47 protein-coding genes (1 of these 47 cut by a window edge) are annotated in these 57,671 nt (G+C 61.6%); 24 read left to right on the plus strand and 23 right to left on the minus strand.

The window, feature by feature from the left end; all coding sequences use genetic code 11:
• Positions 1-201: 201 nt before the first annotated feature.
• Positions 202-609: a hypothetical protein gene (locus ACFQX9_RS18420; RefSeq protein ID WP_085357631.1), complete on the minus strand. Its 408-nt coding sequence runs from the start codon at positions 607-609 to the stop codon at positions 202-204.
• 603 nt (positions 610-1,212) lie between these two features.
• Between ACFQX9_RS18420 and ACFQX9_RS18425 the strand changes: the two genes are divergently transcribed.
• Entirely contained in the window at positions 1,213-1,482 is a 270-nt protein-coding gene (locus tag ACFQX9_RS18425; protein ID WP_026233982.1) for a cyclase, read from the plus strand.
• A 233-nt stretch (positions 1,483-1,715) separates the two neighbouring features.
• Entirely contained in the window at positions 1,716-2,147 is a 432-nt protein-coding gene (locus ACFQX9_RS18430) for a hypothetical protein (protein ID WP_018460247.1), read from the plus strand.
• A gap of 114 nt (positions 2,148-2,261) precedes the next feature.
• Here ACFQX9_RS18430 and ACFQX9_RS18435 read toward each other — a convergent pair whose 3' ends face one another.
• Entirely contained in the window at positions 2,262-3,095 is an 834-nt protein-coding gene (locus ACFQX9_RS18435; protein ID WP_204514099.1) for a Crp/Fnr family transcriptional regulator, read from the minus strand.
• Positions 3,096-4,493: 1,398 nt separating this feature from the next.
• On the opposite strand from ACFQX9_RS18435, the gene ACFQX9_RS18440 reads away from it, so the two are divergent.
• Positions 4,494-4,709 carry a hypothetical protein gene (locus ACFQX9_RS18440; protein WP_018458866.1) on the plus strand — a complete coding sequence of 72 codons (216 nt, stop codon included), beginning with the start codon at positions 4,494-4,496 and terminating at the stop codon, positions 4,707-4,709.
• Positions 4,710-4,888: 179 nt separating this feature from the next.
• Here ACFQX9_RS18440 and ACFQX9_RS18445 read toward each other — a convergent pair whose 3' ends face one another.
• Complete coding sequence (locus ACFQX9_RS18445; protein ID WP_143273163.1) at positions 4,889-5,272, minus strand: hypothetical protein; 384 nt, start codon at positions 5,270-5,272, stop codon at positions 4,889-4,891.
• A gap of 941 nt (positions 5,273-6,213) precedes the next feature.
• Here ACFQX9_RS18445 and ACFQX9_RS18450 point away from each other — a divergent pair.
• Positions 6,214-6,477, plus strand: a complete 264-nt coding sequence (locus tag ACFQX9_RS18450) for a hypothetical protein (protein ID WP_377789986.1) — start codon at positions 6,214-6,216, stop codon at positions 6,475-6,477.
• 102 nt (positions 6,478-6,579) lie between these two features.
• Here ACFQX9_RS18450 and ACFQX9_RS18455 read toward each other — a convergent pair whose 3' ends face one another.
• Entirely contained in the window at positions 6,580-7,317 is a 738-nt protein-coding gene (locus tag ACFQX9_RS18455) for a metallophosphoesterase family protein (protein ID WP_026233678.1), read from the minus strand.
• Between the two features lie 592 nt (positions 7,318-7,909).
• Here ACFQX9_RS18455 and ACFQX9_RS18460 point away from each other — a divergent pair.
• On the plus strand, positions 7,910-9,340 hold the full coding sequence (locus ACFQX9_RS18460; RefSeq protein ID WP_018458862.1) for an undecaprenyl-phosphate glucose phosphotransferase: 1,431 nt from the start codon (positions 7,910-7,912) through the stop codon (positions 9,338-9,340).
• Between the two features lie 37 nt (positions 9,341-9,377).
• Here the strand turns inward: ACFQX9_RS18460 and ACFQX9_RS18465 are convergent, their stop codons facing one another.
• The 4 genes from ACFQX9_RS18465 to ACFQX9_RS18480 all read right to left on the minus strand — a co-directional run bounded on the left by ACFQX9_RS18465 (position 9,378) and on the right by ACFQX9_RS18480 (position 13,321).
• A complete protein-coding gene (locus tag ACFQX9_RS18465) occupies positions 9,378-9,671 on the minus strand; it encodes a hypothetical protein (protein ID WP_018458861.1) in 294 nt (97 codons plus the stop codon).
• A gap of 532 nt (positions 9,672-10,203) precedes the next feature.
• The gene (locus tag ACFQX9_RS18470) at positions 10,204-12,435 is read right to left on the minus strand and encodes an AAA family ATPase (RefSeq protein ID WP_018458860.1); all 2,232 of its coding nucleotides are present in this window, start codon (positions 12,433-12,435) and stop codon (positions 10,204-10,206) included.
• A gap of 28 nt (positions 12,436-12,463) precedes the next feature.
• Positions 12,464-12,973: a hypothetical protein gene (locus ACFQX9_RS18475; RefSeq protein ID WP_018458859.1), complete on the minus strand. Its 510-nt coding sequence runs from the start codon at positions 12,971-12,973 to the stop codon at positions 12,464-12,466.
• Between the two features lie 138 nt (positions 12,974-13,111).
• On the minus strand, positions 13,112-13,321 hold the full coding sequence (locus tag ACFQX9_RS18480; RefSeq protein ID WP_157643072.1) for a hypothetical protein: 210 nt from the start codon (positions 13,319-13,321) through the stop codon (positions 13,112-13,114).
• A gap of 281 nt (positions 13,322-13,602) precedes the next feature.
• Here ACFQX9_RS18480 and ACFQX9_RS18485 point away from each other — a divergent pair, with 281 nt between their 5' ends.
• The 4 genes from ACFQX9_RS18485 to ACFQX9_RS18500 are packed head-to-tail and all read left to right on the plus strand — an operon-like array spanning position 13,603 to position 18,371.
• Complete coding sequence (locus ACFQX9_RS18485) at positions 13,603-14,814, plus strand: acyltransferase family protein (RefSeq protein WP_377789989.1); 1,212 nt, start codon at positions 13,603-13,605, stop codon at positions 14,812-14,814.
• Positions 14,815-14,821: 7 nt separating this feature from the next.
• Positions 14,822-16,165, plus strand: coding sequence for a hypothetical protein (locus ACFQX9_RS18490; RefSeq protein ID WP_377789991.1), 1,344 nt, complete (start codon positions 14,822-14,824; stop codon positions 16,163-16,165).
• Positions 16,166-16,173: 8 nt separating this feature from the next.
• Positions 16,174-17,280: an acyltransferase gene (locus ACFQX9_RS18495; protein ID WP_018458855.1), complete on the plus strand. Its 1,107-nt coding sequence runs from the start codon at positions 16,174-16,176 to the stop codon at positions 17,278-17,280.
• The gene (locus tag ACFQX9_RS18500) at positions 17,277-18,371 is read left to right on the plus strand and encodes an acyltransferase (protein ID WP_018458854.1); all 1,095 of its coding nucleotides are present in this window, start codon (positions 17,277-17,279) and stop codon (positions 18,369-18,371) included. Before ACFQX9_RS18495 ends, ACFQX9_RS18500 begins: the two co-directional genes overlap by 4 nt.
• Before the next feature lie 22 nt (positions 18,372-18,393).
• On the opposite strand, the gene ACFQX9_RS18505 is transcribed toward ACFQX9_RS18500, so the two are convergent.
• Positions 18,394-19,539 carry a glycosyltransferase family 4 protein gene (locus ACFQX9_RS18505; protein ID WP_377789993.1) on the minus strand — a complete coding sequence of 382 codons (1,146 nt, stop codon included), beginning with the start codon at positions 19,537-19,539 and terminating at the stop codon, positions 18,394-18,396.
• A gap of 247 nt (positions 19,540-19,786) precedes the next feature.
• Between ACFQX9_RS18505 and ACFQX9_RS18510 the strand changes: the two genes are divergently transcribed.
• Positions 19,787-21,244 (plus strand): lipopolysaccharide biosynthesis protein, encoded by a 1,458-nt coding sequence (locus tag ACFQX9_RS18510; RefSeq protein WP_018458851.1) that lies wholly within the window; start codon positions 19,787-19,789, stop codon positions 21,242-21,244.
• Between the two features lie 19 nt (positions 21,245-21,263).
• A complete protein-coding gene (locus ACFQX9_RS18515) occupies positions 21,264-22,625 on the plus strand; it encodes a polysaccharide pyruvyl transferase family protein (RefSeq protein ID WP_377789996.1) in 1,362 nt (453 codons plus the stop codon).
• Between the two features lie 16 nt (positions 22,626-22,641).
• Here ACFQX9_RS18515 and ACFQX9_RS18520 read toward each other — a convergent pair whose 3' ends face one another.
• The 7 genes from ACFQX9_RS18520 to ACFQX9_RS18550 all read right to left on the minus strand — a co-directional run bounded on the left by ACFQX9_RS18520 (position 22,642) and on the right by ACFQX9_RS18550 (position 34,906).
• Complete coding sequence (locus ACFQX9_RS18520; protein ID WP_018458849.1) at positions 22,642-23,799, minus strand: acyltransferase; 1,158 nt, start codon at positions 23,797-23,799, stop codon at positions 22,642-22,644.
• 215 nt (positions 23,800-24,014) lie between these two features.
• Positions 24,015-27,926 (minus strand): RHS repeat protein, encoded by a 3,912-nt coding sequence (locus tag ACFQX9_RS18525; RefSeq protein ID WP_377789998.1) that lies wholly within the window; start codon positions 27,924-27,926, stop codon positions 24,015-24,017.
• Positions 27,927-28,405: 479 nt separating this feature from the next.
• Positions 28,406-29,797, minus strand: coding sequence for a hypothetical protein (locus tag ACFQX9_RS18530; protein WP_018458847.1), 1,392 nt, complete (start codon positions 29,795-29,797; stop codon positions 28,406-28,408).
• A complete protein-coding gene (locus tag ACFQX9_RS18535) occupies positions 29,794-31,068 on the minus strand; it encodes a glycosyltransferase family 4 protein (protein ID WP_018458846.1) in 1,275 nt (424 codons plus the stop codon). The genes ACFQX9_RS18530 and ACFQX9_RS18535 overlap by 4 nt, the downstream gene beginning before the upstream one ends.
• Before the next feature lie 27 nt (positions 31,069-31,095).
• Positions 31,096-32,454, minus strand: coding sequence for a glycoside hydrolase family 5 protein (locus tag ACFQX9_RS18540; RefSeq protein ID WP_240543142.1), 1,359 nt, complete (start codon positions 32,452-32,454; stop codon positions 31,096-31,098).
• 22 nt (positions 32,455-32,476) lie between these two features.
• Positions 32,477-33,658, minus strand: coding sequence for a glycosyltransferase (locus tag ACFQX9_RS18545; RefSeq protein WP_210350951.1), 1,182 nt, complete (start codon positions 33,656-33,658; stop codon positions 32,477-32,479).
• A gap of 162 nt (positions 33,659-33,820) precedes the next feature.
• Entirely contained in the window at positions 33,821-34,906 is a 1,086-nt protein-coding gene (locus tag ACFQX9_RS18550; protein WP_377790001.1) for a glycosyltransferase family 4 protein, read from the minus strand.
• A gap of 381 nt (positions 34,907-35,287) precedes the next feature.
• Between ACFQX9_RS18550 and ACFQX9_RS18555 the strand changes: the two genes are divergently transcribed.
• From ACFQX9_RS18555 to ACFQX9_RS18565, 3 genes are all read left to right on the plus strand, one after another.
• Entirely contained in the window at positions 35,288-36,295 is a 1,008-nt protein-coding gene (locus tag ACFQX9_RS18555) for an NAD-dependent epimerase/dehydratase family protein (RefSeq protein WP_085383872.1), read from the plus strand.
• 23 nt (positions 36,296-36,318) lie between these two features.
• Positions 36,319-37,731 carry a mannose-1-phosphate guanylyltransferase/mannose-6-phosphate isomerase gene (locus ACFQX9_RS18560; protein WP_377790003.1) on the plus strand — a complete coding sequence of 471 codons (1,413 nt, stop codon included), beginning with the start codon at positions 36,319-36,321 and terminating at the stop codon, positions 37,729-37,731.
• Positions 37,732-37,805: 74 nt separating this feature from the next.
• Positions 37,806-38,696, plus strand: coding sequence for an aldose 1-epimerase family protein (locus tag ACFQX9_RS18565; protein ID WP_377790005.1), 891 nt, complete (start codon positions 37,806-37,808; stop codon positions 38,694-38,696).
• 30 nt (positions 38,697-38,726) lie between these two features.
• Here the strand turns inward: ACFQX9_RS18565 and ACFQX9_RS18570 are convergent, their stop codons facing one another.
• On the minus strand, positions 38,727-39,575 hold the full coding sequence (locus ACFQX9_RS18570; protein WP_085349963.1) for an MBL fold metallo-hydrolase: 849 nt from the start codon (positions 39,573-39,575) through the stop codon (positions 38,727-38,729).
• A 246-nt stretch (positions 39,576-39,821) separates the two neighbouring features.
• Between ACFQX9_RS18570 and ACFQX9_RS18575 the strand changes: the two genes are divergently transcribed.
• Positions 39,822-40,634: a response regulator transcription factor gene (locus tag ACFQX9_RS18575; RefSeq protein WP_085349962.1), complete on the plus strand. Its 813-nt coding sequence runs from the start codon at positions 39,822-39,824 to the stop codon at positions 40,632-40,634.
• Between the two features lie 232 nt (positions 40,635-40,866).
• Here ACFQX9_RS18575 and ACFQX9_RS18580 read toward each other — a convergent pair whose 3' ends face one another.
• Together ACFQX9_RS18580 and ACFQX9_RS18585 are read right to left on the minus strand one after the other, a co-directional pair.
• Entirely contained in the window at positions 40,867-41,685 is an 819-nt protein-coding gene (locus ACFQX9_RS18580) for a transglycosylase SLT domain-containing protein (RefSeq protein WP_377790178.1), read from the minus strand.
• Between the two features lie 85 nt (positions 41,686-41,770).
• Positions 41,771-42,913 (minus strand): alpha/beta hydrolase family protein, encoded by a 1,143-nt coding sequence (locus tag ACFQX9_RS18585; RefSeq protein WP_377790007.1) that lies wholly within the window; start codon positions 42,911-42,913, stop codon positions 41,771-41,773.
• A 96-nt stretch (positions 42,914-43,009) separates the two neighbouring features.
• On the opposite strand from ACFQX9_RS18585, the gene pgm reads away from it, so the two are divergent.
• The 4 genes from pgm to ACFQX9_RS18605 all read left to right on the plus strand — a co-directional run bounded on the left by pgm (position 43,010) and on the right by ACFQX9_RS18605 (position 47,792).
• Positions 43,010-44,701 carry a phosphoglucomutase (alpha-D-glucose-1,6-bisphosphate-dependent) gene (gene pgm / locus ACFQX9_RS18590; RefSeq protein ID WP_377790009.1) on the plus strand — a complete coding sequence of 564 codons (1,692 nt, stop codon included), beginning with the start codon at positions 43,010-43,012 and terminating at the stop codon, positions 44,699-44,701.
• 290 nt (positions 44,702-44,991) lie between these two features.
• The gene (locus tag ACFQX9_RS18595; RefSeq protein ID WP_247903984.1) at positions 44,992-46,041 is read left to right on the plus strand and encodes an aromatic ring-hydroxylating dioxygenase subunit alpha; all 1,050 of its coding nucleotides are present in this window, start codon (positions 44,992-44,994) and stop codon (positions 46,039-46,041) included.
• A gap of 6 nt (positions 46,042-46,047) precedes the next feature.
• Complete coding sequence (locus ACFQX9_RS18600) at positions 46,048-46,800, plus strand: GntR family transcriptional regulator (RefSeq protein ID WP_007595257.1); 753 nt, start codon at positions 46,048-46,050, stop codon at positions 46,798-46,800.
• Positions 46,801-46,811: 11 nt separating this feature from the next.
• Positions 46,812-47,792, plus strand: coding sequence for a PDR/VanB family oxidoreductase (locus ACFQX9_RS18605; protein ID WP_085349959.1), 981 nt, complete (start codon positions 46,812-46,814; stop codon positions 47,790-47,792).
• Positions 47,793-47,937: 145 nt separating this feature from the next.
• On the opposite strand, the gene ACFQX9_RS18610 is transcribed toward ACFQX9_RS18605, so the two are convergent.
• Both ACFQX9_RS18610 and ACFQX9_RS18615 read right to left on the minus strand, forming a co-directional pair.
• Entirely contained in the window at positions 47,938-49,899 is a 1,962-nt protein-coding gene (locus tag ACFQX9_RS18610) for a bifunctional diguanylate cyclase/phosphodiesterase (protein ID WP_085357451.1), read from the minus strand.
• A 344-nt stretch (positions 49,900-50,243) separates the two neighbouring features.
• On the minus strand, positions 50,244-50,609 hold the full coding sequence (locus tag ACFQX9_RS18615; RefSeq protein WP_018455021.1) for a nuclear transport factor 2 family protein: 366 nt from the start codon (positions 50,607-50,609) through the stop codon (positions 50,244-50,246).
• Between the two features lie 100 nt (positions 50,610-50,709).
• Here ACFQX9_RS18615 and ACFQX9_RS18620 point away from each other — a divergent pair, with 100 nt between their 5' ends.
• The 3 genes from ACFQX9_RS18620 to hemC are packed head-to-tail and all read left to right on the plus strand — an operon-like array spanning position 50,710 to position 53,983.
• Positions 50,710-51,300, plus strand: a complete 591-nt coding sequence (locus tag ACFQX9_RS18620; protein ID WP_018455020.1) for a TetR/AcrR family transcriptional regulator — start codon at positions 50,710-50,712, stop codon at positions 51,298-51,300.
• A 51-nt stretch (positions 51,301-51,351) separates the two neighbouring features.
• Positions 51,352-52,977 carry a GMC family oxidoreductase gene (locus ACFQX9_RS18625; protein WP_377790013.1) on the plus strand — a complete coding sequence of 542 codons (1,626 nt, stop codon included), beginning with the start codon at positions 51,352-51,354 and terminating at the stop codon, positions 52,975-52,977.
• 25 nt (positions 52,978-53,002) lie between these two features.
• Positions 53,003-53,983, plus strand: a complete 981-nt coding sequence (gene hemC, locus ACFQX9_RS18630) for a hydroxymethylbilane synthase (protein ID WP_247490307.1) — start codon at positions 53,003-53,005, stop codon at positions 53,981-53,983.
• Positions 53,984-54,185: 202 nt separating this feature from the next.
• Here the strand turns inward: hemC and hemE are convergent, their stop codons facing one another.
• Positions 54,186-55,220, minus strand: a complete 1,035-nt coding sequence (gene hemE, locus ACFQX9_RS18635; RefSeq protein ID WP_085357455.1) for a uroporphyrinogen decarboxylase — start codon at positions 55,218-55,220, stop codon at positions 54,186-54,188.
• Positions 55,221-55,330: 110 nt separating this feature from the next.
• Between hemE and ACFQX9_RS18640 the strand changes: the two genes are divergently transcribed.
• Together ACFQX9_RS18640 and ACFQX9_RS18645 are read left to right on the plus strand one after the other, a co-directional pair.
• On the plus strand, positions 55,331-55,546 hold the full coding sequence (locus tag ACFQX9_RS18640) for a hypothetical protein (protein ID WP_007595236.1): 216 nt from the start codon (positions 55,331-55,333) through the stop codon (positions 55,544-55,546).
• A gap of 171 nt (positions 55,547-55,717) precedes the next feature.
• A complete protein-coding gene (locus ACFQX9_RS18645) occupies positions 55,718-57,622 on the plus strand; it encodes a diguanylate cyclase (protein ID WP_377790015.1) in 1,905 nt (634 codons plus the stop codon).
• A gap of 6 nt (positions 57,623-57,628) precedes the next feature.
• Here the strand turns inward: ACFQX9_RS18645 and ACFQX9_RS18650 are convergent, their stop codons facing one another.
• On the minus strand, positions 57,629-57,671 hold the end of the coding sequence (locus tag ACFQX9_RS18650) for a SlyX family protein (RefSeq protein WP_007606917.1). 176 nt of this gene lie beyond the right edge of the window; only the last 43 of its 219 coding nucleotides appear in the window; its start codon lies beyond the right edge, outside the window; the stop codon is at positions 57,629-57,631.

Below are 57,671 nucleotides of genomic sequence, written 5' to 3' on the forward strand. Positions count from 1 at the left end.
ACCAATTGGCGGGGCCCTCGTCGATTTCATATCGTCCACCAACTAGCCCTTAGACGTTTGTCTCGCATCAGTTGGCGCAGCGACATATCTAGAGTTCGGCGCAACCAGGAAGTCACGTCAGAGGGCAAACCGACGCGATCGGTGCGCCGTCGCGTGCGCCATTCGCAACTACAATCGTTTTTCTTTGCGAAGAAACGAACCTTAAGCCTTTAGGTCGGTGATCCGCATAATCGCGACCACGTTCCCATCATTGAACGCCTGCTCCTTTGTGTCCTTGTTGCAGGTCCAGACAAAATTCTTCTTGCCGGTAAAGGTCTTTTCGTCCTGCTCAAGCCGAAGCTCTCCTTCGGTGATATGGCAGACCATGGCATTCATCATCGGGGGCCCCATGGTCTTCGATCCCGGCTGCATGATGATGTCGCGCATTGAGACGGTCTTAAAACCCGGGATCAGCGATGGTGTCTCGCTATCATACTCACGCACCACCACACCTGGCCACGGAGTTGTGTCCTTGTAGCCCGTCGTTTGAGCGGCGGCGGGCTTTATCATGGCCGCCGAAGCCGCTGCCAACCCGAATGTCAATGCAGACCTTCGATCGATCTTGCTCATCGCTTTTCTCCCTGGGTTCCTGCAACAAACCGCCGCAAAAGCTGCGCGTGTGGAATGTGAAATCGTGGTGTGAAACCGAAAAGGGGGCGGTCTCTTAGCGTAGCGTACCTGCCGACAGCGCTAGTACTGCTCGTTGATCCCGAACGGTGACTTCGGCACATCCCGCTTCAAGGGCAACCACATTCTACGAGAACGGACGCGCCCTAGAAATGGGTGTTTCGCCCAAGAGGCATAATGCCTCAGTTTGCTTAGGCCTGAAGTTCGGACCCGGCGTCAGCAACTTCACACTGCGACCAACTGAATACGCAAGTCAGTGTCACTGACTGGTCCTGTGGCGGGTCGCAGTAAGTGCGCGGCCACGACCTATTGGCGTCGAGTGCGGAGGCGATGATGCTGCTCCCGCAAGACCGCCCGGAGCTAGCCCATCAGCGAAGTGGCAGCACGCCTCAGTTTTATCGGACAAAGGGCAAGGTCCGATGCCATCAGTGCAACCCGGAAATGAAATAGCTCCAAGCGATGGCCGGTATTATACTGGTGCTACTGGAAGTGCTGTTTCAAGCGTTCGTGGAAAGATTGCTACGACCAGTCTGGGAGGAACATCTGATGACGACTATGTTTGTTAGACACACGGTTTCCGACTACAAGACCTGGCGGAAAGTTTACGACGATTTTGCTTCGGTTCAGAAGACGAAGGGCGTAACAGCCGAGGCTGTCTACCGAGCAGTCGAAAATCCCAATGACATCACAGTAACTCACGAGTTTGCCACGATTGAAGCTGCGCAAGCCTTCGCGGAGAGTGCTGAATTGAAGAATGCCATGCAGAATGCGGGAGTAGCGAAAGCTCCAACGATTTGGTTTACCAAAAAGGCGTGAAGTATCGATCCCGGCCAAGTGCCGGCTGTGGTGGTACCATGTCGCCTGTTGGCCCATTGAGACATGCCGAAGCGGTCTGACGATATCCGTTCACAGGGGTAGACCGGTAGAGAACGGCACGCGGCCAAAGTGACGCGATTGACCCTGGCTGTGTAAAAACGCAAAGATCGAAACGCGACGAGAATGACATTCTGGCTTTGCGGGCCCGCCGCCCTAGAATTGCGGCGATCAGGATGGGCGAAATGCAGTATGTTTGCGACACGCCGAAGGGTAAGACCTGGTTCCGTATCGAAACGGAAGGTGAAGCGGTGCAAGAGTCGCGCCTGATGCGCCACACAGTCGAGAAATATTTCTGCCGCGAGCGAGAGAAGGCAGTCCAATCCTGGCGTCCGGAGCAGCCCAACGCGATCGAGCGCGACATCGGCCTCGAGGCCCATGTACAGCGAGAGATGCCGCTTTTCCTCACGTTGCGTGACAGGGAGGGTAATCCACTGGCTACAGCGATGCTGCCACCGGGTGGCAAGGATCGCGGCGGGTTCCGGATCATCATCGTTGCCGCATGCAATGCCGATCCTTATCCTGAGCAGGATGCGGCCATCGCTGCGCTAGGAGCGCATTTCGGTCTCACACTCGATCGCCACCGCTGCTTCCCCTACGGCCGCTAAGGAGCCTGACAAGTATCGCTGCTTGGAGCGAAGTCGGCTCATGTCCCGTTGCGGACCTGCGCCGGCCTGCTACCTAATGGCAGCTTCTGACCGAAGGCGGCTATCGCATGGTCTCTATTTCTGCGAAACGGCTCTGGATTCACCACTCGCTCCGCCGGACGAGACGATGGCGCTTTCCCGGAACGGCGCACGGGTAGGCTGGGGCGCCGACAATTCCTGGCAATACATCCGATCGATCTTGCGCTGCATGAGCGCATAGCAGTCGCATACAACGCGCTCGAGCCGCACCCGGTCGATCTCGATAAACCCGCGCCGGTCGGAGGGGACGGCGCCGGCCGCGCGCAGCTTGCTCATCGTCAGAGTCACTGTCGTCCGCCGCACCCCAAGCAATTGCGCAAGCGCCTCCTGCGTCACCGGAAGGAGGTCATCTGGAACGCGGTCGTGAAGCTGCAGAAGCCACCGCGCCATGCGGCCATCCACCCGGTGCAGCGCGTTGCAAGCGGCTACGTGCTGGAGTTGCAATAACACCGCGCGGGCGTGGAGCTGAACGACATTCCTGATGGCTGCGCTTTGCGCATAGGCATCCCGAAATTTGGCGGCGGAAATCAATGATGCTGTGCCAGCGATGCGTGCAATCGCGGTCACGGATGAAAGCGATGGGCCGAGTACGGAGAAAGAGGCCAAAGCGCCTTCCCGTCCCATCAAGGTGGTTGCGACCGTTTGCCCGTCCGGCATATCGAGCATGAAGGCGATTGCGCCGCTATGGGGAAAATAGACCGGGTCCATCTCATCGCCCGAGCGCACCAGAACCGCATCTGGCTCAAACGAGATCTTCTGGAAGTAGGGCGTGAGCAAGCTGAGATCCGCTGGCGGCAGCGCTGCCAGTAGCCGATTCCCGATGCCAGTGCGGTTGACGGTCCCGATGCTTTCTTGTGAAAGAGCCCCCACTGAACGGCCGCGTCCATCTATTTCATTCACTAGGATTATCCGAATTATGAGTTGCCGAAAGGCAACTATCCAAACAGAGCCATTAGTCGAGATCAAGCACGGACATTTGCGGAGACGCTGCCGGCGTCTCGCCGCGCAAGCAGGATCTTGCATACATCATACTATTCACGCCCGTTGTGCGACTCGGCGAGCGGGGCCCTGCGGGATGATCAACCGGTGATGGTTCCGGCAGCGCTTGCTCTTGGCTTCCTAGCTGACGTCTTCGGCGGTGTGGGGCGTGCACGTCTTTTGGCCCGGCGCTTCCGTTGACACGGTGCAATTATCCGTCGGTCGATTGGGGTAAAGCCGGAAGTTTGTCGCCGTCCGCCAGAGCGACGCTTTTGCCCTCAACGGACATGCGGGCGTTGTCCGTCGGGAGGCCCCAGGCCAGCACGCTTAGGTCTGCCGAAAGTGCGGACATAACGCGGCCAGCTGCTTAATGAGTACACAGCCTAGGAGGGCCCTGCTGCCAGTTAAATTCGGCGACTGTTCGCGATTCCTCGCCGTGCGCAGACGCCGCCCCTGCACTGGCGGTGATCCACAGGCGATGCTTGCGCTATTCGCGCCACGGCATGCGGCACGGATCCGTAGCCCGCACATCGCCTGTTTCGTCCAGCCGTATGCACGCAAATTCCCTGTTCGCTAGCGATAAATTCCCTGTTCGGATTTGGCGGATCGCGCCCCGGATGCACTGAATTTCGAGGCAAATGTTCGCATTTTCATGGGATAGCGGCCTCACCGCAGGCGCGCTTTCCCTGTAAAATTCCCTGTTCGCAGGGAATTCGGACCGCGGCAGCGAAGGAACTTCCTGCGTCTGTCGTGATTGCTGTTCAAGCGCAGGGAGACGCATCCATGATCCGCAAACCTCTGTTCGTTGTCCTTGCCTGCATAGCATTCTCGTCGACAGCGTTCGCCCAAGGCGGCGGTGGCGGCTCGGGTGGGGGAGCCGGCGGCGGCGCGGGTTCGGCGGCAAGCTCTGGTGCTGGGACAGGCACCTCGTCGAGCAGCGCGACCTCGGGCCCCTCGGCTCCTTCCGGCATAGGGACTCAAGGCACCACCACCGGCGCTAACGTGAACACGAGCAGCCCCAACCCCAGCCAGAACAATCCGAACGTCCAACCCCCAACCGCGAACGGAAAGACGCCGGCCGCCGCGCAAGCCGAGCGTAACTCCGGGGTTGGTCATTCAGCTAATGGTTTGCCGATCGGAAGCCCCGGATCAGGCACCAGCAACGAAGATCAGAAATAGGGCGATCTATTCATCAGCTCTCACCGAAAGGCCCACCGTTGTGGGCCTTTTCCTTCGAGCTATGACTCCGAATAGATCGGACAGCCTGCGGCCAGTGTGTTAAGGCCGGGGATGAAAAAATTGATTTTGGCGATGCTGCTCATCGCGACGCCGGCCTTGGCGCAGCCCGAACCGCTAGCCCCGAAGGCCCCATTGACCGATCGCGAACGGGTTCAGGCCGATCGTGCGCAGGCCGCCACGCAGGAGAAGGACGCCCCGACCGCGCGGCCGTGGGACAGGGGTGCGGATGGCAAGCGGCCCTGGGACCGGGGTGCGCAGGCGAAGTAGCAGCGTTCCCGACGGGACCTCGAAAGCTTGCCGGCAATCGGCAGCAGCCTTCCGTGAGGATCCTTCCGCGACGGAACTGAGTTTAGGCGGCACGGGCTGGGGCTGCCTCAATTTCTCCATCGAGCCGTCCAGTGCAGCGACAGCGCTCCGGCTCCGCTTCCTCGCCAGTCGGCACGGCCCTATCTGACGGTCACTTCCACAGCGATGATCGAGGATCCGCGCTGCCTGCGGTTTTCGCCTGACACCGCAATTCGAAACCGGTCAGTCCCTGGACGTGAGGGGGCTTGGTAGCGAAATGACGGGCCGACGATCGTCACATGACCGGCACTGGGCGCCTCTGCCAGTTTAACTTCATCCAGAAGCTGAGTTCTGCCGCGCAGGCCTTGCAGGCATTCCGTGCCGGCTGGGATTGAAACAACCCAATACACGGTGTCGGAAAGCAGTACGAAGCGCTCGGGCCGCAAGGCGCATTCACCTGCGGCCGCAGCATGCGCTTGCAGCCAGTATCCCGCGAAAAAACATAGGCTTGCCGCCGCTGTTTTGGGCCTCATGCTGCCGCCCATGCGGTGATCATGGTTGGATCGGCCAGGCAAGCTCAAACAAAATCGCCGCCACCGGCTGCCCGGTGTTGCGGCGATTCATGGGTGAACGCGGCTGGTCGCTAAACGCTGTGCCGTTCACCGAGCGTACCAATACCCCCACCAGCGTTGCGACACAGGTCGGGCCTCCGCCTTGAGCGCGGCGACTTCCTCGACAGAGCGAAGGTTGGGGCCATAGATCGCAGGCGGGTAGACATCATCCCAAAACACGTAACCGGTTCGGACGTGGGCCGACCGATGATGCGCAGGAGCAAGCGCGAGCTCCGCGGCTGAAGCTGCGGTCGTTATCAAAGCAAGGCCAAGAACAGAAAGAGCAATGGATGGAGCAAGGGTGCGGAAGTTCATTGGATCAATCCCTCTCGAAATGGGCGAGAAATAATGCGGCGGCCTCTAAAAGGTTGCAAGCGCATCGTTCCATAGAATGGCTGCGAAATCCAGCTCTTCAGGTGCGCGAATCCACCTGGACGGGACAGAACAGATTTGAAGGTGACCATCCGTGTCGGTGCGTCCGGCCAAAAGATCGCGCTATCAGACAACTCAGATGCTGCTGCTCAGGACACGATCACGCGTGGGCAATCTTTTGGCAGCAGGAGAGCCACCAAGATCATCAGGAATCATGATGTCGACACACTGCTCACTCTTGATGAGCACTGCACTATTCAGGGACGACTCCTATGGCTTCTGCATTGGTCTTCGCTTTGATCTTCTGCGCCGGCGTCACGTTGGGCTATGCGCTGCGTACCCGGCACCCGCAACGAACGGCGACGAACGAGCCCTCCGGCACCTCGCGCAGAACGGCCCGATCGACTCCCAGCTCGGCATTCGGACACGTCCGACGTGCCTTTTAGGCCTCGTCCAGCGTGCGAGCGACACCTTTGTTCTCACGACCATAGGCGACACAGAACATGACCCAGCCGATGAGGGACGCACCGCGACGGTACATCGTGGACGGTACAGGAGAGCGTGTCCTTTTCGGTTTGACGATCGCGGAAACCATCGAGTTCGAGACGTTGGACAAGCCCGACGCGCCCCTCGGCCCTGGCCTTCGCTTCGATCAGAACAAGCCGGGACAACGATGGCTGGAGCTCTACGCCAAGCATGAGCGGGCCTGGCGCAACTGGATGGCCGACACGCGGGCAGGACGGGAAATGCCACTCGTGCTCAACTAGGTGATGCTCTTAGCTCGTGACCGCCGAGGCATTCCATTGGCTTCAGGAACAATCTTCCCGACGAATCGGGAGACATTCCCAGGCTAGTCATATCCTGGGCAGTCATACCGCGAGCATCCGGCTGCCTTGTATGCTCATGAGAGTTAGATTGCCCGTCGCGTAGGCGCCCGTATCGATGTTGACCCGGTTTGCCAGAACTTCGGCGGTGCGCACCGGCGTGTGACCATGAACGATATATTTGCCGAACTGCTCCTCACTCTGAAGGAACTCTTCGCGAATCCAAAGCAGGTCGCTTTCGCTTTGCTCTGCCAAGGGGACACCCGGGCGAACGCCGGCGTGGACGAAGAAAAAATCTCCACAGGTAAAGCTAAGCCGTAGTTCGTCCAGGAACTCCAGATGCTCACCCGGCATTGCGCGGATCAAATCGCGCATGATCGACGCTGGGTCGTCGCGCTTCAGGTCTGGCGGCGCGAGTCCATAGGACATGAGTGTCTGGGCGCCACCGATGCGAAGCCAATCTTCAAACAACGAAGGGTCTTCGAAAACCCTCACTAAAAATGCCTCGTGGTTTCCCTTGAGAAAAATCGAGTTTCCCCGCCGGCTTCGTTCGACCAAGAGGTCAAGCGTGGCGCGCGTGTCCGGGCCGCGATCGACATAGTCGCCCATGAACACCTCGATCGCATAGCGTGGCCGACTGTGGGCCAAGTCGGCGTCGATGACCCGCAGCATGGGCTGCAGCAAATGCGAGCAGCCATGAATATCCGAGATCGCGTAAATTCGGACGCCATCCGGCAGTTGCGGCCTGTGAATCGGCGGGTGTGATTGGGCAAAAGATGTCATGGCGCGCACACTCGGTGAGGTGGTGGGGACAGTTTCGCCAAGTCGGTCCGCGGCCGGACCTTATTGAAGGGTGTCGCCTCTCAGACAGCCCGATTGCGCCGAAGGAAAGGAGGGTATTCGCTTGCTTAGCTTGTCGGCGCGCGCTGAGCAAATCAGGCAACTCTGCCGTGGGCTGCATCGCGCCCGGCAGCGGGAAGATGCCTGCCTCGCTGAAGACAGCTGGGCGGATACAGCTCTAGATCGTAATTCATCGGACTTCTACTAATCGAATCACATCGGTTGCGGAGTCACTCAATGTGGGCAACAGGCGCATCAAAGATGAGCTGCTATCGCTTCACGCAGGCGCCCCAGCGAATTCGACGCGGAACCTGATTCAAAATAGGGCAGCGAGTTTCGATCGTGTGTCAGCACTGTGACGCAGGTCTTCCGCGCCCATGACCTCTCAACAAAACGCGATGCATTCATGCATCGCAAAAGTTTCGCGTGCAGCGCCACAATATCGCTGTGATCACTTCACAGTTTGCGTTCGGGGAAGTGACGGATCTTCAGCATCACGGATCAGCGTCAAGCATTCTCGATAGCAGAGGTTCGAATGGCTGTTGCAACTTATGGTTCTGAAGGCGCTGGTGCACTGTCGTCAACGCGCGGCACGGCTCTTCAGCGGCCTTTTCAGATCGTCATCATCGCTGCCGACCTGCTGCTGATCCTGCTCAGTTATGGTGCAGGGGCGGCGCTCTACAATGTTGCGCTTGCCTCCACTGGCGACGGCGCGTCGATGGGGGCAGGATTGATTGTCGGCGTTGTGTTCGTCGCGGTCGCATATTCCCAGGACGTCTACGCCACGCACCGCTTGCTGAATCTGGTCTGGCAGCTGCGCAAGGCCGTCTTCATCTGGTTGGCGTCGCTGACGATCCTCGCTATGGCGGCATTTCTGCTCAAATCCACGGACAATCTGTCTCGCGGCACAGTGATCATTTTTGCTGCAATCGGAGGCGCCGGATTGATCAGTCTGCGCTTTGTCTGGCAGTTCGTACTCGCGACAAACTATGCCAGAAGCCGCTTGGTCGATCGCAAGGTGATCCTGTTGAGCCTGAAGCCGCTCGATTTCACCTCAAGCCGCTTCAAGGATTTGCGCAGAAACGGTTTCGACGTCATGCGTCATTTCGTGCTTGGGATCGACAGCGGCGACGGCCATTGGGAGCGACAGATTCGCGATGTCATTCGGCAATCGCGCCAGGCGGACGTCGATGAATATCTTCTAGCGATCGATTGGAACGAATTGCCGATGCTCCGAAAGATCGGGCCCTTCCTGCGCGCGGTGCCCCAACCGGTACGCCTTCTGCCGGATGATTCAATCGCCGACCTCGTGTCGCGCCCATTCCTGCCAGTCAGCGGGACCGTAGCGGTCGAGATTCAGCGGCCGCCGCTCAGTGTTTTCGAGCGTTTCCAAAAGCGCTGTCTTGATGTAGGGGTGGCCTTGTTGGCGCTCGTCATACTTGCACCGCTGCTGCTGACAGTCGCCGTTCTGATCAAGCTCGGATCGCCGGGAGCTGCCATCTTCCGCCAGTCGCGCCGAGGGTTCAACGGCAAGCCGTTCGAGATATGGAAATTTCGGACCATGACGGTCTGCGAGGACGGCCAGACGATTACCCAGGCCACCAAACGGGATGCTCGGGTCACCAAGATCGGGCGTTTCCTTCGCATGACAAGCATCGACGAGTTGCCGCAGCTTTGGAATGTCTTGCGCGGCGACATGTCCCTGGTCGGGCCGCGCCCGCATGCGCTCGCCCATGACAATTACTACGATGAACTCATCAGCAAATACGTCTACCGCCACCACATGAAGCCGGGCCTGACAGGCTGGGCTCAGGTCAACGGCTTCCGGGGAGAAACCCCGACGATCGACCTGATGGAAAAAAGGGTGGAATATGACGTCTGGTACGTCAGCAATTGGAGTATCTGGCTGGATCTGAAGATCATGGCGCGTACGGCCTCGACGGTCCTGTTCCAGGAGGCCTATTAGTAGGAGCCGCCTAGGTGGCGGCGGCACTTATCGGCCGTCAGCTTCCGTTGCCGGGGGTCTTCTTGAAGAGACGAAGGACGGCGTCCCGCAGCGCAAGCATTGGCGGCACAAGGACGAAGAACGCTCCCATGGCGACTGAGGCAACGACGTGACGAAGCGAAAAAGGCTCGTCATGCTCGAGCTCTCGGCGATTCGGATCGAGCGGGGCAGGCGCGAGAGTGGTCGCCAGCGGTCGGGATCCCCGGCGGGCCTTACGCGGGGGAACCACGATCAACACGAAAAGAATATTGAGCAACACCCAGATGCTCAGGACAATAAGAGCAATCACCATCCGAACCTGCCGAAAAAATGCGAAGAGTATGAGCGCACGTTAGCCCCCTGAACCTCGGAAGGAAAGGTGCTCAAAGATTCGGCAGTCCAGGTTGCGGTCACGATCAACAGCCCTTCGTGCCGGGGGCAGGTTTGTGCAGGCAACACGTCACTATCTACTATCTTTCGTCCGGATCGCCGTCGTCAATCCATGCCTTGGGCTATGGCAGAGATCGGCATTTGTGGATTCCGGATGAATACGGGGATTGGGCGCGTATCGGAGCCCGACGATGGGGTCACTTGGCGGGTTGGTTCCGACGTCGTCGCGGCCCCGGAACTCAAATAGAGCCCCGCTGACGCATCTTCGCCCCGCCTGGCGTCCCGCCCCACGGCTGCGAATTTCCGACGGCCCGTTTCGGTCGGCTCCTGCAGACGATGGGACCGAAAAGTGGGTCCCTGCAGTCTCTTCGGAAGGCTCCGCGGCGGCCGTCAGCAGGTCGGGGCCTGCGCTAGGGGCGCAGCCGCGGACTGTGCGGCTTGCTGCGCCCCTCGCTCTAGGAATGTTCGACGTAATAGCTGTTGCGGTGCTTACCCTTATACGCCTCGATGCGTCCAAGCATCTTCGGGTTGGCGCGATTGAGGACAGCACCCAGCAGCTTCTTCTGAAGGATCTCCGACCCCGAAATTGATTCTTGAAGCGCAGCTCGCGTGGTTGCTCCCCATTCGATCACATAGACCATTGCATCGATGAGGACGCTGAACGCTTTTGAGTCCGCCACCGGCATCACAGGCGCAAGATCGATAATGATATATTCGTAGTGTTCCCGGAGCATCGCGAGCAGGTCGGCCATTGGCCTCGATGCGATGACGTCGGCCGAATTGACCATGCGCGAAGCAACGATGGACGGCAGGAAATCGAGACCGGTCTCCTTGCTTCGTTGCACGTGATAGCTGAAGCCCGTGGGATCACTGAGGGCCTCGACCAGTCCGCTGTTGGCGTTCGGCGCGAGTTCCCGTGTGAGTGAGCGCGTATGCAGGTCGCCGTCGATGAGGATGGTGCGGTGACCTGTCATGGCAATCAACTGAGCGAAATTGGCCGCGACTGTCGTTTTTCCTTCCTTTGGCAGCGACGATACAATGCCGATGACCTTGATCTCTCGGGTCATGCGCGCAACGTCGATTGAGACCTTGATGTTGCGCAACGTTTCCGCAAACCGCGAGAACGGATGATCGACGACATAGCGGGATAGTCCCGCTTCGTCGGCTTTCGCGGATGCCGAAAGCAACGCGCGCGTCTTTGTCGGCGGGCGAATATCTGGGAGAACGCCAAGACACTTCACGCCGAGTTCGTCCTCGACCTCTCCGGGGGTCCGCAAGACGTCGTTGAGGAGCTCGCGCGCAAAGGCGGCGCCGAAGCCGAGGCAGAGGCCGCCGACCAAGCCTCCCACCAGGGCCAAAACCGTCCGCGGCGAGCTTTTGCGATCAGGCTTGGTCGCGGTGCTGATCAGGCGTGCCTCGCTGAGCGGGAAGCTCTGATTTTGGGTGGCGCTTTGCAGCTTCTCCAGGAAGTTGTTGTAGAGATTGCGATAGGTGTCGGCCGCGCTTTCGAGATCGCGCAGCTTGACTTCTGCCTGGCCGGTGTGACCCGCCTGGGCGACCAGCTCTTTCACGTTCTTATCGAGAGAAGCCTCTCGGCTTTTTGCGATCTCGTAGTCGCTGCGATAAGCGTCCCCAATCCGATGAAGCTCATCGGCGATATTCTTGCGCAGTTCCTCCATCTTGTTGGCCAAATTGACCGCTGCAAGATGGGTCTTGCCGTAACGCCTTGACCAATCGGCATATTGGGCCTGTAAATCGAGGTACTGGGCGCGCAGGCGCGTAATGACCGAGTTGTTAAGGGCGTCCGTCACGGTGGGTTGGGCGAGGTCTTGGTCGGAAATCGCTTCGATCCGATCGAGGCGCGCCTTGGCTTCGGCCGTGGCCGCCCGCGCCTGAACCAGCTGTGTATTCAAGTCCGACAATTGCTGCTCGGACATGAGGCCGCGGCTGGTTCCGACGATATTGTGCTCTGCCTTGAAGGTTTGCACCGCGCGGTCGCTGGCCGTCGCCTGCTCGCTGAGCTCGACGCTCCGCTGCTGGAGCCATTCGGTCGCCCGTTTAGTGGACTGGTATTTTGCTTCCAGTGCACCCACGATGTAGGCATCGGCGATCGCATTTACGATCTTGACTGCCTTGTCCGGGCTGTGTGCGCGATAATTGAGCGACAAGACGTATGTGGTCAGGACGCGCTCGACCCTGAGACTCTTTTGAATCGATTCCACCACGGCATGTTCGATCCGCTCCTGCGTGGGCGGTTCGCCGGATTCGAACACTGACATGATCTTGCCGGTAACGACGGCGAGAAGTCCTGGATTGGATCCGTTGAATTCCGGATCCTCGGTGAGCCGCAGGCGGCGAACGATTGAAAGGATAAGATCGTCAGAATTGATGACTTCGACCTGGCTGTCGACATAGCCGGTGTCGATCAGAGCGCTGTTGGTCCCGCTGTCCTTGTCCAGAACCTGGGTTTGCCGGGTGTCCATCATGATACGGGCGTTTGCCGTATACATCGGCTTTGCCAGAACCAGATAGACGATCACCAGAGCCAGCGAAGCGCCAACTGCCGCAGCGATCAGCGGCCATTGCCGACGAAGGACATCAGTGACACGGTCAAAGCTGAGGACCGCGCCGCCAAACTCGATGCCAAACCGGTGTCCCGATTGGAAGTGTTCTCTAGGCTGATACATCTGAAATTCGCTGCCTTAATGGTCAGGATCAATTCGGGAGGGGAACAGGTTTGAATGGATTGGCCAGTTTGGTCTTCCATTCGCCTTCCAACAGCGCTCCGCCCCGAGGCTGCGTCGGCTTGTTGTCTCTCGGCTGCAATTGGGCGCTGGAGCCATCTTCTCCCGCCGCGGAATAGCCCGCCTGCACGGCGAGGTCACCGACTCGCTGCGTGAAATCCCTAATCTTGCGCGCAGCGTCCGGTTTCGTTGACGTGCACAGCGCTTCTGCGAGCCGCAGCGCCGCGCCGATGGTCGAGCGGTCGGGGGAAGCCAATTCGGAAATGAGCGTCTGCACCGACGGCAACACCGATGGATTGGTCGCGATATATGAAGAAAGGCGAGCCCTCAGCTTCTCTTTGTCGTTGCGTAGCCGTTCCAGAAGCGAAGACGGCGCCTTCACGAAGGCGTCGAGTTCGGTTTGTGAGGCGCGGTCCGAGAATCCAACGCATTGAGCGCGGGTCGGACCGACGCCCGATGCGATCAGAGCAAATCCCGTCAAGATGATGGGTAGCCATCTCGGCTTCGTACGACGCGTCACTTCGCAGCTCATCCGTGTCCCTTCGTCGTTGCTGCAAACCAGTACACGCGAAGAGTGGCAGCCAACTGTGTCAATTTTTGTGCGATGCAAAAGCGGGTTTCATTCGGTCGCGCTTCCCATCGATTGATACATCAGTGCCTTACCTTTCGTCGGTTGTGCAAGTACGATTTGCAATGCCTGCGAGATCGGCACAATGGCGCCTGCGATTTTTGCAGTTTGAAGATTTATGAGGCGGTCGCAAAAATCTTGTCGCGAAATTGACACACGAAAATTGTTCGAGCGAGCAGCGCTGGATAGCGCCTGGATCAAGAAACATCTTCTGTACAGGCTAAATCGCAACACCGCCGGGTTTCGCGCATACTTTGTTCGCAAATGCTCGCGACCATTCGCCGGCGAGTCAGTTCGTTCGTCCCGATGCTCCCCGATCAGCAAAAATGGCGCAAAGTTGTCGCGCGCATGTTCGAATGACAGAGAGCGTTGAATTTATCGCCGGTCGTCATGCGTCATACGCGAATCCTCAATCGTGACGATTGAAAGCACGCAAAGACCTGATACAGACTGCTGCGGTGCAACAGCTACGGAATGTCGATGTGACGGAGTTGGTTCATCGTGAGAAAGCGCATGTCCTGCCGCTCGACAGCATCCGGGGTATCGCCGCGACATCTGTGGTGATCCACCATCTCCTGCTGATGCCGACCTTTCTCGCGGCATTCCCACACAATGCGTGGATCAATTGCTCGTTCTTCAGAAGCGCGTGGCTATTGGTCGACTTGTTCTTCGTTCTCAGTGGCATCGTGATGTCGTTGAGCTACGTCGAGGGCGACTTCGGACGCTTCTCGCTGCGCGAATTCATGGTGCGGCGTTTGGCGCGGGTCTATCCGCTTCACATCGTCATGCTGATCGCAAACCTGCTGTTCCGCCTCCTGCGTATCGGCTTGGTCGCCACAGGCGTCGTGGTTGCCGCGCCAGCCGCCTTCGAGGTGAACAACGCCTATTCCTTCCTGCTCAACGTCTTTCTCCTGCATTCGATGGGACTGATCGACTATCTCAGCTGGAACGCTCCGAGCTGGAGCATAAGTGTCGAATTCTACACCTACCTGGTGTTCGGCCTGATCGTCCTGCTGGCCCAGCGCATGCGTTCGCTGTCGTGGTTCTACGCCGTCTCCGGGCTCGTCGCGGTCGCAAGTCTTGTCGTGATCGTCTTCGTGCTCGACAAGAGGAGTCTGGGACTCCAGACCGATTTCGGCATTCTTCGCTGTTTTGTGAGCTTCTTCCTCGGTGTCTTGACCGTCAGGATCGTTCGTCGGCTGCCAGGCAAGCCGAGCCCTGCCGTGCAGGGAGGGCTGCAGTTGATCGCCATGATTGCCAGTATCGTCCTGGTCAGCCTCGCAGAGACCAATCCGGCGACCACCTTCCTGGCGCCGCTTGTTTTCGCAGCCTTCCTTGGCACGCTGCTGGCGTTTCCGGATGCGTTGCTGGTGCCGAAGATTCTGGTGGCGCGGCCGCTGGTGTGGCTGGGGCGCAGATCCTACTCCATCTATATGGTGCATGCGCTCGTGGTGCTCTTCGCGGAGTACTTCGTGCGGGCACTTGGGCCACGGCCGATCGCGGCGCTCGATTCGATCTGGACGGGGCTGTCGGCGACGCTGAACCTCGTGATCTCCCTGGCCGCTGTGCTGGTAGTTTCGAACTTCAGCTATCTCTACATCGAGAGTCTTGGCGGTAAGCTGCTTCGGAATGCCCTTGGAAGCCGGCCCGATTTTTCGCCATCTCCGGCGCCATCGGCGCGGCTGACGAATTGAGGCGAGCATGACGTCCCTTGCGCTGCAGCGCCCGCAGATCACGCTGGTCAGCCTCAACATCGAGGCGATCGCGCTCGGGGTTTATCTGGTCCGAGACGCCTTCGGCGGCGTGATCCGCTACTACACCAGCATCTTTCATCTGGACACGCTCTGGTACCTGCCCGACGGCGTCGCGCTGCTGTGTCTGGCCCAGTTCTTCGTGCATTGCATTTTGCGCAATCGCAGCACCCTGGCGCTCCTGGTGTTCGCGCAGATCATGCTGTCGCTGGTGCTCGGCTACTTCATGATGGGCACTGCGACCGCCGCGATCTCGGCTTTCAAGATGATGCTGCCGGTGTTTGTCGGATTCTGTTTCTGCGATTCGAGCCTGGGTTCCTACCGAAAGCTGCTGTCGATCATCGCCGTGACCTTCTATCTCTCCGTCATCGGCGTGTTGTTGACCAAGTTCTACCTCATGCCCTGGGTCGGCTACAAATATGAATCCTTTGGCGCCGTGCGTGAGGCGGGCCGGCTATGGTGGGCCTATGGCGGTGACGATCAGCGCCTGATGGGCTTTGCCGCCGACAATACCATGGCCGCATTCTTCATCCTCGTGTCGTTTGCGATCACGTCGATCCGCAAGAGCACGCTCTGGTGCCTTCTGTACGGCTCCCTGGCGGTTTACGTCATTCGTCTGACCACCAGCAAGACGACCATGATCGTTCTCGTGCTGTACCTGGTGCTGCTGGTGATCGTGCGAATGCTGCCGGAGAAGTCGCGTTTCCCCGCGATCCGCGCGATCGCGTTGTGGTCGTTCGCTGCGATCCTCGTTCCGTTCTTCATGATCGTGGTCGCATCGGGCACCGCAGCAGTGCCGCACTCGACCTTGTTCAGCATTCTCGACCGCATCAATAACAGCTGGCAGCTGCCGTTCGTCTACATGAGCCAGCTGATGCCGATCGGTCTGGTAACCGGCTGCGGCGCGGGTTGCTTCAACTATCCGCAGAAGCTTTTCTCGCCGCTCGCGGCGTACTGGGTACCGGTCGACAACTTCTACATCGGAACATACCTGATGTTCGGGCTTCCGTTCGTCGCATTCATGGTGATGGTGTTCCGCGCCAACTTCGGAGCGACCGACGTCTACAAGCTGACGCTGCTCTTCGTGGTCAACCTGTTTACCATCACCGTCCTGAACTACGGTCCAGCATCAGGGCTCCTGATCATCGCATTGAGCTTCAGCGAAGTATTCTCCCGGCGGGCGACCTCCGCACGGGCAGCCGATACCGTTCCGATAGAATTGCCGCGGCCGATCCGCTCATTGGAGGGTCTCGGCGTAGATATGCCAGGGACGGCAGCGCGTGGGAGCAGATGAGACAAACGATGCATAGACGGCTTGCATTCATCGATACGCTGCGCGGCATTGCCGTGTTGGCGGTGCTGTTCCAGCACGTGTTCGAGGTGATCGTCCAGAAGCACCCCACCGGCGCGTATTACTGGGTCTTCCACGATGCGATCGGCTACTACATGAACTTCGGCCGGTTCGGAGTCGTGCTGTTCTTCTTCGTCAGCGGATTCGTCATCCCGTTCAGTTTTCCGGACAGTGCTACTCCTGTGCGCGATTTCACGATCAGCCGCTTCTTTCGGCTCTACCCGGCGTACTGGACGTCGATGGTGATCGGGCTCGTCACGATGCAGGTGCTGGAGGCCAATGCCTACCCGTTGTCGCAGGTCATCGCGAACGTGACGATGCTGCAGACTTTCGTGAACATCCCGAACCTCTGGATCTTCTACTGGACGTTGGCGATCGAGCTCCTGTTCTATGTCGGATGCACCATTCTTTTCGCGATGGGATTGCTGAACCGGCGCTTTACTGCAGTTGCGATTGTCATTGCTGCGGCGCTGGTCGGGACCGCCGCAGCACTTCTGATCGAAAGCAGGACGGTGTCGTCGCTGATGGAGGTTGGGCTGAACCTTTCGGCGATGTTCCTGGGCAAGGTCATCCGCGACACCGTCATCGGCGGAAAGCTGCGATGGCCGCACGTCGCCGTTTGTACGGTGTTCTATGCGATCTTCGCCATCACGCTGGCGGAGAGGCGGTTCGGCGGCGTCTATCAGGAGAACTTCTTCTACAGCTATTCGATCGGGTCGGCTTATGTCTGCGCAGCGCTCGTCTTCATCGCGTTTGCGGCGTTCGGTGAGAGGATGGCCTGGCGCTCGATGGCGTTCGTGGGAACCATCAGCTATTCCGTCTATTTGATGTCGCCGTTCGTGATCGTCTGGATCCATCGCCTCGTCTGGCTCGGTGATGGACCGCTGGGATGGGCCGCTTTCGCCGCGCTGGTCGCAGCATTGTCAATTCTGGTCAGCTGGTCGACATATGCGTTCGTCGAGAAGCCCAGCATATCGTTCGGCCAGAGGTTCCGGTCGAAGCGCAGGAGGGCGGTCGTTCTCGAGCCGGCGCTCAGCGCGCAAGGGGCAGCTGAGTGATCGAAAAAACGCGCCAGCCGAATGCCGGATACGACGGATCTTTCGTTCCCTCCGTCCAGGGACTTCGTGGCATTGCGGCGCTGAGCGTGCTGATGGATCATTTCTACGACATGCCAAAGGGAGGCGTGTACGACATTCCGGATCCGGGCTTCCTGCCGCCGCTCTGGCTCTGGCTGCAATCGGTGATCAATGTCGGCGGCCACGGTGTCGAGCTGTTTTTCATGATCAGCGGCTTCCTGATCCCGGCCAGTCTGGTGCGGCACGGCTCGCTGCCAAGGTTCTTCTTCGACCGTGTCCTGCGCATCATGCCGGTGTTCGTCGTGCTGCATCTCGCGCTGTTCGTGATTGGCCCGATCGTGGGCTACAAATTCTTCCGCGGGATCGATCTGACCGGTTATCTCGCGATCTTCACGGCCAATCTGTTCTTCGTGCAGGACGCTCTCGGCTTGCCCATCGCTCAGCAGAATGCCTGGACCTTGACTTACGAATGGGCGTTCTACATCTGGTTCGGGCTGACATTCTCGGTGTGGCGCATCGGAGGGAGAATGCTGGCGGCGCCCCTGATCTTGCTGGGCGTGGCCTGTCTCCTGCATTGCCCGATCACGGCGTTCTTCTGCATTGGCATGCTTCTCAGCGCCACGGGTTGGCGCATCTCCATTCCGGGACCTCTTGGCTTGATGGCGGGCCTGACGTGCGGGGTCGCCATGTACGCGAGCCTGGTGCTGTTTCACCCGTTCGTAGGTCTTATTCCGGGCCTTTTGCTGTTCGCCATGGTGCTGGCCCCGGACTCCGGTCTCGCCAGGGCGCTCAGCACGCCGGCCCTGCAGTATGTCGGCAAGATAAGTTACAGCCTTTATCTCGTGCACCCGTTCGTCCTGTTTCCGTTACAGGTGATCGGGCTCAAGCTCGTCGCTGTCGGTGTCGACCGCTGGCTGCTGTGGGCAGCATTCATCCTGCTGGGATCGTTGATGTCGCTGGTTGCAAGCGCGATCACCTACGAGCTGATCGAGGTGAGGCTGAGACGATTGTTGGATGGCGCGGTCCGCGGCATGTTCTTTCGGTCATTGAGCAAGATGGAACAGTCCGCCTAGAAGATCGCAATATAAGTCACGATCAGCTCACGGTACGGCCGGCAAGCTTGCGGTAGGATGGCAACAGGCCATCGGCGATGCGATCCCAGTTCAACTGGCCCGCCGCTGTCTGCCGTGCACCGTCGGTCAATGTCGCGGTAAGCGATTTCGAGGTCAGGACGCGTTCGAGCGCATCGGCCAAGGCGGCAGCATTACCAGGCGGGACCAGAAGCCCGTTCACGCCGTCTGTCACGACGTCAGGAATGCCACCGGTGGCGCTGGCGACGACGGGACGGGAATTCCCGTAAGCAGACGCCAGCACGCCGCTCTGCGTCGCATCCTTATAGGGCAGGGCGACCACGGTCGCAGACTGAAATAATTGTCCCGTATCCTCGGGCGAGATATAGGCATCGATCGTTTTGACCGTCGGCATGGCCTCCATGCGCGCGCCGAGCCGCGTCATCTCGGGACCGCGGCCCGCGACGATCGCTTCGTGCGCCACGCCGCGCCGGTCCAGCAGGTCGATCGCATCGATGAAGATGTCCAACCCCTTGTAAGCCCACATCCGCCCAAAAAACAGGATTCGTGCAAATTCGGGTTCGATGGCCGCGGCGCGCGTCGGGGGCACCATGAGCACGCCGTGCATGCTGGAGACGATTTCTCCATTAACGTCCGGCGTCGCATGGCGGAAATCTGCAATGCAGCTCTCGCCGTGCGTCGTGACGACTGACGCTGCCGCGCGCATGCGCGCGCGCCAGCCGTCCTCGCGCGGAGAGGTGCCCGAGCCGCCTTCCGAATGAGGAATTGCGTCGTGAACGGTCAGCACCAGCGGGATTCCAAGCGGACGCAGGAACTGGATCAGCTTGGATGTGTAGACTTCCGGAACTTCGTGACAATGAACCACGTCTGGACGAAACGAAATTATGTCCATGAATGAAGCTGGAATGCCGATGGCGCCGGCGCGGCGCAGGCTCAAATCGCGGATCCTTGTGTTGAAGGGTGTCGTCACCGCGATATCGGCCAGTTCCCACTGCTGGTTCGCATCCTTGCGGTTGAGGACGAGGCGAACATCGCAATGGCGCGCCAAGCCCGACGCGAGCCGGTAGGAATATTCTGCAAAATGCGGCGCGTAGATCGCCACGCGCAAGCGCCTGGAGTTGCGATTGAAGGCGGTGGTAGGCGAATTCATCAAGGCATCCATTTTGCATCACATCGCTGAGCCGGTTGGAGTGTAGTCCACGATTTGAACTCACTTCCACGCTAAATCGGATGATAGATGGTGCTCATCTGATTGCCATAACGTCGTCGTACTGCTGCGCGATTGCTGCCGCCATCGGGACGGAGTGGAAAAGGGCGACGTCACGCGCGGTCATCGATTCCCTGTTTGTCTAGCGGGCGATTGTGATTGGATCTGTCGGAATTGGGTCGATTTTTTGATGAACGTCACTCCGGGCAAACAACATCAGGTCGTGGTCGCGTTGTTGTGGTCGCTGGCGCAGAACTGGGGCGGCCGTGCGCTGTCATTTGTTCTGTTCTTGATATTGGCGCGGCTGCTCAATCCTGCGGATTTCGGTCTTGCCGCGCTGGTTGGCTTCATCCTGCTGCTCCTGAGCTCCATTTCCGAATTCGGGTTCGGTGACGCGTTGATCCAGCGACGCACGCTCGAGCCTGCGGACGTGACACTGCCATTTTTCTGCTCACTGGCGGCATCGGTCCTCCTTGCCGTTCTCATCGCCCTGCTGGCGACCGATATCGAGCGTTGGCTCGACGTGAAGGGACTTGCGCCGCTCTTGACGGCTGCGAGCCTCTCGCTTCCGATCGGTACCGCCACGCTGTTCCAGGAGGCGCTCTACAAGCGCCAGATGGATTTTCGTGTGCTTGCGCTCAGGACCATGGTGGCGACCGCGATCTCCGGAGTGGTCGGGATCGCCTGTGCCTATGCCGGGTTCGGTGCCCTCAGTCTCGTGATCCAGGTGGTCGTTCAGAGCGCGGTCAGCGGCCTGTGGCTCTGGAGCCAGCCCAGATGGCTCCCGATGCGCGGCTACGATCTGAAGAGCTTGCGCGAACTCTCCGGCTACAGCATCCACGTCGTGTCGAACAGGCTGCTGGACTTCGCCATCGTGCGTACGATCGACATGATCATCCTGTCGCTTTATGGCGTCGCGGCCTTGGGCATCTACACGGTGGGCGCGCGGGTCTACATTATCCTGATGCAGTTGCTGACACAGGCGGTCATGGACGTCGCGCTGAGCGCACTGTCCAAGATCGCGCATGAGCGTCACCGTATTGCCGACGCCTATCTGCGAAGCGTGAGCCTCGGAGCATTGATTGGCTCTCCGGTCTTTGTGCTCCTGGCGGCGATCGCGCCGGAGTTCTCCCTGCTGCTGTTCGGCTCAAAATGGGCCGGCAGCGAAGCCGTGATGAGGCCGCTGATGCTCATCGGCGCGATTCAGACGGTGCAGTTCGTGAACAGCGCCTATTTTGGCGCCATGGGCAAGCCCAACTACGTTTTCCTGCTGAACATTCTCAAATTCGCCACGGTGGTCCCCGCCATGTTCCTGCTGCCGTCGCACGACATTGGTCAGCTGGCCACCATCTTCGCTGTCGCGCAGCTCGTGGTGACGCCCGTGACGTTCGCGCTGGCGCTCAGGCTGCTGGGCCTGAGCTGGAACCAGTTTCTGCGGCCCGTCGCAGGCTGTCTTTGCGCCATCCTTCTGGCTTATGGCGCAGTTGCGCTATGCCGCGAAGCGACCCCGGACATGAATCCCTATTTGCGGATAGGACTGCTCTCGTCATGTTTCGGGGCGACCTATCTGATGAGCATCTTGCTGTTCTGGCGAAAGCAGCTGTTCTCCCTGATCGCTTTCGTCGTGAAGCGTGGTGCGACCGCCTGATGAAGACGAGGAAGACGTCGTGAAGCAATTGATTCCGGTACCCGTTCGCAAGCATCTCCGAGGCTGGCTCAACAGCGCGAAGAACACGCCCTTTGCGGTCGATCTGCTCGAGTTGCGCAGGTGGCAGATCGCCAGGAAGGCTATCGGCGGCAGTGCCGCGCCGCGCAACAACCCGCGCCGGCTCGTCCTGCTCCCGTCCGACCCCTGGAGCATTCATCAGTCGCGCGGCGATGAGGCCATGATCGAGGCGGCCGTCGGCGAGATGAAGCAGGCCCATCCGAACATCGAGGTCTACATTGTCACCGCCACCAAAGCGGCAAGCGCGGAAGTGCGCGCAATGGGGTTCAAGCCGCTCGAATTTTGGAGGCAGCCGTTTTCCTATATGACGGTGGCGCAGGAGCTTTCTCTCACCAGGCCGGATTTCGGAATGGTTCTGGGGGCAGACGTGCTGGACGGCTACTATTCCCCCGTGGACGCCGCTCGCATGCTGCTCGTCGCCGATCTCATGGCAGCGTGCGGCGCCAAGGTCAGCGTGCTCGGATTCAGCTTCAACTCCCGTCCGGCCAAGGCATTGCGCGAGGTGTTTCGGCTGCTCGATCCCGGCGTGGTCTTGAATTTGCGCGATGCACTATCTCTTCAGCGCTTCAAAGAGTTCGCCCCGAATCGTGCGCACCTCGTCGCTGATTCCGCATTCATGCTGGTGCCACAGGCGGAGACCGCGGCTGTGAAGCAGATTGCGGCCGCGATTGCGGAGCAGCGCAGGCAGGGACGCGACGTCTTTGTCTTCAATATCCACCCGATGTTGTTCAGGAAATCCGAGCCGGCCAAGTTACGGCGAATGATCGAACTCGCGGCGAGCGCAATCGAGCGCATGTCTCGAGAGCATAACGCGAGCTGGGTGTTGCTCGCGCACGACTATCGTCCGGAGATCGCCGACGACAATTGCCTTCGACCGCTGGCCGGTCGCCTGAGCGCAGCGCTGGGCAACCATGTTCATCATGTCGAGCACGTGCTGTCAGCGAGCGAGATCAAGGCAGTCGTCGGTCTGGTGGACGGCGTCGTCACCGGCCGCATGCATCTTGCGATTGCGGCTCTCGGACAGGGAACGCCGGTTGCGGCGATCACATACCAGGACAAGTTCCAGGGCCTGTTCGCTTATTTCGGTGTGAGCGAATCGCTTCTTCTCTCACCTGAGCAACTGCTCGCGGGAGACAATCTCGAGAAGTTTCTGCTGAGGTTCCTCGGCGCCTACAAGACGGCCGGCGCGCAGGTCCGCAATATGCTGCCGGCAGTCATGGAGCTGTCGCGCGCCAACATCGCTCCGCTGCGGGGCGATGGTTTGATGTCGGTTGACGCGGTGTCCGACGGTAAGGTCGCCTGAGGGAAGCGGGCGGACGTCAGTTGGCGGCCTGCTCCGTCTCGTCGAAACGCACGGACGTCTTGGTGACAGACGTCTTGTTGGTGGCAGGCGTCTTGGCGGACGATTGCACTTTGCGCGGCGATCCAAATCCGATGTCGGCCCCACGATTGATCAGCCGCCGCGCCGGGTTCTCGAAATAGGCATAGGTGCGATCGGCGATGATGGTCAGGATCGCGCAGCACGCGAGAGCAAAGAGGCCAAATTGATCCGGACGCAGACCAAGCGACGCCCACAACGGCTTGAATACGGCGATGAGGACGGCGTCGTGCAGCATGTAGATCGAGTATGAAGTGTTGCCGAGCCGCCCGAGGAGGCGGCTGCCCGGAATTTGCACGAAAGCGCTCTCCCCGACGGCGGTGAGCAGGATCGCGCAGGAGAACAGAATGATGGCCAGATCCGGCTTGGCGAAGATGTTCAGGACAAGCACGGAGATCCCGAACAGGGCGATGCCGGCGAAGACGACCGGCTTGTGCCGATACGGGTGCGACAACCTGAACAATATGGCGAGCAGGATTCCATTCAAGAAGCTCGGCAGCGCACGGAGCATCCCGTAGTCATAATTGGCTCCATACATCTGCGATCGTTCTTGCCAGATCGGCAAATGGCCGTGGGCCAGGACCAGATAGAGCGCAGCGACGATGGCGGCCAGCACCAGCGGATGGACCTTGCGTGCAAGCAGCATAAGCAGGGGAAAGATCAGATAGCAGAAGAATTCCGCGCTGATCGACCAGGACGGAGAGTTGAAGCTCAAATGATCGGTAACGCCCCAGGCCTGAAGCAGCACGAGGTTGTACAGGAAGTCCAGCGGCGTCGACCTCGCCGATCGGTCCAGACCGAACCCGATCAGCAATACGAACACGAGTAAAGTCAGAAAATGCAGCGGATAGATCCGCGCAATGCGGCGGATCATGAACCGGGAATATGCCTTGAGACCACGCGCGTCAGACGGATAGGAATAGGAGATCACGAACCCGGACAAGATGAAGAACATGTCCACGAAAAGGCCATAAGATCCGTTCCAGATCGGCGCGATACCGCTGTCGATGGTCTTCAGATGGAAAATGAAAACGCCGAGAGCGGCAACGAAACGATAGAAGTCGAGAACGACGAACCGTCTTGCTTCATTGGCTTCCATCGCGTGTCGAATTCCTTGCCTGACGCTACCGTCTGCTTAGCGGTCAATTGTGACGCAAGTTCGCTGGGCCGGCGTTCGACGGCAGGCGAATAGCCGTTATGCAGCTCCTGCCTCGCGACAAGGCAACCGCCTAATTATTGAACGGCGCCGGGACTTGCCTGAGCTGGTCCCGGCGCCTGAGATATTGATGCGATCCTGCGGACAATTCGCCGTGGTCAGACGAACAGGAAATCGTGGCTCGTCAGGCTGGCGACGTTGACGTTCTTCAGGAGGATCGAGTCGCTGGCCGAAAGCGTGACCAGGGCGTTCGCGCCCGACTGCGTGATTTGCAGATGGCCGTAGTCCGCGGCGAGGAGCTTCGAGATCTGGATCACGTCGTGAGTGGCGGCGTCGCCGGCCTGGAAGTTGACGATCTGGTCTTGGCCGTGATCGTAGACGATTGTGGTCGAGCTCGGCGCCGCCGAGAACAGGTCGTTGCCGGCCCCGCCCTGGATCGTCACGCCGCTCGCAACCGCCGTGACGTTGTGTGTGCCGTCGGTTTTGGTGTCGTCGAAGAACTGGAGTGCATTGGCTGAATTGTAGTTTTCGTGCTGCGTCGTGCCGGCCTGTCCGTTGAAGTTGAACAGGAACACGTCCTTCGAACCGTCGGCGTTGTTGGCGATCTCCTGGGTCTTGGAACCGGAGCCGTCGTAGATGCCGGTCAGCTTGCTGCCGTCGTTGTTGATGACCTGGGTATAGTCCAGCGTGCCATCGGCGTGGGTCCGGGTAAGCTCGACGATATGCCCGGAGGCATCGAGGTGCTGATGCTGCGTGGTGTAGGACTGCCCCTTGATGTTGTAGCTCCAATTGTCCGACGTGCCATCGGCGTTGGTAATGTACGCGGCAGTCTTGACGCCGTTGGTGTAGGCGGTCGTGGAGCTATAGCCGTCGATCTTCGTCGTCACCTCGCTGGTCAGAACGCCCTTGGCGTCGTACCAGTCCGAGGTTTTGGTCCCGTCTGAGCTCTGGACAAGCGTGAAGGCGAGGCTGCTATCGGCGTGGGTGCGCACGATGTTAGTGAGGAAGCCGGTCGGATCGTAGCTGTCGTGCTCGGTCGTGTAGGTCTGGCCCACGATATTGAACTGGAAGACGTCCTTCGAACCGTTGGCGTGGTAATCGGTCTCCGTCATCTTGACGCCGGAGGCATTGTAGTTGCTCACCACGCTGCTGCCGTCGCTATTGACGACTTGGCTGTAGTCGAGCGACCCGTCGGCATGCGTGCGGACCACTTCGGTCGTGACACCGGAGGGGTCGAGGTGCTGGTACTGCGTGGTATAGCTCTGACCTGTTATATTGTAGCTGTAATTGTCGTGGCTCTGGTCCGCATTGGTGATGTAGGCCGCGGTCTTGACGCCGTTGGTGTAGATCGTCGTTGCGCTGTAGCCGCTCGTCTTCTCCAGGACCTCACTGGTGAGGATGCCGCTGGCGTCGTACCAGTCCGAGACCTTGGTGCCGTCGCTGCCCTGCTGCAGTTTGAAAGCCAGGCTGCCATCGGCGTGCGTGCGAACGAGCGAGGTGAGGAAGCCCGCCGCATCGTAGATGTCGTGCTCGGTCGTGTAGGTCTGGCCGGTTATGTTGAGAAGCCAGATATCCTTGCTGCCATCGGCGTTATAGTCGGTTTCCTTCGTCCGCTTTCCCGCTGAGTCATAGTTGGTGACGACGCTGCTACCGTCGTTGTTGATGACCTGCGTATAGTCGAGCGTGCCGTCGGCATGCTTGCGGGTCACGGCCGTGACCTTGCCGGAGGGATCGACGTGCTGGATCAGTGTGCTGTAGCTCTGGCCGGTGATGCCATAGGCGTAATTGTCCTGGCTGCCGTCGGCATTCTTGACATAGGCGTTGGTTTTGACGCCGTTGCTGTAGAGCGTCGTCGAGCTGAAACCGTTGGCCTTTTGGACGACTTCGCTGGTGAGGCTGCCGGCGGCATTGTACCAATCGGTCGTCTTGGTGCCGTCGGTCGTTTGCACCAGCTTGAACGCCAGGCTGCCATCGGTGTGGAGGCGCGTCAGGGTCGTGAGAAAGCCGGTCGTATCGTAAACGTCGTGCTCGGTCGCGTAGTTCTGGCCCTTGATGTTGTAGGTCCAGACGTCCTTGCTGCGATCGGCATGGTAGTCGGTCTCGACCAGCTTGACCCCCGTGGCGCTATAGGTGGTGATCACGCGACTGCCGTCGCTGTTGTAGACCTGTGTCGAATCGAGCGAGCCGTCCGCATGGCTGCGGACCACGGACGTGACCTTGCCGGTTGAATCCAGGTGCTGGACTTGGCTCGTGTAGCTCTGCCCCTTGATGTTGTAGGTATAGTTGTCCTGGGTGTGGTCGGCGTTCTTGACGTAGACCGTGGTCTTCACGCCGTTGGTGTAGATGGCCGTCGAATAATAGCCGTCCGGTTTTTGCACGACTTCGCTGAGAAGCGTGCCGGTGGTGTTGTAGGTGTCGGTGGTCTTGGTTCCGTCGGTAGCGAAATGGACGGAGGTGGTCTTTACGCCGCCGGTGTAGCCGATCGCGTCTTTGGACCCGTCGGTGTAGACGATCGTGGTCGAAGTGGGCAGTCCGCTTGCGTTCAGGCCGGTGTCCGCTTTCGACAGGAGGTTGCCGCTGGCATCATAGGTTTTCGTGCTGCTCCAGGTCGCGGCCGAGTTCGTGATCGAGAAGGAATGGCCGCCCTGGATCTTGGACAGCGCATTGCCGTAATGCGCGATCATATAGTCCATCGTCGCCTTCGAAGCGACGGGCAGGACATGCGAGTCGGTGAGCGTAATGGCTTGAAGCGCCGTCGACGTGCTCAGGTCGGACAGTTGCGGCACGATCTCGGCAGCCGTACCGCTGACACTGGTTCGGGTGTCCGGCGGAATCGGGGTGGTCGCAGGCGCGTCGATCTCGATGATCAGCGGGTGATCGCTGACCGGAATCGTAATGGTGCTGACGTCCGTGTAGCTCGCGATCGCGGTGGTCCCGGTCAGCGTGTCGTACACCTTGACCGAATGATGCACGCCGCCCAGGTTCACCGTGACCGTCTGGGTCGGATTGGAGATCTCGGCATCGGCCGCATCATTCCAGAGCTTCGGCTCCGCCCAAACGACAAGCTCGTAGGCGCCATTGCTCTTGCCGAGCACCATGCTGTTGCCCGAGGCCGGCATGTTGCTGAGGGTGTAGTTCAATGGATTAGTCGGCTGCAGGCCGCCCTTGCCGTCATCGGCCAGAATGCTCGTCAGGTTGTGAATTGCCGTCGCGGCGAGCTTCGGCGTTCCGTCGGAGTTGAATAGACCGAAGTTGGCTTCAGGATTGGTGTTGCTGGCGGACGAGTCGCGATCGAACATCTCGTAGAGATAGGTCGCACTCACGCCAGCCTTGTAGGCATCCACCAGGGTGTTCAAGATCGACTTGGCCTGCACCGTCTCGTCGACACCGAGATATTGGGTGTTGGCTTGGGTGGTGTAGCCGGTCTCCGTAATCACGATGGGCTTTCCCGGCGCGGCGGTCGAGACGGCGCTCAAGGTGGCAGCAAGTGAGCTGCTGGTCGTCAAGCTGGTGCTGACATAGGCATGCGCATTGGCGAAATCGACCGAGCCCGACATGTTGCCGAGCTGGCTGTAGCCTTGGGGATCGTTGTAGGCGAGCGACAAATTGATGACGGAAATGCTGGAAAGCGTGCCGTCTGCCTTGACCGCCTGATAGAGCGCGCTTTGGAACTGGGCCGCGGCGCTAAGGCTCGAGCTGCCATTGTAGCTGAAGGGCTGGTGATTGGCCTCGTTGAGCCCCTCGATGGCGCTGATGCTGCCTGGATGGCTCGCCACGAACTTCTCGAGCGACACGATATACTTCTGGAGGCCGGCGGTGCCCAGCTGGGGCAGGGCGGACGACACCAGGAAGTCGAATTTGTAGCCGGCAGCCGCCAGCCCTTCAACGACCGGTTGTGCGGCGGGGCTGGTTCCCATCGCGTCGCGCAAATGGGTGACGCCAAGATACTTCAGGTCATCGACCATCAATGCGAGGTTATTGTAGTCGGTCCACCCGAAGCCGGCATGCGTGTTGACGCCGATGGAGTTGATGAAGCCGCTTGCGGAGAGGACGGTTTGATCTGACGACATTTCACACTCGAGTTTCTACGCGAACGAAATTGCTCGCAGGGATTTGCGTTCAACCTTCTCGATCGAGTGTGAATTTCAGATAAAAATCGGAGCTACAAATCGAGAGCGATCAGCAGTTCCTCGCAGGAACAGCTCGACTCTGATTCAAGACAATAACGATGTCGTGCCGACGCAGCATGACCTCAACATGGCGCTTCCAAGAATTCGCAAGGTTTCACTGCTGAATCTATGCGCATGTCGCGCTTCAATGATGCATGTGACTTGGGGCGCGGAGCTGTGAAGCTGTCAGGCCGACCCGATGCGCTGGTAGATTTTGCCGGCACGAGCAAGTCACTCAATATTCTCGTACTGGTTGTCAGTCACTTCGCCGCATTTTGAAGCGAAGTAGAGAGTTCCACGGTAGGAACTTCGCGGACGCGGGCAGAGCGTCAAGGGCGCATCTAGCTCCAAAGAAGGTTTGCAAGAGACCGGTCGACAGATCAGCTCGGGCGGGCCAGGAGGAGAAAGTTTCCGCGCCAGCCGACCGCAGCCGTGACGATTGCGGCGATGACGATCTTTCCAGCAAGCCACGCCGCTGGTTCGCTCGGCGCATGACTGAGCGATCCGATCAGAATGGCGGCTGCGAGCGCCTGAAGCACCAAGGGCCAGCGCGGGAACGCATCGAACCTGAGGGTAGGGCCAAGCCCGGCCAAGATCGCCGCGAGCGTGGCGATCGAGGCGCAGGTGACTGCCGCTTGGGGTGACAGGCCGGCCCAGACGGCAACCAGGGAGAACGCCGCAACCATTGCCAGCTGCCCGGCAGCAACGAGGGCGAGCCTGGTCGCGAGCTTTTCCAGGTGGGGAACGACCGCGATCGTCGCCTGCAGGTGGGTATGGAGGAAGTAGAAAGCAGCGACCGCCGGCCCTGTCGCCAGGAAGCCCTCGACGCTCTCCCGCGGGACCAGGATGCGGGCCGCGTCCGGAATGAAGGCGACAAGCCCGCCCAGCAGGACGAGGGTTGTGCAGATCATGAACTCGAACATGTGCCGCGCCGATTGTCTCGACTTCGTGGCGCTCCCGTGCTCGAAATCATTGACCACTTCAGGATAACTCACGGTGTGGATCGCCGCATTGAGGACCCAGAAGGGACGTTGCAGCAGGTCGAGCGCAATGGAAAATCCTGCACCGGCTCCTGTGGCGCCGAGTCGCCCGACGACGATGATACGAAGCAGAACCGGCACGGACAAATGGATCACGGACGCGCCGGCTGCAAGCATGCCGTAACGCGAGAAGTCCTTCCAGTCAGCCAGCATTGTTCGCAGCGACACGCGATCCAGCGGCGTGCGATATGCGATGAGACCGGCAAGGAGCCCAAGCAGGTGACCCAATGCGATGCCGAGCAGCGTTGCTTCGGCCGTGCCTGAGATCATTCCGCCCGAGACGGCCCCGCCCAAAAGAGCCGTCGCACGCAAGGCAAGAAGGCAGGAGGCGGTCCCCAGCCGGTTCGACAGTCGTACCGACAAGAAGTACAAATCGGTCGAGCCCTGAAGAACGGCCACGCTCAGGCCGAGGACGACCAGCCGTGGCGTGAGGCCGCTGACCAAGGAGGCGCAGCTCCCGACCGCAACGAGCGCGCCGGCGCTCATGAGGGCCGCCGCAAAGAGCGACGATCTCAGTCGAGCCGCCTCGCTCTCCTTGGCGGCCGCAAGAAAGCGCAGCCCCGCGAGCTGCAGCCACTCGAACATGAGGACGCAGAGCAACTGGCTCGAGGCCATTGCGAGAGAATAATTGGTGTAGTCGGCGGCAGGCAGCAGGTGACTGATCACAAAGATCAGGATGATCGCTGCTGCGCTTTGGTAAACGTAGCCGGCGATCGCGAAGAGACGTGTCATCTCGGAATGAAGCTACTCTTTGCCACCGCATGCGCTTGTGGTACCCCGGCTATTGCCGGGCGCACGGACGACATCCGTCGCTGACGCAGTTGTTCATACAGGTTCTTGTACGACGACAATACGTCGGAAAAGATCCACTTGTTCGTGTCGGCGATAAGCCGACGGCTGATCTCGTCGATCTTGTGCGGGTCCGCGGCGATTTCGCGCATGCTCGTGGCCAGGGATTGTGGATCTGCTTCGGTCAACCACCCGGTTACGCCATGCTCGATCGCCTCCGGCATGCCGCCAAAGTGCGTACCGAGCAGCGGTCTGCCCGCCGCCTTGGCATCGGCGACGACGAGCGGGCCCGGATCGTGCCAGATGGACGGAGCGACCACGACGTCGACTTGCCTGTAGAATTCATCGGGAGACACGAATCCCATGAACTCGACCCGTGCATGCGGCGCCAGTGCTCTCAGGCGCTGTTGTTCCTGATCGCCCAAGCGGCCGGCAATCATCATCCGGATCCGATCGGGCGGCAGCATGGCCAGCGCTCGCATGAGATTGTCGATGCCCTTCTCCTCGGTGATCCGTCCGATGAAGCCGAATGTCACTTCCGTCGTGCAGACAGGCCGCGGGTAGGGTGAGCGCGGCGGCTCGGTCGAGGCATTGCGGATGACGGTGCGGATTGGCGTCTCGGCAAACATGCCCATATCGGTGTGAATGGAGAGGACGCGCTCGCTGACGCCGACCACGGCATCGAGCCAATGCGTCGCCCGTTTGCGGTGGTACGTCAGGATCCCACAGCTCGTACAGGTGTGTTCGCAGGAGCGGCCCTTGTCGAAGCGGGAACAGCGTGGACACGTCAAATAATAATCATGAAGCGTATGCAGGACCGGAACTCCGAGCTTGGCGGCTACCCGCCAGATCGCCGTGGTCAGGCCCGATAAATTATTGGAATGCAGAACGTCCGGCTTGAAAGCGCGAATGCGCTCCGCGATCATCGGGGCCTGGATCTGCCAATCGTCGATCGCATGCCAGATGCTTCGTTTCACGACGTTCTTTTGCTCCGTGAACGGCGCATAGACGTTTTGCACCGGTGCGGAATAGACGTTGATACCGTTGCATAATTCACGGCCCTGCTCGGGTGCGGATGCGGCGCGCACCACCTCGACCTCGTCGCCGCGCTGAGCCAGGCCCTCGGCAAATCTCCGCGCGAAGATCTCTGCTCCGCCGACGATCTTTGGTGCCTGCGGGGTCGGATAAAGCGTGGATGTCAAAAGGATCTTCATCGCGTCAACCTCTTTGTGCCGATCCGATTACCGTGCCGGCCGTATATCCAGTGCGGGAATGGCGTCATTATTGGCGGCGATCAGCACCGGCGTGCTCGAAACCGGCAGCCAGATCCCGGAGGCTGGCCTTGCAGTTGCATCGCAGGGGGCCGCGAAAGTCGCCCCCGGCAGATCGCCTCTGATCCGGACCTCGTAGCGTCGATCCGGATCCTCGGACCAGACCGCGATCTTGCCGCCGGTGGTCGAGGATGCTCCGATCGACATCACCCCGTTGGCAAGGCTTCTTCGTTCGGCGGTTAGAGTGGAACGGACGAATGCCCAGGCGCCACGCGCCGCGCAGGCTACGGGTTTGGGCGAATTGTCGAAACCGTAGAGGCCAAAATTGTCCTCCAGCTCGGCTGGATTCTGACCACTATTTTTGAGCTCATAGATCCACATCCCCTTGAGCCAGCGCGCCGCTGTCGAGGCCCACAGGATGAGCTGTGCCGTGTTATCGGCCTGAGCCTGCTCGCTGACACCACATTTGTTCGCAGCCGTGGTCCAGCCAGTCTCGGTCACGTAAATGGGGAAGTCGGGATTGCCGCTCGCTTGGCCGACCAGTCGATGGAACGCCGTGAGCCGGTCGATAATCTCGGCCGAATTGCGCTTCGCCGGCGCCATGCAGAAATTGTAGAGATGAATCGAGGCGCCATCGGCGTATTGAAGGATGCCGGTTTGCAGCATCTTCTCCGTCCACGTCCAACCGGGATCGTCGCCGATCGCGCCGACGACGAAAGGTGCATTCGGCACCGCCTGCTTGACCGCGGGCCGTGCTACCTTCGCGAGGGCCAGGTAGTTGTCGGCTGAGAATGAAGGGTCCTTCTTGGCTGCCAGATTCCACTCGTTCCAGAGTTCGAAGATCGGGCGCTGCGGCGCGACCGATCGCGCGGCCGCTGCCGCATAGTCCGCGAACCGCTGCCGGGCTTCGTCCGTCGTCGGAGGCGATGAGTTCGGCACGAGGTGATGGCCGAATGCAAGGATGAGGAGCGGCCGGGCGATGCCGGACTGAACCTGCGCGTCGAGCCTGCCCAACCGCGGCGTGAAGCCCATCCGACGTCCCGGCAATTCGAAATCAGACCAGGGAAAATCGTCGCGGAAGGCGTTAAAGCCCAGTTGCTTGATCTGGCTGACGTTCACGGAGGGCACGTAGCCTCGCGAACTGACCGGCCCTCCCAGTCCCTGATGGGTGCCGATACCCAACAGGAATCTGCTTTCAAGCGTCTGAGCCTGTTGAGCGCATGCCGGGACAGACAGAGAAACAGACGCGATGAGGCTCGCGATCCAGAGCAGCCTGTTGCGACCCAAGGTGCGGTGGCCTGCCATCGCCTGGATCATACCCGTCATCATTTCTCGCCTGCCGCAACTCACCTCAAAAAGGCTTCGAGAGGTCCGATTGCAGTGCCACGTTCTGCTCGACTCCGCTCTTGTTGTCGTCGAGGAGTTCGACATAGACCTGATGCAATTGGCGGTGTGTCTTCTGGACGTCATAAAACTGCTTGAAGCGATCGTAGCCGCGTTGCCCCAGGACCTTGAGATCCAGATCGAGCATCCGTCGGAAGCCGTCGATGAGAGGTTGAACCGCAACAGGTTCGCAAAGCACGCCGGTGACGCCGTCAACGACGATTTCAGGCAGCGCTCCGCTGTGGAAGGCCAGGATGGGCTTGGCCGCGCGCATCGCTTCCAGAGCGACGAGGCCGAAGGCCTCCCATCGTGACGGGATGACGACGAGATCGGCCGCCTCCAGCTGAGCCTCGATCTGCTGACGATCCAGCCAGCCTAGCAGCGAGACGTTGGCGGGAACCGCAGCTCCGTCGAACTTGTTGACCACGGAGGCGCCGACAATGCGAACATCCAGGACATCTTCGAGGGATCGTGCGGCCTCGATCAGGAGGTCGAAGCCCTTTTGTCGATCAAGACGGCCAATGAAAAGGACCTTGGCCTTCTTTGAAGTCCAATCTGTCGCAGCGCCGTACGGCAGTGGGCGGCTCTTGGAGATGCCATTGTGCACCAGGGTCAGACGGTCGGTCGGAATTCCCGCCCGGACCGCTTCATTGAATTCATCGCCGGAAATGCAGATGATACGATCCGACGTGCGGGCCAGAAGAGTCTCTGCAGCTTTTGCCGCCAGATGGCTCAGGCGGCCGGTCTCTCGCGAGAACGCCCAGCCATGCGGGCAATAGACGACGCGAGGACCTTCGGAACGAGCCGCCAACGCGGGCCTGAGAACGAGTCCGGCAAACGACGAATGGAGATGCATTACGTCGGGTTTGAAGGCGTCGAGCGCCTGCATGCTCGCCCGCAGCATCTGAAATAGTCCGGCGATGCTGCGGCCCGATCTGTCGAAGGTCGTGATCTGGCTGTCATCGATTCCGACGAGGTCGTGGCGATGATCCGATGGCACAACATAGTGCACGTTCTCCGCGCCGAAGCTCGCTTGCTGCTGCGGATGCAATTCGTTCAGGTAGCTCGCTATCCCACCCCGGATGGTTTCCGCGACATGCAGCACCTTCACCGCCTGCCTTGCGGAAGATTGAGTTGGGAAGATCGACATGGCGCATCCTTAATTGAGCATCAACGGATGCGATCACAATCCATCCAATCCATAGCGAGATTTGGGCAGCGGTGTGGTGTTGTTGCGCCGCGATGTCGAAGCTCTCTTGCTTCGAAGTCGAACGTACACACGGAACTCGTTGGATGGCGGCCGTTGTCGCCGCTATGCGCGCGACGCGAGAAAATCCAACAGTGCTTGCGCCGAGTCTTGCCACGAATATAATGCAAGACGATCTTGTTGCTTTCGGCGCTCCTGATCAGAGATTGCGCCGATTGCCAACCTTTCGAGCATAAGCTGTTGCAGCGCTTGAGCATCGTTGGCGCAAAAATAAGCAGCTGCTTCGCCGCACGTTTCCATCACCGCGTCAGCCGTCGAGGCTATGACCGGACAGCCGAAGATCATGGCTTCAAGTGGCGGTACACCGAAGCCCTCGTATAGAGAGGGAAAGACAAACGCCAGAGCGTGCGCATACAGAGCTGCAATCTCGCCATCCGCCAGGCGTCCTGCCAGAAGCAGGCCCGATTCGCTCTCGCCCAGATTGTCTTGAAATACCTTGCTGTTATCTCCGCCGACAATGACGAGGGGAACGTCCTTTCGTTCGAGCAGCCGCGCCGCCTCGATTGCAACGGCGAGATTCTTGTTCTTGGTTCTGGAGCCGACAAAGAGAAAATATTTTCCCGGCTGAAGCCCTAATCGTTCGAGAATACCGTGATCAGGCGTTGTGGACGCGAAATGCTCCGCGCTGTTGGGGAATATCGGAATGTCCGTTTTCGAAAGGCCAAGCATTGCAGCCAATTCATTGCGAGAAAAGGCCGATACGGTCGCGATCGTGGCCCGCCGTGCAAGCAGGCGGCCCATCGTGCGGTGGACGGCCAAATAGCGCCAATTGAAGAAATCGGGCCGGCGGAAGACCTGTGCGTCGTGGATGACGACGATATGATCGCCATGAAACACAGGTCCGGCATTGGCCAGACTGATCAGGCGACCTCCAGCGGCGGCGCGCGCAAGTTCAATCTGATCCCAGGCATGTCCGCTCAGCCGTCCTATCTTGCGTACCTTGATGTGGGCGAGATTGATCGCTTCGCTCGTCTCGCTCGGCACGAGCAATTGCCACTCGGCTCCTCTGAGGGCAGCGGGCGATTGGTCGGACGCAAGCAACGCATCGATCGCTTTGACCAGTTCGGCGGCATAACGCTGAACGCCGGTCAGCTTTTGCGAGAGAAAGCGGCCGTTGATGAAAAGCTTCAATTTTGTGCCGTTCGGGTTGTCGATGCCACAACGCGTGGGTCGCGATTTGTGCTTTCGAACCAAATGTGAGCACGGAAAGAAGCAGCCCGAAGGCACGAAATTATGACGGCATCGGTAGTGATCGCGCTGTTCGTTCGGCGCTCCCCGGGAACACTTGTTGAAAGTCTTGCCGGGCAGCCGGGAGCCTTTTATGGACGCGCGCCTGATGTTGCGTCGGCAGGCAGAGGGCGCTCCCGTCTGGTTAACTTGGGGAAGGCTGACATCCGAAGCGCCCGGCATTAAGCTTGCCGATGTGAGGGGGCTGTTCTCCAATGCTGAACCCTTGCCTCTACCGGTTCAGTCTGGCAATGCGGTATATGAGGACGGACAACGGAGTTTATTTTGGCCCCCGTGGTGGTTACCGGCGCTGCCGGCTTCATCGGCATGCATGTCTGTGAGCGCTTGCTTGCGCGCGGGGAACGAGTTGTCGGCATCGACGCAGTGACCCCTTACTATGATCCCGCGCTCAAGCGCGCTCGCCTCGAGACGCTCAAGCATGAGGCTTTCACGTTCCACGAGATCGACCTGGCGGATTTCGCTGCGGTGACGCGTGTGTTCGACGAGGTCTCGCCCGACCGCGTGGTGCACCTTGCGGCGCAGCCCGGCGTGCGCGCATCGATCGACGATCCCATCACCAGCATCCGCGCCAATTGTGATGGCTTCGTCACCGTGCTCGAAGCGGGCCGGCGCCACGGTCTGGCGCATCTCGTCTACGCCTCGTCGAGCTCCGTGTATGGCGCCAATCGCACCTTGCCGTATTCGACCGAGCATTCGGTCAATCATCCGGTCAGCCTCTATGCCGCGAGCAAGAAGGCCAACGAGCTGATGGCGCACACGTTCGCACATGTTCACAAGCTGCCGGTGACCGGACTTCGCTTCTTCACTGTCTATGGTCCATGGGGCCGGCCCGACATGGCCGCCTGGCTCTTCACGCGCGCGATCTTTGCGGGTGAGCCGATCAAGCTTTTCAATAATGGAAATATGTGGCGCGATTTCACCTATGTCGACGACATCGTCGAGGGCGTGATCCGCACCCTCGATCGCCCCGCGACGCCGAATCCCGCGTGGAACGCCGAGCAGCCGGAAAACTCGTCGAGCTATGCGCCATATCGCCTCTATAACATCGGCAACAATTGCTCGGTCGATTTGATCGAGTTCGTCGAGACACTGGAGAAGATCATCGGCAAGCCCGCGATCCGCACGCTTTTGCCGATGCAGGCAGGCGACGTCCTCGAGACGCGCGCCGACATTTCGGCCCTGCAACGCGACGTCGGCTTCACGCCCTCGACGCCGCTGGCGGATGGCTTGGGCCGCTTTGTCGAATGGTACCGAAATTATCACCGCGTATAAACCCTCTCTTGAGTAGCTCACACGTGTCCCAAAAAATTATCCCCCTGATCATGTGCGGCGGTGCCGGAACGCGGCTGTGGCCGGCTTCGCGCGAGGTGCGCCCCAAGCAGTTCCTGCCGCTGTTCGGCACGCGCTCGACCTTCCAGGACACGCTGTTGCGCGTCTCCGAGGCCTCGCTGTTCGATCGCCCGATCGTCATCACCAATGCCTCCTATCGCTTCATGGTGCTGGAGCAGCTCGCCGAAATCGGCATCGAGGCCGACGTGATCCTCGAGCCGATGCGGCGCGATTCCGGTCCTGCGATCGCAGCCGGGGCGGTGTTTGCGCAGAACCGCTCGAGTGAGGCGATCGTGCTCGCGCTCGCCGCCGACCACGTGGTGCAGGACAATGCCGCGTTCGTCGCGGCGTGCCGCCAGGGCCTCACCGCCGCGAGCGCCGGGCGAATCGTCACGTTCGGCGTCAAGCCGGAGCGGCCGGCCACCGAATACGGCTATATCAGCCCGGGCGAGGTCATCTCCGGTGAGGTGCACGCGGTCGCGCGCTTCGTCGAGAAGCCGGATGCGGTGAAGGCGGCCGACTACCTCAATTCCGGCTATCTCTGGAACAGCGGCAACTTCATGTTTCCGGCCAGCGTATTGCTGGACGAATACCGCAAGGTCGATGCGGCGAGCGTGGAGGCGATTTCCAATGCCGTGACCAATGCCGGCCGAGATCTCGGCTTCGTGACGCTGGAGCCCGAGGCGTTCGGCGCGGCCAAGGCGATCTCGATCGACTATGCGGTGATGGAGAAGACCGCGCGCGCCGCGGTGGTGCCGGTGTCGTGCGGCTGGTCCGACGTCGGCTCCTGGCACGCAGTGTGGGAATTGTCGGACAAGGACGCGCAAGGCAATGCGTCGCATGGCAGTGCCGTGTTCGAGGATAGCCGCAATTGCAACGTCACCACCGACTCTGCGCTGGTCGCGCTCGAAGGTGTCGACGATCTCATCGTGGTGGCGACCGCGGACGCAGTGCTGGTCTCGCGTCAGAAGGATGCCAACGGGCTCAAGCGGCTGGTCACGAAACTCAAGGCGGTCGCACCGAAGGTCACCGAGGAGCACCTCAAGGTGCATCGGCCCTGGGGCAGCTACCAGTCGGTCGACAATGGCGAGCGCCACCAGGTCAAGCGCATCGTGGTGAAGCCGGGCGGGCGTCTGTCGCTGCAGAAACACCATCATCGCGCCGAGCACTGGATCGTGGTCCGCGGCACCGCCCGCGTCACCGTCAACGACACCGTCAAAAGCGTGCACGAGAACGAGTCGATCTACATCCCGATGGGCGCGGTGCACCGGATGGAGAATCCCGGTAAAATCATGCTGGAGCTGATCGAGGTCCAGACGGGAAGCTATCTCGGGGAAGACGACATCATCCGGATTGAAGACGACTATCAGCGCTCTTGAGCAGAATGTCGCTCCAACATTCCGCGAACATTTAGAAATTGTCCTGCGAATTGCGATGATCGGAGCAGGCTACTATGACCGACGACACGCACACAATCCGCTGCGGCGGGCTCGCCGCGACCATCAAGGCGCAAGGCGCGGAGATGTGTTCGCTGGCGAGCGATGCCGGCATCGAGTTCGTTTGGCAGGCGGGGGCGGCCTGGCCGCGCCATGCGCCGCTGTTGTTTCCGATCGTCGGGCGTCTCGCCAATGACGAATTGCGGCACCGGGGCAGGACCTACCGGATGACCCAGCACGGCTTCGCGCGTGACAGCCGCTTTGCGTGGATGGAACGTGGCGAAAGTCGCTGTATCCTGGTGCTCGAAGACAGCGAGACGACGCGCGCGCTCTACCCCTTTGCGTTCCGCCTGACGGCAACCTATGCGCTCGACGAATCCGGTCTCGATCTTTCACTCGTGGTCGCGAACACCGGCAAGGAGATGTTGCCGGCCTCGCTCGGCGGCCATCCCGCTTTCAACTGGCCGCTGCAACCAGGACTGGCGAAGGAGAGTTACGCGCTGAGCTTCGCGAACGCAGAGCCATCCCCCGTCCGCCGTCTCGACGGCGGCTTGCTGCGTCCGGCAACGGAGCCGAGCCCGGTCCAAGGCTCCGTGTTGCCCCTGTCAGAATCCCTGTTCGTCGACGACGCAATCATCTTCGATCGGATTGCGAGCACTTCGGTCCGCTATGCCGCGGAGCAGGGCGCGTCCACCGGGCCGTGGTTGAAAATGTCATGGCGCGGCTTTCGCGAGCTTGGCGTCTGGTCGAAACCGTCGGGCGCGCCGTTCCTCTGCATCGAGCCCTGGCGCGGCTATGCCAGTCCCGCCGGCTTCGACGGCGAATTCACTGACAAGACGGGCCTGATGCACATCGCGCCCGGGACGGAAGAGCAATTGTCATTTCGGGTTGAGGTTGGATCGTCCTGAGGCCGGACGGCCTTCGCGCATCTCAAGTTCTCAGACCTCGATCCGCGTGAGGTCCTCGCCGAGCACGACAGGACCCGCGTAGTCCCGCCTGACATCCGCGAGCAGCGCATTCAGCATGGAATCATCGGTGCGAGGCCGGTGATGAGTCAGCGCGAGCTTCTTAACGCCGGCCTTGGCCGCGACCTTGCCGACTGTATCGCCGCAGGCGATCGTGAATTTCGCAAGCCGGCGCAGGTGCTCGTTGTCGATCTCCGGCGTGGCGAGAAAGCAGCACTGGACCAGCAGATCGGCCCCCTCAGCCAGTCGTTCGAGACCGGGGCACGGCACCGTATCGCCGGAAATTGCGATGACCTTGCCTTCGGCCTCGAAGCGGTAGCCGAGGCACGTCCAGCGTGCGAGGAAGGCCGGCGACATGTCGAGGCCGTCGCCATGCGAGACGAGTTCGGCACTGATCTTCCAGCGCCCGGTGTCGAGAACGGGGCCCGGTATAATGTCGGTCGCGACGACAGGTTTCCAGCCGCCGAAGCTCGGCTCGCCCTGATCGCGCCAGGTGATGTCCTTGTCGTAGACCTGCGTGACCAGCGTATTGACGAGCCGTTCGGTATCCGGCGGTCCATAGATGCGCAGATCGTCCTTGCGCCCGTGCATCCATGAATTGAGCATCACGTCGTAGAGGTCGCCAATGTGGTCGAAATGGTGATGGGTGAGAAAGACCGTGTTGATGGAGCCGAGCGGCACGCCGGCCTTGTTGAGCTGCACCATGACGCCGCGGCCTGCATCGATCAGGATATTTTCCTCGCCGAGCCTGATCAGCGTTGTCGTCGCCATGCGGCGCGGGTCCGGGCGCGGGCCGCCGGTGCCGAGCAGGATGACTTCCATGGCGCCACCTCCTGGGGCAGACTTTTCGGGCGTTACAGTAGATTTGAAGCGGTTGGCGAGGCAAGCGTCCGTGGGACGGCCGTCAGCCCCCACAACAACCGCTTGTGCGGGGCTCCCGAACATGATGCGCGGGACGAGAAGTGTGGGCCAATTCATACTTAATACGGCCAGATCGTGACCAATGTTGTTTGGGCGCGATAACGCGCCTAGTATTGCAGCAGGCAATTCGAGGGGGCTCGAACAGTCGTGAATGTACGTTCACAGGACGGCGCGCTCGGCGACCTGAGCTTCGAGGTCGGCCCGCAAGCACACAGGACATCCAACATCGTGGCTGATTCCGCAGTCCAGGAATTGCGTGTCGCTGGCCGCGAGCGGCTGATCGTCGTCGAGGACGATCCGGTGACGCGGACGATGCTGGTCGGCTATTTCAGCGAGAACAATTTCGACGTGGTCGGCGCAAGCTCCTGCGCGGAATGCCGCCAGGCGCTGCGGACGCGGACCGATCTCGTCTTCCTCGACGTGCAGCTGCCCGACGGCGACGGTTTCGATCTCGCCAAGGAGATCCAGGCGACCAGCAACGCGGGCATCATCTTCGTGACCCGCCGCGACACCGACGTCGATCGCATCCTCGGCCTCGAGGTCGCGGGCGACCACTACGTCACCAAGCCGATCGATCTGCGCGATCTGCTCGCGCGCGCGCGAAGCGTGCTGCGGCGGCGCTCGATCGACCGCAAGGCGGCGCGCAACCACAATTCGATCGCCTTCGGCGACTGGATCATCGACCTGACGCGGCGCGAGCTGCTCGGCAGCGACGGCAAGCCGGTGGCGCTGACGCGCGCCGAATTCGACCTGCTCGCAGCGCTCGTCGGTGCCGACGGCAGGCCGCTTAGCCGCGACTATCTGATCGAGGTCGTCAGCAATCGCCAGGCCGAGGTCGACATCCGCACCGTCGATGCCTTGGTGGCGAGGCTGCGCCGCAAGCTCGTCGGCAGCGGCACGCCCGTCATCACCACGGTCACCGGGGTCGGCTACAAGCTCGCGCTGAGCGAACGGCTCTAGAGCCGGGCGCAGCACGAAACGGTGCCGGCTGAGCCGTCGGCTTCAGCCACTGAAGCCGACCAGGAACCGAATGGCGAGAAAGGCCGACAGCGCCACGGCGCCGGTCGCGAAGATTGCAAACAAAACTCTCAAACTATTGTGCATGATCTCTATTCAGGTTCGGTTTCAAAGTCCGGTTTCAAAAATGTCGTTCGTCCAATCGCTGCTCGTCTCAAGGCAGGCGACTCTAATTCTATTGGCGTGATGCGACCCGTTTCCACTTGGCTTCGACGCGAGCCTGGATGATGCGGACCCGGGCTTCCTGTGCTGCCCAGTATGCCCTGCTCGCGACCGCCGTGCCTTGACGGTAACGTGCGTAAACGTCCTTCGGCTGTGCCGGTCTGTTTTGATTGTGCGCTGATTTCTGATTGTGCGCCGACTTCGAGACGGTGGGCGCCGGAGTTGGCGCCGGTGCCACATCTGGGACGGCGGCAGCCTGGTTTCCCACATTCATCGAGTTCATAGAGACAAGACGATTACGGGCGCGATGACAATAAACCTGGGAGCGCGGCGTCATGGACTCCTCGTCATGACCGGCTCGATATTTCATCAGGGCGCGGCAAAGGTCCCCGCCTGCCAGGCGCCATGCGCGGCTCAGATAGAGAACGCCATAGTGGATGTTGATATCGGGCTCTGCGAGCTCTGCGTTATGTCCCCGAAATCCGAGCATCGCTGCCGTTTCGGGTCGAATTTGCATGAGGCCGATCTCGCCGACGGCGCCAATGGTGCCCGGATTGTATCCGCTTTCAACGAAGACGACGGCCTCCGCGATGTCGGCGGGCAGATCGGTCCTGGCCGTTTCTCTTTCGATAATCTTTCGAATCGCCGCCCGCGAGGCCGGCGTCTCTCCAGCGCCGAGATCTGCATCGTGACCGCCAGCCGCCAACGCCGGTTCCGCGCCGTTCAGAGCGCTGCCCTGAGCGTGCACGGAGGTGGATGCCAACCAAAGCACAGCGATCGCAACGTGTGTCCACGCCGCGCTGGCATTGATGTGTGTTCGATCCCGCAGCATGGACATGTATTATATCTTTCGAGTTAACAACCGATTTTCTGGCGGCCTGGCTCGGACGGCGCGAGCGGCCGGCGGCGTAATGAAGCTATCGCGACCGCGAGCTCTGGTCGGTTGATGTGCTTGGCGCAGCCCCGGCCAATTTGTCGTCGACTGCATAGAGCGTGCAGGCGGGCGACCATTTTGTGCAGGCGCCAAGTGAATCGCGCTGGGCGTCGTCCACGGTTGCCCGCCCCGAACGCCAGCCGTAACCGCCGTTCGGCGACACCGCAAAAGCCTTGTGCGGCATCGTGCTGGCGAGATAGCGCGCGAACTCGGCACGCGCGGCCTCGCTGAGCTGGCCCGGCGGCGCGAGCGGATCAGGCGGGCTCAGGATATCGTGGCCGAGACCTCGCTCGCGCAGGAAGGCGTCGAGATAGGGCGTCCATTGCGGACGGCTCACCACCGAATAGAGATAGTGGCCATCGTCGCCGTAAGGCGGCGCTGCGACGAATTTCGCGTTGCCGCCATTGGCGCGAAATCCGTCATGGAGGCGGCGCGCGAGCTCGGGACCGAAGTACGAATCGTTGGCGGCGTAGACCCACAGCATCGGCGCACGCGAGGTTTTGCCGAACGTGGCGAAGGCCTGCACCAGCCCGTTGGGATTGCAGACGTCGTCGTCGTCGCGCGAGCCGCGCCCGCCGGCAAAGCTGATCGCGGCGACGAGACCCGCTGGCGCCTGCGCGGTCAACGCGACGGTGGCGAACCCGCCGGCAGAATGACCGGCTGCGATCATGCCTGATGTGGCGACGTCGGCCCTGCGCGCCATCGCCTCGATCGCCGCGCGCAAATCCGCAACCGCGACCGCCGCCGCCGGCAGGTAAGCGGCATTGGCGCAGCCCCCGACGCTGTCGACGCGCCCGCCGGGCGAGGTGCCGTAGCCGCGCCGCATCACGATCAGCGCCGCAAAGCCGCGCCGGGCATATTCGAGAGCGATGCCGTAATATTTGTGCGCGGACATCGTCGCGCGATCGTCGAAACTGCGCGGCGAGCCGTGGCTGAGCAGCGCGAGCGGATAGCGCCTGGTCCCGGCCGGCCGGACCAGGAACGCCTCCAGCCCCTGCAGTCCGGCCTCGGCCATCGGGATACGCAAGTCCTCGGTGTAGAACTCCGCGGCCATTGCATCGGGCACGATGCCAGCCGTCGCAAACCAGGCCATCAGAACAACCAAGAGCCTCTGAAACAGCGTCATGCCCCGACTCGAAAAGCCCCGATCAAAAGACCATAGCATGATCTCAGGAACGGCCGCCCCATCGCGGGTGTTGTGCTCTTGGCGGGGGCTTGGCCGATGCTATGGTATCGCGCAATTCTACGACAGGACGAGGTATATCCAGTGGTTGATGTTCATCCCGCGGCGGGCAAGCAGGCCTCGCCGGACGCGCTCACCAACGTTCCGCGGCTGGTGACGGCCTATTTCGCCGGCAAGCCTGATGTCGCCGATCCCGCGCAGCGGGTGGCGTTCGGCACCTCCGGCCATCGCGGCACCTCGTTCAAAACCAGCTTCAACGAGGGCCATATCCTCGCGACGACGCAGGCAATCTGTGATTACCGACGTGAAAAGGGGCTGACCGGTCCGCTCTTTATCGGCATCGACACCCATGCGCTGGCCGAGCCGGCGCTGGTCAGCGCCGTCGAGGTGTTCGCGGCCAACGGCGTCGACATCATGATCGACAAGGACGGCGGCTACACGCCGACGCCGGTGATCTCGCATGCGATCCTGACCTACAACAAGGGCCGCACCTCCGGCCTTGCCGACGGCGTCGTCGTCACGCCTTCGCACAATCCGCCCGAGGACGGCGGCTACAAATACAATCCGCCGCATGGTGGACCGGCCGACACCGACGCGACCTCCGTGATCGAGAAGCGCGCCAATGCCTATCTCGCCGACGGCCTCAAAGGCGTGAACCGCATCGACTACGCCAGGGCACGCAAAGCCGCGAACGTCCACGCCTATGACTTCGTCACACCCTATGTCGCCGATCTCGGCAACGTGGTCGATCTCGACCTGGTCAAATCCGCCGGCGTGAATATCGGCATCGATCCGCTCGGCGGCGCCGCCGTGCATTACTGGCATCCGATCATCGAGCGCTACGGCCTGAAGGCAACCGTGGTGAACGAGGCGATCGACCCGACGTTCCGTTTTATGACGGTGGACTGGGACGGCAAGATCCGCATGGACTGCTCCTCGCCTTATGCGATGGCGAGCCTGATCGCGATGCGCGACCGCTTCGACGTCGCCTTCGCCAACGACACCGACGCCGACCGCCACGGCATCGTGACGCGCACCGGCGGCCTGATGAATCCGAACCATTATCTCGCGACCGCGATCTTCTATCTGTTCGCGCACCGCCCGAACTGGGGCAAGGGCGCCGCGATCGGCAAGACGGTGGTGTCGAGCTCGATCATCGACCGCGTCGCGAAAAAACTCGGCCGCAAGCTGGTCGAGACCCCGGTCGGCTTCAAATGGTTCGTCGACGGCCTGCTCACGGGCGGCTTCGGCTTCGGCGGCGAGGAGAGTGCAGGCGCCTCGTTCCTGCGTCGCGACGGCACGGTGTGGACCACCGACAAGGACGGCATCATCCTCGGCCTGCTCGCGGCCGAGATCATGGCAAAGACCGGCCGTGATCCGAGCCAGCTCTTCAACGATCTCACCGTCGAGTTCGGCGTGCCCCATTACGCGCGCATCGACGTCGCCGCCACCACGCCGCAGAAGAACATCCTGAAGTCCGTCACGCCCGAGCAGCTCGGCCTGAAGGATCTCGCCGGCGATCCCGTCCGCGCCACCCTGAGCAAGGCGTCCGGCAACGGCCAGCCGTTCGGCGGCATCAAGGTCGAGACCGATTTCGGCTGGTTCGCCGCAAGGCCGTCAGGCACCGAGGACGTCTACAAGATCTACGCGGAGAGTTTTCGCAGCCCCGAGCACCTGAAGGCGATTCAGCAGGAGGCTCAGACAGGGTTGGCGAAGGTGTTCGGGGCGTAGTCGTCGAGCCAAAGCGCCGCTGCCACTGCTCCCCCGGGGGGGACTCGCCGCATCAACAGGTGTCATCACCCGCGAAAGCGGGTGATCCAGTACGCCGTGGCGCCAGTTGAGTAAACCAACAACCGCCGCGGAGTACTGGATTCCCCGCTTTCGCGGGGAATGACAGCGGAACAGATTTGTATACACGATGCGAGATAAAGGTATTATAATACGCTCCCATCCGCCCTTGAACCATTCCATTCCTCCGCTATTGTATACATAACGTATCCACAAGCCTTGGGAGTGAACCGGTGACAAAACCCTTCCCGATGAACGCCTGGTATGCCGCCGCCTGGGACGCCAATGTGAAGCCGGCACTGCTGCCGCGGACGATCTGCGGCAAGCACGTCGTGATGTACCGCAAGGCCGATGGTTCGGTGGCTGCGCTGGAGGATGCCTGCTGGCACCGCCTGGTGCCGCTGTCCAAGGGTAGGCTCGAAGGCGACACCGTCGTCTGCGGCTATCACGGCCTGAAGTACAACGCGCAAGGGCGCTGCACCTTCATGCCCTCGCAAGAGACCATCAACCCGTCGGCCTGCGTGCGCGCCTATCCGGTGGTCGAGCGTCATCGCTACATCTGGCTCTGGATGGGCGATCCCGCGCTGGCGGATCCTGCGCTGGTGCCCGACCTGCACTGGAATCACGACCCCGCCTGGGCCGGCGACGGCAAGACCATCCACGTCAATTGCGACTATCGCCTCGTGCTCGACAACCTCATGGACCTCACCCACGAGACGTTCGTGCACGGCTCTTCCATCGGCAACGAGGCGGTCGCGGAGGCGCCGTTCGACGTCACCCATGGCGAAAAGACGGTCACGGTGACGCGCTGGATGCGCGGCATCGAGGCGCCGCCGTTCTGGGCGAAACAACTCGGCAAGTCCGGCCTCGTCGACCGCTGGCAGATCATCCGTTTCGAAGCGCCCTGCACCATTGCCATCGACGTCGGCGTGGCCCCGACCGGCACCGGCGCGCCGGAAGGCGACCGCTCGCAGGGCGTCAACGGCTTCGTGCTCAACACCATCACGCCCGAGACCGAGAAGACCTGCCACTATTTCTGGGCCTTCGTGCGCAATTATCAGCTCGGTGAGCAGCGCATCACCACCGAGATCCGGGACGGCGTCTCCGGCATTTTCCACGAGGACGAGCTGATCCTCGAGGCGCAGCAGCGCGCGATGGACGAGAACCCGGATCGCATCTTCTACAATCTCAACATCGACGCCGGCGCGATGTGGACGCGCAAGCTGATCGACAAGATGGTGGCAAAGGAAAATCCGCCGCAGCATCTTCAGGCCGCGGAGTAAGCCGACATGGCCGAGCGCGAGGTCGACCGCTCCGTCTCGCAGACCGTGAAGGCGCAGCTCGCGCTGCGCGACCAGCTCCTGTCGGGCTCGTTGCGCCCGGGCGAGCGCATCTCCGAGCTCCAGGCGGTGGAGACCACCGGCGCCTCGCGCACCCCGGTGCGCATGGCGCTGGTGCGGCTGGAGGAGGAGGGCCTCTTGGAGGCGATTCCCTCCGGCGGCTTCATGGTGAAGGCGTTCTCCGAGCGCGACATCTCCGATTCCATCGAGCTGCGCGGCACGCTGGAAGGGCTCGCCGCGCGCTTTGCCGCCGAGCGCGGCGTCTCCGCGCGCGAGCTCGAGCCGCTGAAGGAGTGCCTCGCCGCGATCGACGAGTTGTTGCGCCAGGTGCCGATCTCGGTCGATGCGTTCTCGTCCTATGTCACGCTGAACGCGCGCTTCCACGCCCTGCTCACCGAATTGTCGCGTAGCCCGCCGCTGATCCGGCAGATCGACCGCGCCTCGTCGCTGCCGTTTGCGTCGCCGAGCGGTTTCGTGATGGCGCAGTCGGCGCTGCCCGAGGCACAGCAAATCCTGATCATCGGGCAGGAGCACCACCGCGTCGTGATCGACGCCATCGAGAACCGCGAAGGCGCCCGCGCCGAAGCGGTCATGCGCGAGCATGCGCGGCTCGCGGTGCGCAATTTGCGGCTCGCACTGCGCAACCGGACCCATCTCGACCTCTTGCCGGCGCTTGCGCTGATCAAGTCCGCAACCGATTGAGGGCAGTCACCATGCGCTTCATCGAAACCTGGATTCCGGCGACGCTCGTCTCGATGCGCGATCTCGCACCCGGCATCCGCGAATTCCTGATCCGGCCCGACCAGTTCGACGGCACGGCCTATCCGGTCGGCAGCCACATCAATATCAGCGTTACCATCGACGGGCAGCCCGAGACGCGGTCCTATTCGCTGGTCGGGGAAGCCTCGTCCCAGGGTCTAAGGATCGCCGTGCGCCGCGCCGAGGACTCGCGTGGCGGCTCGCGCTATATGTGGTCGTTACGGCCGGGCGCGCGGCTCGACATCACGACGCCCGCCTCGCTGCTCGCCGTCGATTGGGCACGCCAAAACTACTGCCTGATCGCCGGCGGCATCGGCATCACCCCGATCCTCGGTGCCGCGCAGGCGCTGGCCCGGCGCGGCACCGATGTCACGCTGCATTACGCGGTGCGCTCGCGCACCGAGGCCGCCTATCTCGACGATCTCGCCGCAACGCTGGGTGATCGCCTGGTCGTTCACGCCAGCGATGAGGGCAAGCGGCTCGATCTCGACGCCCTGTTCGCCTCGGTGCCCAAAGACACGCTGGCGCTGTTCTGCGGCCCGATGCGCATGCTGGATGCCGCGCGCCACGCCTGGATCGGCGCCGGCCATCCGCTTCCCGATCTCCGCTACGAGACTTTCGGCTCCAGCGGCACGCTGCCGACTGAGACATTTCGCGTGCGCCTGAAGGGCTCCGATGTCGAGCTGGAGATCCCGCGCGAGCGCTCGATGCTGGACGTGCTCAACGCCAGCGGCCACGACGTGATGTACGATTGCAAGCGGGGCGAATGCGGCCTCTGCGCCATCGACGTGGTCGCGATCGACGGCGAGATCGACCATCGCGACGTCTTCTTCAGCGACCATCAGAAGCAAAGCAACCAGAAGATCTGCGCCTGCGTTTCCCGCGCGCGGGGCACCATCACGGTGGACACGCTGCTGCGGGCGGATCCGGTCTGAGGTGAGGTCGTCATGCCCGGGCTTGTCCCGCCTGCGCGGTCGGAGCCGCTTCGGCGAGGCGAAGGCCCGGGCATCCACGTTCTTCGTGCGATGTCGTAGGTGTGGATGGACAGGCCCGGCCGTGACGCCGTGAATGCTTTGGTGGCTACGCCGCGTAGGTCGCCCGCAACTTCTTCGGATCAAGCAGCGCCAGAACGCCATCCGCCGACACCGGCCGGCTGATGAGATAACCCTGCACCTCGTCGCAACCGATCTGGCGCAGATATTCGAGCTGGTCGGCGGTCTCGACGCCTTCGGCGACCACGCCGATGCGCAGGTCGCGCGCGAGCCCAATCACCGATTTCACGATCGCGGCGCAGTCGGGGTGCACCAGCATGTCGCGGATGAAGGACTGGTCGATCTTGATGCGGCTGAACGGCAGCTTGCGCAGGTAAGTCAGCGAGGAGAAGCCGGTGCCGAAATCGTCGAGCGCCACGGTGACGCCGAGCTCCAGCAGCGCGTTCAGGACCGACGCGGCCGAGGCGTATTTCGACAGCAGCATCGATTCCGTGATCTCGATCTCGAGCCGGTGCGGGGCGATCTTCGCGTCCGCGAGCGCCTGCACGATGATCTGGAGGAGGCCGTTGCTGTGAAACTGCGCGGCCGAGAAATTCACCGCGACCCTGATCTCCTCGGGCCACTCGGCAACCGTGGCGCAGGCGCGGCGGACAACCCATTCGCCGATCTCATGGATGAACCCGGTTTCCTCGGCGATCGGAATGAACTCGCTCGGCGGCACCAGCCCGCGCTGGGGATGCTGCCAGCGCAGCAGTGCCTCGAAGCCGGTGATGCGGTTGCCGTCGAGGTCGAGGAACGGCTGGAACACCAGGAACAGCTCGTTCCTGGCGACGGCGCCTTCCAGATCCGATTGCAGCGCCTTGCGGTCGCGTGACGAGCGGTCGTCGGCTTCCTCGAAGAAACACACCGTGCCGGGTCCGGCCTTCTTGGCGCGGTAGAGCGCGGTGTCGGCGTTCTTCATGATGTCGAGTTGCGTGCTGCCGTCGCGCGGCGCCAGCACGATGCCGACGCTGGTCGCGCCGACGATCTGGCGACCCTCGATCTGGAACGGTTCGTCGAAGGCCGCGACGAAGCGCTCGGCGATCTCGAGCGCATCCTCCGGCCGCGCCCGATTGGCCATCACCAGCGCGAACTCGTCGCCGCCGATGCGTGCGACATGCTCGGCCGCGCGGGTGCAGCGTTGCAGGCGGCTCGCGATCTGGACCAGAAACTCGTCGCCGGCGGGATGGCCGAACTTGTCGTTGACCTCCTTGAAACGATCGAGATCGAGCAGAAGCACCGCGAATTCCTCGCCGGACAGAGCGAGCCGCTTCAAGGCTGCATCGAGCGTTTCGTTGAACGCGACGCGATTGGGCAGATGGGTCAGCGAGTCCTGCCGCACCGTACGCTCGGCCTCGATCTGCCGCATCACGCGCCGTGCGAACGCGATCGAATTGACGAACACGCTGCGCAGCAGCACTGATCCGTAGACGACCACCAGGAAAGCGATCAGCAGAAACGCCGGATCGCCATTCCTGCCGAGGCAGATCGCGATGCCAGCGAAGATCGGGGCCGTGAATGCGATCGCGGCGATCGGGATGGTGGCGAAGGCCAGCGCGCCCCCCGCCAGCATCCCCGAGCAAAGGCAGGTGATGACGAGCTGCCCGCCCGTTGAGGCATTGACGAAGAATGCGACCGGAACGGTGCCCCAGGCGGCGCCGAGGATGAAAGCATTGCGCACCAGCCGATGCATGGCCCGGCGCGAGACGAATTGCGGTTTGGTGATGCGGCGCGCGGCATGGGATTGCAGGCCGAACGCGATCGCGGCGCCCGCCACGATGGCGGCCCAGATCAAGGCCAGCTTCAAGTCCGGCGAATGCCACAGCGCGACGACGAGTACCCCGGCGTTGCAGGCATTGGCCAGCATGATGCCGACCGAATAACCGAGCACCAGCGACATCTGTTCGGCGCGGATATGGCCGGCGACGGCTTCGTCGGTTACGGGACCGCCAAAGGCCGACAGATCGCCGGCGAACAGCCGCGCGAAATAGCTGGTCGTTTGAGTCCGCATTCCAGAGCCTAGCAGCATGGGCCGCTTGTCCGGCCCGGTCAGGAGAATTCGCTGCAAACCTTTGACGAACTATGAATTATCCAAACTTGCGACGATTGCTCTGACCACTTCTGCGTGTTCGCGATATTGTATCGATAACAAATCGATACAAATGCGGCGCCTCGCGTTACGGCTGTGACGGGAGGCTATGTTCGCTACCAATTCCGCTGTCATGCCTCGCCTTGTGCGCACTTGCGCACTGGGGCGGGGCATCCAGTACGCCGCGGCCTATCGGATCAATCACGCCTGTCTCGGAGTACTGGATCGCCCGGTCAAGCCGGGCGATGACAGTTGTGCTTCAGGCATCACCGCCCCAACTGCTTCGGATCGTAATAGAACCGCTCTTCGATCAACTGATCGCCCCGCCAGGTCTGCCATGCGATCTCATCCAACGTTCGGATGATGCCTTCGGCATTGGTGAAGCTGAATCTCCAGCGCGTCGCGACATGATCCCCTTCGATCAGGCTCGGCCCAATGCGCACCGCCTTGACCTCCTTGAAGGCTGCCAGCACGCCGCGCTCCTTGGCGGCGAGCTTGTCGCGTCCGACCACGGGATCGCCCTGGTTTTCATAGGTGGCGGCGTCCGGCGTGTAGTAGTCGAGGATCGCCCCGACGAAATCCCCGTCCTCCAATCGTTTGGCAAAAGCTTCGACGACATCACGGCTCGGCATGGTGCACCTCACGAATAAAACCGACTGTTGGTCGGTAAATACCGACCGACGGTCGAAAAGTCAACTGGCTGTCCTCGTCCATTTCGACTACAGCAGACCCATGGCGAAACAGGCGGAGCGGCGGGCTGCGACATCGGAGGCGATCCTGACGGCGGCGCGCCGCCTGTTCGGGACGCAAGGCTTTGTCGCGACGACGATGGACGAGATCGCCGAAGCCGCCCACGTCGCCAAGGGCGCGGTGTATCATCACTTCAAGACCAAGGAGGCGGTGTTCGAAGCGGTGTTCAATGAGGTCTCGCGCGACCTCGTCGCCGAAATCGACAGCACGGCCCGTGCCGAGAAGGACGTGCTTGCCGCGATGGTCGCCGGCACCCAGCATTATTTCGCCGCGACCGCGAAGGGCCCGACCGGCCAGATCATCCTGCGCGACGGCCCGGCCGTGCTCGGCTGGGAGCGCTGGCGCGAGATCGACGCCAAACATTTCGGCGGCAAGCTGCCGCGCGCGATTGCGGCGGCGATGGAGGCCGGCCTGATCGCGCGGCAGCCGGTCGAGCCGCTGGCCCGGCTGCTGCTCGGCGCGGTAACGGAGGCCGCCGTCGCCTGCGCCGGACGCGCCGATATCGCAAGGGCGGGTGCGGAATATGCCCGTGCGTTCAGGTCGCTGGTCGAGGCGCTGCGCGTGGCTGCATGATCGTGCTAAGTGATGATTGGAAACGCCCGTCAACAAAAAGAACAGTAGCGCATGAACGCAACTTCCTCCCTGACACCCTCCGACCCTGAATTCGACTACATCATCGTCGGTGCCGGCTCTGCCGGCTGTGTGCTCGCCAACCGGCTGTCGGCCAACGGCAAGCACAGCGTGCTGCTGCTCGAGGCAGGCCCGAAGGATTCCAACATCTGGATCCACGTGCCGCTCGGCTACGGCAAGCTGTTCAAGGAAAAGACCGTCAACTGGATGTACCAGACCGAACCGGAGCCTGAGCTGAAGGGCCGTCAGGTGTTCCAGCCGCGCGGCAAGACGCTGGGCGGATCGAGCTCGATCAACGGCCTGCTCTATGTCCGCGGTCAGCACGAGGATTACGACAGATGGCGTCAGCGCGGCAACGCCGGCTGGGGCTATGACGACGTGCTGCCCTATTTCAAGAAGGCCGAGAACCAGTCGCGCGGCGCCGATCAATACCACGGCAGCGGCGGCCCGCTGCCGGTCTCCAACATGGTGGTGACCGACCCGCTGTCGAAGGCCTTCATCGATGCCGCGGTCGAGACCGGTCTGCCCTACAATCCTGATTTCAACGGCGCCACCCAGGAAGGCGTCGGCCTGTTCCAGACCACGACGCGCAACGGCCGCCGCGCCTCGACGGCGGTGGCCTATCTCGGCCCCGCCAAGGCCCGTCGCAATCTCAAGATCGAAACTGGCGCGCTTGGCCAGCGCGTGCTGTTCGAGGGCCGCCGCGCGATCGGCGTTGAATACCGTCAGGGCGCCACATTGCGCCGCGCCCGTGCGCGCAAGGAGGTCGTGCTGTCGAGCGGCGCCTACAACTCGCCGCAGCTGCTCCAGCTCTCCGGCGTCGGACCCGCCGACCTCCTGCGCAAGCACGGCATCGACGTCGTGCTGGACGCGCCGGGCGTCGGGCACGATCTCCAGGACCACATGCAAGTCCGCATCGTGATGCGCTGCTCGCAGAAGATCACGCTGAACGACACCATCAATCATCCGCTCCGCCGCACCATGGCTGGCGCGCGCTATGCGCTGTTCCGCAAAGGCTGGCTGACGATCGCGGCCGGCACGGCGGGCGCGTTCTTCAAGACCAGTCCGCGGCTGGCCTCGCCCGACATCCAGGTCCACTTCCTGCCGTTCTCGACCGACAAGATGGGCGAGAAGCTGCACGATTTCTCCGGCTTCACGGCGTCGGTGTGCCAGCTCCGTCCCGAAAGCCGCGGGTCCTTGCGCATCAAGAGCGCCGACCCGACAGTGCCGCCGGAGATCCGCATCAACTACATGTCGACCGAGACCGACCGCACCACCAACGTGGAAGGCCTGAAGATCCTGCGCAAGATATTGCATGCACCGGCGCTGAAGCCGTTCGTGGTCGACGAGTACGATCCCGGAGCGAAGGTGTCCACGGATGCCGAGCTGCTGGACTATTGCCGTGAGCGGGGCAGCACCATCTACCATCCAACCTCGACCTGTCGTATGGGCAATGATGCGCTCGCGGTGGTCGATCAGCGGCTGAAGGTGAGGGGCCTCGAAGGCGTCCGAATCGTCGACGGTTCGATCATGCCCGATCTCGTGTCGGGGAACACCAACGCGCCGATCATCATGATCGCCGAAAAGGCCTCCGACATGATATTGGAGGATGCGCGGTAAACTCGCGTCTTGAGAGGATTTGGGCTTGGCTACGCGATTCAAGATCGGCACACGCAAGAGCGCGATGGCGCTGGCACAGACGGAAGAGATCGCGCGCCGCCTGACCGCCGCCATGCCCGATCTCGACGTCGAGATCGTCAAGTTCGACACCACGGGCGATCTCGACCAGACCAGCAAGCTGTTGCCCCATGGCGGCAAGGGCGGTGCCTTCGTGGCGCAGATCCGCGCCGCGGTGCTGTCGGGCGAACTCCACGCGGCGATGCATTCGCTGAAGGACATGCCCGGCAACGAAGACACGCCCGGCCTCGTGATCGGCGCCACGCTCTCGCGCGATCCTCCCAACGACGCGCTGGTGCTGCGTGACGGCGTGACGCTGGAGGCGTTGCGCCAATCTCGTGGCAAGGGTTTCAAGATCGGCACCAACGCCGTCCGCCGCGCCGCCTATGCGCGGCGGTTGTTTCCGGACGTGGAGATCATCCACTTCCGCGGCGCCGCGGACACGCGCGTGCGAAAACTCGACAATGGCGAGAAGCAGCGCCTGCCGGATGGCGGCGCGGTGGGGCCTGCGGATGCGCTCATCATGGCGCGGTCCGGCCTCGACCGCGTCGGCCTTTCACAGCGCATCGCCTACGAGTTTACCGCAGCCGAGATGCTGCCGGCAGCGGGGCAGGGCATCGTCGCCGTCGAATGCGCCGCGCAGGACTGGCAGACGCGTCGCATCCTCGCATCGATCGACGATCCCGCTGCCCACGCCTGCGCCGATGCAGAGCGCGAGGTGCTGTGGGTGCTGAACGGCCATTGCAATTCGCCGGTGGCGGGCTTTTCGACCATTGCGGGTGATCAGATGTCGCTCACCGCGTCCGTGCTCGATCTCTCCGGCAACACCATCATCGAAGCCTTGCGTTCGGGCCCCGCCAATCGCCCACGCGAACTCGGCCGTGCGGTGGGACTGGATCTGCTGGCCAAGGGCGCCGCGGAGATCATCGAGCGCAGCCGGCCGCGCTAAGTCGGCCGCGAGGCGGGCATCGGTGGATGATGGCATCATGCGCCTGTTTTGCCCGACGGGTCAAATGTTGGCGCGCTCTGATGCGATGACGGCGCACCTGATTTCAGTCCGCCCTAAGTCATTGATCGGGCGTGGCCTCTCTACTGTGCATGGGGTTGTTTTCGCGTTTTTTTGTTTTTCCGCTCCCCAGGCGCAAAATAAATCAGCCCCGAACCCGCTTCAGCATCTGCTCGACATGGGCGATCGGCGTCTCCGGCTGGATGCCGTGGCCGAGATTGAAGATGAACCGCCCTTGCGCGAAATTCGCCAGCGTGTCGTCGACCGCGCGGTCGAGCGCGGCGCCGCCTGTGATCAGCACCAGTGGATCGAGATTGCCCTGAACCGCAACCTTGCTCTGCACGCGCTCGCGGATGAAGGCCGGCTCCGCGGTCCAGTCGATGCTGACGGCGTTGACGCCGGTCGCCTCGACGAACCCGGGCAGTTGCGCACCGGCACCGCGCGGAAAGCCGATGATCTTGGCGTCCGGCACCTTGGCGCGCACGCCTTCGACGATGCGCCGGGTCGGCTCGACCGACCAGCGCGCGAACTCGGAGGGTGGCAGCACGCCGGCCCAGGTGTCGAAGATCTGCAAGGCGTTGGCGCCGGCCGCAAGCTGCGCCAGCAGATATTCGATCGAGTTCTCGACCAGCACGTCAATGATCTCGGCGAACGCCTCCGGATGCCGGTAGGCCATCATCCGCGCCGGGGCCTGGTCGGGCGTACCCTGGCCGGCGACCATGTAGGTCGCCACCGTCCACGGAGCGCCGCAGAAGCCGATCAGCGCGATCTTGGGATCGAGCGCGCTGCGCACGATCTTGAGGGCCTCGAACACCGGCGCGAGCTTGCCGAAATCGGCGTGCTTCGCCAGTGTTGCGACCTTGGCGGGATCATCCAGCGGTTCGAGCCGCGGACCCTCGCCGACCTCGAAGCGCACGGAACGTCCGAGCGCATAGGGGATCACCAGGATGTCGGAGAAGATGATCGCCGCATCGAAGCCGAACCTCCGGATCGGTTGCAGCGTCACCTCGGCGGCAAGCTCCGGGTTGAAGCAGAGATCGAGAAAGCCGCCGGCCTTGGCGCGCACCTCGCGATATTCGGGCAAGTAACGGCCGGCCTGCCGCATCATCCAGATCGGCGGAACGACCTGCCGCGGGCCGGAGAGGACGTCGATGAATGGTTTGGTCGCAGACTGGGGCACGAACGGTCCTGAAGATGGTTAGGGCTCCTGATACACCGCCACGGCCCGAAGCGGAACAGGGGAACCAAGCGCAATTGGGCCGCGTTGACCAGCCAACGGAGGACGAGACCATGGCTGAGACATTCAACCCCGCGCCGCATGACAAGCACGCCGACGATCTGCACGAAGCGCTCGCCGCCGACCGCCACGCCAAGCTCGACGCCGGTCTGAAAGATACCTTCCCGGCGTCCGACCCCGTGAGCGCCGCCCAGCCGACGCCCTCGAAGGCCGATGCGGAGGCCGACAATCCCTCGCTCTGGGACAAGGTTAAGGCGATCTTCAGCTAAGGCGGAGAGCGCCGGATTCCGATAGGTTTGCTAATGCCTTGTTAGCGATGCGCTGATTCCGGCGTCCGTACGACTACGGAAAGCCGGGGACATCACTGCATATTTCTCCCGGTGTTTCAGAGTTCAATAACAGAAGCAGCAGAGTTTCCGGGCATCGGAGAATTCTGCTGCATGAGTGCTGTGACCCAAAGAGCCGGATGGAGCCGCCTGCCGCTGCGGGCGGCTGCGTTCGTCGCGCTGACCTGCGTGGCCATCCTCGGCGTCAGCGGCTGGCGGGAATGGGCGGCCCGCGACGCGGTGCTCAAGGGCGCCGAGGCAGAAATGGCGAACGTTGCGCGCTCGCTGACGCAACATGCCGAGGACAGCCTCGATCTCCTGGATTCAGGCGTCGTCGGCGTCGTCAGCCGGCTGGAGATGGACGGCAGTGAGCCGGCCACGATCGCCAAGCTCCGAAACCTGCTGGAGGCGCGAAAGAAGGCGATAGAGCGCATCCATAGCCTCGCCATCATCGACGAGCGCGGCAACTGGTTGACCTCGCCTGGCACGATCGGCTCGACGCTCAATGACGACGCGTTCTTCCGCTATCACCAGCTCTCGCCGAAACGGGAACCCCATGTCGGCCGCCCCGTGAAGAGCCTGCTCGACGGCGAGTGGGTCGTCACCCTGTCGCGCCGTTTCAACAAGCTGGACGGCAGCTTCGGCGGCGTGGTGCTCGCGACCATCAGCTCGGGATATCTCTCGCATTTCTACGAACAGTTCGAGATCGGCCGCAACAGCTCGGTGGCGCTGACGCACGGCGACGGCCTGATCATCGCGCGTAACCCCAGCAACGACAGGTTCGTCGGTCGCAGCGTTGCCGATACGCCGCTGTTCCGCGATACCGCCTTGCAGCGGCCGGGCGGCGCCTACCATTTCAAGTCGCCGCTCGACGGTGCCGACCGGGTCAGCTTCTTCAAGCGCTCCGGCCGTTATCCGCTGGTCCTGCTCGCCACCGTCGACAAGGCCGAATTGCTGGCGCCCTGGCGTGCTGCGGCGATCTCCCGCATGCTCTACGTGCTCGCGCTGGTCATGCTGATCGCGATCATCGGTGCGGTGTTGGTGCGGCAGCTGCAACGGGGCCAGAGTATGGCGGCCGCGCTGGTCGAGAAGGAAGCGCATTTCCGGCTGCTTGCCGAAGGCTCCAGTGACATGGTGACTCGTATCGGGCTCGACGAGCGGCTGCGCTATGTCTCGCCGTCATCGATTGGCGTCGTTGGCTGGCGCGCCAATCAACTGATCGGTACCCTCGCGCTGGCCGGCATTCACCCGGACGACCGGCCGCAGGTCCAGGCCCTCGTCGACGCCATGAAGCGCGGCGATGCGGAGGAGGCGCGGGTCACCTATCGCAATGTGCACCGGCAGAACTCGGAAGTCTGGCTCGAATCGACCATGCGGGTGACCCGCAAGGAGAATGGCCGCGTCGACGGCGTGGTCGCGATCTCGCGCGACATCACCGAGCAGAAGAAGCTCGAGACCCGGCTCGAAACGCTCGCGATCGAAGACAGCCTCACCGGGCTTGCCAATCGCCGCCGCTTCGATGAACGATTGAAGGAGGAGTGGGCGCGTGCCTATCGCGAGCGCTCCAGCCTCTCTTTGCTGATGATCGACGTCGACCACTTCAAGTCTTACAACGACGACTACGGCCATCCCGCGGGCGATGCCTGCCTCCGGCAGGTGGCCCAGATCATCGCTGCTGAGGCGCAGCGTTCCGGCGATCTTGCGGCGCGTTACGGCGGCGAGGAGTTCGCCATGTTGTTGCCGAACACCGACGCTGCGGGCTGCGCCCTGATCGGCGACCGGATTCGACGGGCGATCCGTGATGCGGGCCTGGTCCACACCAGCAACCATGTGGCTGGCTGCGTCACCGCTTCGCTCGGCGGTGCTGCGTGCCGGCCGGCGCTGGAGCGCACGGCCGGCGTCACCTCGCTGGTCGAGGCCGCCGACCAGGCGCTCTATGCCGCCAAGGAGGCCGGGCGCAACCGGCTGATGATGTCGGGCGAGGTGCGTAACCTTCTTCTCAAGGCGTCCGGTCAGTAAGCCCGCTCAATAATGCGGCGGACGCTCATTGGCGGCTCCCGGCGCATTC

The sequence above is a fragment of the Bradyrhizobium sp. GCM10028915 genome (assembly GCF_042666195.1).
Lineage (GTDB): Bacteria > Pseudomonadota > Alphaproteobacteria > Rhizobiales > Xanthobacteraceae > Bradyrhizobium > Bradyrhizobium canariense_D.

Bases quoted from the DNA above. Each gene is read 5' to 3' on its own strand.
- ACFQX9_RS18420 (WP_085357631.1), bottom strand. From the start codon at position 609: ATGAGCAAGATCGATCGAAGGTCTGCATTGACATTCGGGTTGGCAGCG.
- ACFQX9_RS18425 (WP_026233982.1), top strand. From the start codon at position 1,213: ATGACGACTATGTTTGTTAGACACACGGTTTCCGACTACAAGACCTGG.
- ACFQX9_RS18430 (WP_018460247.1), top strand. From the start codon at position 1,716: ATGGGCGAAATGCAGTATGTTTGCGACACGCCGAAGGGTAAGACCTGG.
- ACFQX9_RS18440 (WP_018458866.1), top strand. From the start codon at position 4,494: ATGAAAAAATTGATTTTGGCGATGCTGCTCATCGCGACGCCGGCCTTG.
- ACFQX9_RS18445 (WP_143273163.1), bottom strand. From the start codon at position 5,272: ATGGGCGGCAGCATGAGGCCCAAAACAGCGGCGGCAAGCCTATGTTTT.
- ACFQX9_RS18450 (WP_377789986.1), top strand. From the start codon at position 6,214: ATGACCCAGCCGATGAGGGACGCACCGCGACGGTACATCGTGGACGGT.
- ACFQX9_RS18455 (WP_026233678.1), bottom strand. From the start codon at position 7,317: ATGACATCTTTTGCCCAATCACACCCGCCGATTCACAGGCCGCAACTG.
- ACFQX9_RS18460 (WP_018458862.1), top strand. From the start codon at position 7,910: ATGGCTGTTGCAACTTATGGTTCTGAAGGCGCTGGTGCACTGTCGTCA.
- ACFQX9_RS18465 (WP_018458861.1), bottom strand. From the start codon at position 9,671: ATGGTGATTGCTCTTATTGTCCTGAGCATCTGGGTGTTGCTCAATATT.
- ACFQX9_RS18470 (WP_018458860.1), bottom strand. From the start codon at position 12,435: ATGTATCAGCCTAGAGAACACTTCCAATCGGGACACCGGTTTGGCATC.
- ACFQX9_RS18490 (WP_377789991.1), top strand. From the start codon at position 14,822: ATGACGTCCCTTGCGCTGCAGCGCCCGCAGATCACGCTGGTCAGCCTC.
- ACFQX9_RS18495 (WP_018458855.1), top strand. From the start codon at position 16,174: ATGCATAGACGGCTTGCATTCATCGATACGCTGCGCGGCATTGCCGTG.
- ACFQX9_RS18505 (WP_377789993.1), bottom strand. From the start codon at position 19,539: ATGAATTCGCCTACCACCGCCTTCAATCGCAACTCCAGGCGCTTGCGC.
- ACFQX9_RS18510 (WP_018458851.1), top strand. From the start codon at position 19,787: ATGAACGTCACTCCGGGCAAACAACATCAGGTCGTGGTCGCGTTGTTG.
- ACFQX9_RS18520 (WP_018458849.1), bottom strand. From the start codon at position 23,799: ATGGAAGCCAATGAAGCAAGACGGTTCGTCGTTCTCGACTTCTATCGT.
- ACFQX9_RS18525 (WP_377789998.1), bottom strand. From the start codon at position 27,926: ATGTCGTCAGATCAAACCGTCCTCTCCGCAAGCGGCTTCATCAACTCC.
- ACFQX9_RS18530 (WP_018458847.1), bottom strand. From the start codon at position 29,797: ATGACACGTCTCTTCGCGATCGCCGGCTACGTTTACCAAAGCGCAGCA.
- ACFQX9_RS18535 (WP_018458846.1), bottom strand. From the start codon at position 31,068: ATGAAGATCCTTTTGACATCCACGCTTTATCCGACCCCGCAGGCACCA.
- ACFQX9_RS18540 (WP_240543142.1), bottom strand. From the start codon at position 32,454: ATGATGACGGGTATGATCCAGGCGATGGCAGGCCACCGCACCTTGGGT.
- ACFQX9_RS18545 (WP_210350951.1), bottom strand. From the start codon at position 33,658: ATGTCGATCTTCCCAACTCAATCTTCCGCAAGGCAGGCGGTGAAGGTG.
- ACFQX9_RS18565 (WP_377790005.1), top strand. From the start codon at position 37,806: ATGACCGACGACACGCACACAATCCGCTGCGGCGGGCTCGCCGCGACC.
- ACFQX9_RS18570 (WP_085349963.1), bottom strand. From the start codon at position 39,575: ATGGAAGTCATCCTGCTCGGCACCGGCGGCCCGCGCCCGGACCCGCGC.
- ACFQX9_RS18580 (WP_377790178.1), bottom strand. From the start codon at position 41,685: ATGCTGCGGGATCGAACACACATCAATGCCAGCGCGGCGTGGACACAC.
- ACFQX9_RS18585 (WP_377790007.1), bottom strand. From the start codon at position 42,913: ATGACGCTGTTTCAGAGGCTCTTGGTTGTTCTGATGGCCTGGTTTGCG.
- pgm (WP_377790009.1), top strand. From the start codon at position 43,010: ATGCTATGGTATCGCGCAATTCTACGACAGGACGAGGTATATCCAGTG.
- ACFQX9_RS18600 (WP_007595257.1), top strand. From the start codon at position 46,048: ATGGCCGAGCGCGAGGTCGACCGCTCCGTCTCGCAGACCGTGAAGGCG.
- ACFQX9_RS18605 (WP_085349959.1), top strand. From the start codon at position 46,812: ATGCGCTTCATCGAAACCTGGATTCCGGCGACGCTCGTCTCGATGCGC.
- ACFQX9_RS18610 (WP_085357451.1), bottom strand. From the start codon at position 49,899: ATGCGGACTCAAACGACCAGCTATTTCGCGCGGCTGTTCGCCGGCGAT.
- ACFQX9_RS18615 (WP_018455021.1), bottom strand. From the start codon at position 50,609: ATGCCGAGCCGTGATGTCGTCGAAGCTTTTGCCAAACGATTGGAGGAC.
- ACFQX9_RS18620 (WP_018455020.1), top strand. From the start codon at position 50,710: ATGGCGAAACAGGCGGAGCGGCGGGCTGCGACATCGGAGGCGATCCTG.
- ACFQX9_RS18625 (WP_377790013.1), top strand. From the start codon at position 51,352: ATGAACGCAACTTCCTCCCTGACACCCTCCGACCCTGAATTCGACTAC.
- ACFQX9_RS18640 (WP_007595236.1), top strand. From the start codon at position 55,331: ATGGCTGAGACATTCAACCCCGCGCCGCATGACAAGCACGCCGACGAT.
- ACFQX9_RS18645 (WP_377790015.1), top strand. From the start codon at position 55,718: ATGAGTGCTGTGACCCAAAGAGCCGGATGGAGCCGCCTGCCGCTGCGG.